This window comes from Rhodospirillales bacterium (assembly GCA_020638175.1).
Lineage (GTDB): Bacteria > Pseudomonadota > Alphaproteobacteria > Micavibrionales > Micavibrionaceae > JACKJA01.
Genome location: JACKJA010000002.1, coordinates 2000053 through 2057723, shown reverse-complemented (window position 1 = coordinate 2057723; position 57671 = coordinate 2000053). Strand labels below are relative to the sequence as shown.

Sequence of the window (57671 nt, the reverse complement as noted above, 5' to 3'; positions counted from 1 at the left end):
TCGTTGATATCGACATGGTTGTGCGCTGGAATATTAAATCGGCTGAGGATTACCTGTTTAATATCCAGGATCCTGAAGGCACGGTTAAGAAGGTTGCTGAAAGTGCGATCCGTGAAGTGGTCGGCCAGACGCCTATGTCCCAGATCATCACCCAGGACCGGGTAAAAGTGGCGCAGGCCGCGCAGGAAATTCTGGTTAAGAACCTCGATGAATATAAATCCGGGATCAATATTTCCCAGTTTCTGATCAAGGAAGCGGTTGTCCATCCCGATGTGCAGGGCGCTTTTCAGGATATGCAATCGGCCAAGCAGGATGCTGAAAGCTTCCAGAATCAGGCTGAGCAATATCGTAACGACATCATTCCGAAGGCCCGGGGGCAGGCAATCAAGATGAAGCAGCAGGCCGAAGGGTACAAACAATCGACAATCGCCCGCGCGACCGGGGATGCCGAGCGATTTAATTCGGTCTACGAAGCGTATTTGAGCGGCAAGGATGTCACGCGCGAGCGGATGTACATCGAAACGATGGAAGATGTCCTGAAAAACGCCCAGAAAATCATTCTGGATGAAAACGGAAAAGGCAGCGGCGTGGTTCCGTATTTGCCTTTGAATGAACTTAAGCCTGCCGCGGGAAAGTGAAACAATGAAACAGATTCTCTCTATTGTGATGGTTTTTATGCTGTTGGCGCTTTCGTTGCCGACAGCCTATGCCGCTGATAAAGAATCTGTTTATGACCGGGTAATGCAGACAGGGGAAATCCGGTGTGGTTATGCCATTTGGGATCCTGTTTTGTATAAAGACCTCGAAAAGAACGTGTTGTCCGGCATTATGTATGATTTGATGAATGAGGTTGGGGAGCGTCTGGATTTCAAAGTTGAATGGACCGAGGAATCCGGTTGGGGCACGATTGTAGAGGGCCTGCATACGGGGCGTTATGATATGATCTGCGCCGGTTTAGGGCATAGCAGTGCGCGTGCCAAATTTATCGATTTCGGGACGCCTCTTTTTTATACGCCGATGTATGCGGCGGTTAAAGACGGCGATACACGTTTTGATGCTGATGTTTATGCGCTAAACGATCCTGCTTATAAAATATCGGTTATGGACGGGGAGCTTTCCAGCGTTGTTGCTCGTCAGTCTTTTTCGGCAGCGCAGACGGTTTCCTTACCGCAAGTTCTCGATTATTCAATGCTGCTCAAGGAAGTCGAGATGAGCAAAGCCGATGCGACGCTGGTGGAGCCGTCGGCTTTTCGTGAGTATGAGAAAAACAATCCCGGTAAGCTGAAACTTCTTGATGGCGGTGATCCTATCAATGTGTTCCCTGTGAGCGTTGGATTACCGCGCGGGGATATGGCTTTTAACCGGATGATTGACGTGACCCTGACCGAGCTTATCAATGATGGGACGGTGGAGCGCCTCCTTCGTCGCTATGAACGATACCCGGAGGCGTTTTTGCGCACGGCCAAACCTTATCAACCGTACCGGAAAGACTAGGGAGGGATGATGAAGTTTATAAACCTGATTATTTTGTCTTTGTTTTTGATCGTATCGACGGCGGATGCCTATGCCGCTGACGAAGAATCCGTTTACGACCGGGTGATGCGGACCGGGAAAATCCGGTGCGGTTATGTCGTCTGGCCGCCTTATTTGCTGAAAGATCCCAATACGGGCGAGTTTTCCGGTTTGTCGTATGATTACATGAAGGCCTTGGCGGAAGAGCTGGATTTGCAAGTTGAATGGACCGAAGAGGTTGGCTGGGGCAATTTTGGCGCCGGGCTGGATGCGGATCGTTATGACATGATGTGTGTCGGGGTCTGGCAATCCGGGCAACGGGCTCGGGCGGCCCTGCTGAGCCGGCCCATTTATTTCAATTCCATGTTTGCGTATGCACGGGAAGATGATGATCGTTTTGACAATGGTGCAGAGGCTATTAATGACCCGGGTGTTAAGATCGTGGTTATTGATGGGGATATTACGCAATCGGTGCGCCGGATGAATTTTCCTCAAACACAAGAATACGCTGTACCGGAATTTGCTGATTCTTCCCAGTTGGTTTTAAGTGTTGCGACCAAGAAGGCCGATATCACTTTTGAAGCGCCTATGAATGTTAAACGTTACAACGAAAACGCAGAAGTGAAACTCAAAATGGTCGGGAATGGCGTACCCATGCGTGTGTTTGGTAATGTGTATGCTTATAAGAAAAATGAATTTGCCTTTAAGCATATGATGGATACGGCCATTGAGGCTATCAACACTTCCGGCGTAGGCCCGGCGTTCATTGCGCCTTACGAACCTGAATTCAAACCCATTGCCGCAGGCTATAGACAATAAAAAAAGGAACGAAAACGATGAAACTTTTACACGGCGTTATATTGATTGTGCTGGCTTTGGTGATTGTCGGGACGTCGCAGGCGTTGTTTACCGTCGATCAGCGGGAACAGGCGATTGTCCTGCAGCTGGGTAAACCGATGGGTGAGGTCAAGGGGCCGGGGCTGCACTGGAAAATTCCGCTGGTGCAGGAAGTCCGCACCTTTGATCGCCGGGTTTTGCCGGTCGACCCGCAGCCCGAGCAAATGGTTTTGTCGGCCAATCAGGCCGTGGAAATGAGCGATAAGCCGGAAGATGCCGCAGCAAACAAGGTGCTTATGGACGATGTCAGTTCCGAGCCGATTATCGTCGATACGTTTGCGCGTTACCGGATTACCGATCCGTTGATGTTCATGAAAACCCTGCAAACGGTCGTTCGCGCGAACCAGAACCTCGAAAACATTATGAACGGCGCGACGCGTGACGTGCTGGGGAATACGACGCTGCAGCAGCTTCTCTCTCCGAAGCGGGCCCAGATCATGGAAGATATCCGGGGCCGTGTGAACCGTACGATCGCCAAGGATGAAATGGGGATTGAGCTGGTGGATATCCGGATTGTGCGGACGGACCTGACCAAGAAATCCGAGGAGCGTACCGTGAACCGGATGATTTCCGACTTTAGCAAACGGGCGACGGAAACGCGCTCTGAAGGGGAAGAGCGGGCGCTGGAAATTAAATCCACGGCGGAAAAGGAGCGCTCGGTTTTGCTGGCTGAAGCGCAGCGGGATTCCCAGATTATTCGCGGGGAAGGCGACAAGATTGCCATTAAGACCTATGCCGAAGCCTTTAACAAGGATAAGGATTTTTACGGTTTTACGCGGTCTATGGAGGCCTATAAGAACACGATGGCTAATCCCGAAACGCGTTTGATCCTGTCGCCGGACAGCGAATTTTTCAAGCACTTTAAAGGCGAATAATTGAACGATTTTGTTCTTTATATTGCGACGGCTATCGCTTTGATTTTTGTGATCGAAGGTTTGATTTATGCCCTGTTTCCTGATTTCGTCCGCAAAATGATGGCGATGGCCGTGATGTTGCCGGTTTCCCGTTTGAGGTTGTTCGGCGGTATGATGGTTTTGACGGGCGGCTGTATAATCTGGGGGCTTTATGCCCTGATCGGTGAGTGATCCGGGTTTTTCATTCGGGATCTTCGAGAACAGGGATGCCTTTTTCCAGCATGTATGTTCGTATGCGTTTTTCGTGCTCGATTTCAGATTGATTGAGGTCTTTCAATATTTCCGCCATTTTTGATCGCGGCGTGCTTGTCATGTACTTGTCGTATGTCGCCTCCACGCAAAGTTTTTCAAGATACAGCGCCATGTTAAAGGCGACTTCTTCCGTAGGTGGATGGTCCGTGTAGTCTTTTATCAAGGAGCGTATATATTCGTTGCGCTGCTCAATTTCTTGCATTTGCCGGGGGATTAGTTCGCCGCGCATGTTCTCATCGGGCTCCAGATATTCATCCAGCGCTCTTAAAACGGAAGCGTGGTTTTTTTCCTCTAAAAGCAAGGACCACCAGAAATCCTTGTGCACGGTGAGGTTGTGGCTGAAGATTTTGTATAGCTCTGCCATGTAGAGCTCGGCAAAAACAGACTCTCTGAGAAGATCAGATAGTGTATTTTTCATTATACCTTCTTTATGTGCCAGATTTGTTCGCTCTGACCTCAGGATACCCTTGTTCTTTTGTATTTTGGGTTCCTCTATTTATTCATATTATTCTCATAATGTTGTTTTATCAACACAAATGTAGCTGAAAGACGATGGTTCGGCGTGCGAAAAGGTACTATAAAAGTCCTATTTATTTTGTAATGGTATGAATATATTTTCTAATATATCCGCTATGGTTTTGTTTTTTATGTGAGTGTGTTGTTCCGCAGGGGGAATGTTATGAATAATTCTATTCGTAGGGCAGGTTTATGTATCAAAATGAGGCGTCATGAACTCAAGCTCAGTCAGGAGGAGCTTGCGCTGCGTTCCCGGCTTGATCGTACATATCTGTCCGGCATAGAAAACGGCAAAAAAAATCTGTCTTTGGCTGTTTTTCTGCGTTTGTCAGAGGCTCTGGAAACGGATCCGTGGACACTTCTGCAAGATGCGCTTGAAAAAAAATCATAAGGTTGACCCGTCACCCATATAGCCCTAGTTTACCGGTAGTTCTCTTTTTTTGACCTTCAATGGATGAATATCTGGGGTAATCAACATGCGTATAGTCTCTTTATTTACAGTGGTTCTTATGCTGGCTTTCACGGGAAGCGGGTTTCCCTCGGCAGCTTTTGCCCGCGGCATGATCCCCGGCGATGCGCCGGTGTCGTTTGCGGACCTGGCGGAGCGGCTTTTACCGTCGGTGGTAAATATTTCATCGACCCAGAAAGTTGAATCTATGGAAGATATGCCGGAAATGCCGCATTTCCCGCCGGGATCCCCGTTCGAGGATTTCTTTGAAGAATTCATGGGCAAGCACGGCGATGTGCCGATGGTTCCTCCGGCTTCGCTGGGGTCCGGTTTTGTGATTGATGCCGAACAGGGCTATATCGTTACCAATAACCATGTGGTCAAGGATGCGGATGAGGTTCGGGTTACGTTCCATGATGACAGCACAATCGAAGCCGAGGTTATCGGCCGTGACGAGAAAACAGATCTGGCTGTTCTGAAGGTTAAAACGGATAAAAAGCTTACGGCGGTTGATTTTGGTGATAGCGATGGTCTGCGCGTGGGTGACTGGGTGCTGGCGATCGGGAACCCCTTTGGTTTGGGGGGGACGGTGACGGCCGGGATCATATCGGCACAGCAACGCGATATTAATGCCGGGCCTTATGATGACTTCATTCAGACGGATGCTTCGATTAACCGCGGAAACTCCGGCGGTCCGATGTTCAATCTGGATGGCAAGGTTATCGGGATTAATACGGCTATTTTTTCGCCGTCCGGCGGTAGCGTCGGTATTGGCTTTGCCATACCATCGGCTCTGGCCAAGCCGGTAATTCACCAGATTATCGAATACGGTCATACGCGCCGCGGCTGGCTGGGTGTGCGCATTCAAGAGGTTACGGATGAGATTGCCGACAGTCTCGGTCTGGAAAAAGCTCAGGGAGCGTTGGTTGCCAGTGTTACGGCTGATGGCCCGGCGGAAAAAGCCGGACTGGAAACCGGGGATGTTATCCTCGAATTTGATGGCAAAAAAGTTGGCGAAATGCGCCATTTGCCAAGAATTGTGGCGGAAACCCCGATTGATAAAAAGGTAGATGTTTTGTTCTGGCGGGATGGCAAGAAGAAAAATGTTTCCGTGAAAATCGGTGAGCTGGAGAAAGCCGAGGAAGACGGGTTGCTCGAAAGCAAGGCGACGGAAGCCCCTAAAAAAGACACCGGTGTTGACATTGAGAGTGTGGGAGTGACCCTGATGGGGCTGTCAGACCAAAGCCGCGAAGCTTACGGCGTTGCTGATAATGTCGATGGCGTGCTGGTCGGCGGCGTGAAGCCGATGTCGGAATCGGCAGAAAAAGGGCTGGCTGAGGGCGACGTGATTGTCGAGATCAACCAGCAGGCTGTTTCCGATCCCAAGGAAGCGGCTGAGATCATCAGGAAAGCGGAGAAAGCTGGTCGGTCGTCTGTGTTGCTCTTGGTTGAGCGCAGTGGCGATGTCCGGTTTGTCGCGTTGAAACTGAAGAAAAAATAAGCTGTGAACGGCCCGGAACAAACGGTTTACGTGATCGCCGGGCCGACGGCCAGCGGAAAATCGGCGCGGGCGCTGGAACTGGCGGCGGATAAAGACGGCATTATTATCAATGCCGATTCCGTGCAGGTCTACGACGCGTTACCGACGCTGGCAGCCCAGCCTTCGCTGGAAGAACAGGCGCAAATCCCCCATGAACTTTACGGCGTGTTGCCGCCGGCGCAGCCTTGTAGTGCCGGAAACTGGTGTGAGCTGGCTTTGCCCGTGATTGAGCGGGTTTTGGATGAGGGGCGGGTGCCGATCGTTGTCGGTGGCTCGGGCCTGTATATCAAGGCGCTGATGGAGGGATTGTCACCGATCCCCGATATTCCCGATGACGTGCGGCAGGCGACGGTTGAAAGGCATGCGGAACTGGGGAATCCGGATTTCCATGCGGCGCTGAGAGAGCGGGATCCGGTGATGGCGGATCGTTTTCATCCGTTTCACACAGCGCGGTTGATCCGGGCTTGGGAGGTTCTGGAAGCCACAGGAAAGAGCCTTGCCGAGTGGCAGAAAATGCCCGCCGAGGGGCCGCCGCCGCACTGGAAGTTTGATGTGACGCTGGTGATGCCCGCGCGTGATGTTTTATATGATCGCTGTAACCGGCGGTTTGACGTGATGCTGGAACACGGCGCGCTGGATGAAGTGAAGGCGCTGGACGATCTGATCCGGGCGGGCGATGTGCTCGATACCGTTCCTGTGGCCAAGGCGCTGGGGTTCCGGCAACTCCAAAGTTATCTGGCCGGTGATATGACGCTGGAGGAAGCGGTCGAAAAAGCCAAAGCCAAAACCCGCCAGTTTGCTAAACAGCAGGTGACATGGTTTCGGCATCAGGTGAAACCTGCCAAAAATGTTGACGTAAAAATACACTCATGATAGGTTCCCGTTCCCGTTGTGGATAAAACGGGTATAACGGAAATTATTTAATTAGTTGAGTGTGTTATTTGATGTTTAGTATCGCTGATAAATTTGTAGGCCCTCAGCCTGCCGGTGTTGAAGTTGGCCCTCCTTCTCCTTCGGGAGTTGCGGAGATTTCTCCAAATCAGCATGATGCCAATATGGTACCATATCGGGACCAAGTTGTTCATATCGGGCGAAATGTTGCCAGTGAAATTCCCGCAAGTCCCGGCCAAACAGGCTTTTTATCCAGTCATTTGCACAGCGCGGTAAGTGGTGTACAGCAAAATTGTATTGGTGTTTCTGAAAAGGGTGTTGCCAATGCTCGACGTTTTAATGTAAGACAGATGTCATGAACATGTTTTTAAACACAGCAAACGCCGTTCAAACGCAAGTAACCCTCGTGGTGGTGCTTGTGGTGAGCGTGCTTGTCCTGGTGGGCGAGGCGGCGTTGTTGGTTTGAATTTTTTAAAAAGTTCGTGAATGTAAGCAACGCCCCTGATAAAACATCTTGGGGCGTTTTTTGTACCGGAAAGAAAGGGACCAGACGATGATTGGAAAAGCAGCCATGGCCATCAAGGAAAAGACGCGGAAAAGCACGCCGAAAAAGCAGATGATGACGGGGGCCGAGATCGTTATTCAGGCGCTTCTCGATCAAGGTGTAGACACTATTTTCGGTTATCCGGGTGGTGCAGTCCTGCCGATTTACGATGAAATTTTCAAAAGTCAGAAAATCAAACATGTTCTGGTCCGGCATGAGCAGGCGGCTTTGCATGCCGCCGAGGGGTATGCGCGCTCGACCGGTAAAGTCGGCTGTGCGCTGGTGACGTCCGGGCCGGGGGCGACAAACGCGGTGACGGGGTTGACCGACGCGCTTTTGGATTCTGTGCCGTTGGTTTGCATCGCCGGGCAGGTGCCGACATTCCTGATCGGAAACGATGCGTTTCAGGAGGCCGATACCACCGGGATCACGCGGTCTTGCACAAAACACAACTATCTGGTCAAAGACGTCAACAAGCTGGCCGATACGATCCATGAGGCCTTTCATGTCGCGCGAGCCGGACGCCCGGGGCCGGTTTTGATCGACCTGCCCAAGGATGTTCAGTTTGCCAACGGTGCTTATAAAGCGGCCGAAGACGAACGTCCCCGGAGCTACAAGCCGCGGACGGAGCCGGAGCATACGCGTATTGAAGCGGCTGTGCGCATGATGAGCAAGGCGAAACGTCCCGTATTTTATATCGGTGGCGGCGTTATCAATGCCGGTCCGGAAGCAAGCGCGGCGCTGATCCGTTTTGTTCGTGAGACCGGCTTTCCGATTACCAGCACCCTGATGGGGCTGGGCGCTTATCCGATGTCGGACAAGCAGTTTTTGGGAATGCTCGGCATGCACGGCACGTATGAGGCCAACATGGCGATGCATGACTGTGATCTGATGGTTTGTATCGGGGCGCGGTTTGATGACCGGGTGACAGGGCGGACGGATGCGTTTTCTCCGAATTCGAAGAAAATTCACGTTGATATTGATCCCAGTTCGATCAACAAAATTATTCCCGTCCATGTGCCGATTGTGGCCGATGCTTTGTCGGCTTTGACGGCCATGGAAAAAGCCTGGAAAGCCCATGGCTATAAAAGCGATGCGGCGGCTCTGAAAAAATGGTGGGTGCAAATTGAGGACTGGCGGGCGGTGAATTGCCTGCGCTATCGGCAAATCGGCGAGACAATCAAACCGCAATATGCGCTGGAACGGCTGCGGGAAGCGCTGGCCAAAGACAAGCGGGAAAACTTTATTACAACCGAAGTCGGCCAGCACCAGATGTGGGCGGCGCAATTCTTGCAATTTGATAAGCCAAACCACTGGATGACATCCGGCGGTCTGGGGACGATGGGATACGGCTTTCCGTCGGCCTTGGGTGTGCAGATGGCGCATCCGGATGCCGTGGTGGTCGATATCGCCGGTGATGGGTCGATTCAGATGAACATTCAGGAAATTGGCACGGCGATCCAGTACCGATTGCCGGTGAAGGTCTTTATCCTGAATAACCGTTATCTGGGGATGGTGCGCCAGTGGCAGGAGCTTTTGCACGGCGAGCGTTATTCCGAGAGCTATTCGGAAACGCTGCCTGATTTTGTCAAGCTGGTGGAAAGCTATGGCGGGATAGGCATTCGTGTTGAAAAAGCCAGTGAGCTGGACGATGCGATTGCGCAGATGCTGGCGACCGACCGGGTAACGTTCGTTGATGTCGCGGTGGATGAGATGGAAAACTGTTTCCCGATGATCCCGTCAGGCAAGGCGCATAACGAAATGATCCTGTCCGCCGATGCCGAGCAATTTGACAAGAAGCTGGTTTAGGCTGGACAGTCTGCATGGCGCGGACTAAAACCGAAAGATAAGGAGAAAATTTATGGCGACAGAGGCAGTTTCTCACAGCGTTTACGGCGAAGGCCCGGCGCAGGAAGCCATTGAGACGCATACGCTGGCGGTGCTGGTCGATAACGAGCCGGGGGTTCTGGCGCGTGTGATCGGCCTGTTTTCCGGGCGCGGTTATAACATCGACAGCCTGACGGTGGCGGAAACCAATGCGGCTGAGCATTTATCCCGTATTACGATCGTTTGTTCCGGGACGGCGTTGGTGATCGAGCAGATTAAAAACCAGCTGGGACGTCTGGTGCCGGTGCGGCAGGTGTCGGACCTGACGATTGAAAGCCCGCATGTGGAGCGCGAGCTGGCCCTTGTGAAGGTGCGTGGGACAGGCGACAAACGAGTGGAAGCAATCCGTACGGCGGATATTTTCCGTGCCCGCGTGGTCGACAGTACGGTTGAGAGCTTTGTGTTCGAAATTACCGGCACATCTGAAAAAGTGAACGCTTTTATTGACCTGATGGTGCCGCTGGGGATGGTTGATGTCAGCCGGACCGGCGTGGCGGCCATACAGCGCGGCAAAAAAGCCATTGGAGATGTTAAATGAGAGGACAGACCATGAAAAAACAGATTCTTATAGCAGGGGCCTTATTGTCATCTGTTGTGGTGGGCGGCTGTGTCGACCGGGCAACGGCGGACGCGAAGCTGGTGAAGGCCTGTAAGGCCGGGGTGGAAGCCCTGTTACCGGAAGGGGAAGTGATTGAGCGTGTTGCGGGATCAGAGGTTAAAGATTCCCCGACGGGGGCCGGTCATCGCCATGTGACCCTGACGGCGATCAAAGATGACGGCTGGCTGGAAGAAGAGGTGCCGTATGAGTGCGTGTTTGAGGAAAGCTTTGGTTTCCTGAGCATGAATTACACGGCTTCGGTTTATCAGGTCCGTTTGAGCGAAGATAAAATTGTAGGCAAGGTTGGCTCTAAAATTCAGGGGGATCCCGAAGAATTTGTAAAACTGACCGATGCTATTCGTGAAGCTTTGTATGAATAATTTTTTAGAAAGAGGGAAAATAAAACCATGTCACAATCCAATGTAGCGAAAATGCCGAGAAATCCGGAGAACAAAACATCCATGAAAGTTTATTACGATAGCGATGCCAATCAGGCGTTAATCAAGGACAAGAAAGTCGTTGTGGTTGGCTATGGCTCGCAAGGTCATGCCCATGCCCAGAATTTGCGCGATAGCGGTGTGAAGGATGTACGGATTTCCCTGCGCCCGGAATCAAAAACCGCAGTGAAAGCCAAAGATGCCGGGTTTGAAGTGATGGCGCCGGCGGAAGCGGCAGCCTGGGCCGACGTGGTGATGGTTTTGGTGCCGGATGAGCTACAGGCCGACCTGTACAAGGATCATTTGCACGCCAACATGAAACCGGGGGCGGCACTGGCTTTTGCGCACGGCTTTAATATTCATTTCCGCTGCATCGAACCGCGCGAAGATCTGGACGTTTTTATGATTGCGCCGAAAGGTCCGGGGCATACGGTCCGCGGCGAGTATACCAAGGGCGGCGGCGTGCCGTGTCTGATTGCGGTTGAACAGGATGCCAGCGGCAAAGCTTTTGATATTGCCTTGTCCTATGCCAGCGCTGTTGGCGGCGGGCGTAGCGGTGTGATTGAAACCACGTTCCGCGAGGAATGCGAAACTGATTTGTTCGGGGAGCAAGCTGTTTTGTGCGGCGGGATTTCCCACCTGATTCAGGCCGGGTTTGAAACGCTGGTAGAAGCCGGGTATGCACCGGAAATGGCCTATTTCGAATGCCTGCATGAAACCAAACTGATCGTTGACCTGCTTTATCAGGGCGGTCTGGCCAATATGCGTTATTCGATTTCCAACACGGCGGAATACGGGGATTATGTTTCCGGGCCACGTGTGATTACCGATGAAACCAAGGCCGAAATGAAACGTATTCTGGAAGATATCCAGAGCGGTAAATTTGCCCGTGATTTCATTCTGGAGAACAAAGCCGGGGCGATTAACTTTAAAATGATGCGCCGCCGGGAGGCCGAGCATCCGATCGAGGATGTCGGTGAACGTTTGCGGGCGATGATGCCGTGGATCGGTCACAACCAGTTGGTCGATAAGTCAAAGAACTAGGTGTGAATTCCGGTTCAGGACAACATTATCCTTTGAAAGCCGCTGCCTTTGCTTTGGCGGCGGCTTTTATGTACATGGTCATGAATATGGCCGCAAAGCTGATCAGCGAAGCTCATACGCCGGTTGAGGCCGTTTTTTACCGCAATGCCGGGGCTTTTGCCTGCGTGCTGTTTTTTATGGCGGCGACGCGGCAATGGGGCAAAATCAAAACGAATAATCTGAAAGGGCAGATTGTCCGCGCCATTATCGGGAATATCGGCCTGTTTATGACGTTTACGGCCTTTGCGATGCTTCCTGTGGCCGATGCGACCGCCATCATTTTTACGGCGCCTTTGTTTGTTGTTTTGCTGTCCATGCCGGTTTTAGGGGAGCGTGTTGGACCGTATCGTATGCTCGGGACGGTCTTCGGTTTTTGCGGGCTGCTGTTTATCCTTCAACCCGGAAGCGGGGAATGGAATCTGGGGATTGCGGCGGCGCTGGGGGCCGGGGTTGCCAATGCCGTGGTGTCTGTGACCTTGCGGCAACTGGGAAAAACGGATGAGCCTCTGACGACGGTATTTTATTTCATGCTGATTGGATGCCTTTTGACCGGGGTGGTTATGCCGTTTGTCTTTACCATGCCGTCAGGGGATGAAATATCCCTGATCCCACTTATCGGTGTCGCGGGCTTTTTAATGCAATTTTCCAATACCTACAGTTACCGTTTCGGCGAAGCCACCATGGTGGCACCGCTGATTTATACCCGTTTTATCTGGGCGGTTTTGTTTGGCGTTCTGTTTCTGGGTGAATGGCCGGATATCATGGTCTGGACGGGCGCCGCCATTATTATTGTCAGCAACCTGTTTATCCTGTGGCGGGAACAGCGCCAGAAGCAGGACATAAAGCCTGTTTAAGGCCGGTTATGTCGCGTGTTTGCTATCCGTGGGCATATTGCTCCCGACAGCGATCCAGATATTCTTCGATCATTTTCCGGAGTTCGGAAGATTGTTCCGACAGGCGGGTTGCGACATCCAGAACATTGCTGGAGCCGCTTTCCGTGCCATGAGCGACTTCCAGAACGGTTTTGCTTGAATCCAGAACCAGATTAATGCCTTCGGATGTGGCCTGGATGCTCTGGATGATTTCCTTGGTGGCGGCTTCCTGTTCTTCGACAGCGGCAGAAACGGCTGTGGCGCTTTCATTAACGCCGTTGATCGTAACGCCAATTTTTTCGACGATATCGACCGTGTCGCCGATTTTTGACTGGATGGCGCCAATGTGCCGGGCGATAACGTCGGTGGCTTCTGTGGTCTGGGCCGCCAGTGTTTTAACCTCGTTGGCAACCACGGCAAAGCCTTTGCCGGCATCTCCGGCGCGGGCGGCTTCGATCGTCGCGTTCAGGGCCAGCAAGTTGGTTTTATCGGCAATCTCGGTGATTAGATTGATGACATCACCGATTTCCCGTGCGGATTCGGACAGGCTGGCAATCATATTATTGGCCCGGCTGACTTCGGCGTGGGCTTCTTTGGTTGTATTTGATGATTGTGCTGTCAAGCGCGCGATTTCAGAAATAGAGGCCGATAATTCTTCAGAGGCGGCCGCCACGGTCTGGACGTTATTTGATGTGCTTTCCGCGGAAGATGACATTTCAGTTGCACGGTTTGCTGTGTTTTTTGCGTTATCCTGCATTTCAAAGGAAGTGCTTTGCATGTTTTTGGCCGCGTTGCCGACATTGTCCATCATGTTGTGGATCTGGCTGTCAAACTGATTGGTCAGAACGCTGAAAGCCTTGATGTCGTCGGCTTTGGATTTTGTCGCCTGATTGACTTTATGCGAGAATGTACGGAAATCGCCGGGCATGCCGCGTTCCAGGATCAGGCGGTATGTCTTGCCGTCGCGGATATGTTCCATGGAGGCTTGCGTTTCCCGCATAAAGGCTTCGGAAACATCAAGCAGATGGTTAACGCTCCATAACAAAACGGCGACTTCGCCCTTATTTTCAGGGATGCCGGTAATGCGGATATTAAGGTCGCCGCGGGCGGCTTTCTCAATGGCTTCGCTGGCGGTGATGATATTGCGCCGTCCTTTAACGATAAAAACCACGTTGACGATACTGACGGCAAAAGCCAGTAAAGCGAGTGTGATCCCCACCCAGTCGGCCTGATGATGCCCGATCAGAACGGCTTGGTAAATCACATAAAAACTGGAAAAGAGAACGACGCCGAAACTGCAGATTTCAGCGCGATATAGTGAGGACCAGTTCTTCATAGCTCATTCCTTTTTCTTTGCAAATTTTGACAAGTGTTGCCAAGGCTTCATTCATGCCTTCTTTACTGTTGGCGCTGGCGTTTTCGATGTCGAGAAGCTGCTTATAGATAGGCTCGACAATGTTAATGGGATCGCGATCCGGGCATCGGCGACTGGAATGATAACCGATGATCTGGCCGCCAGCATTAAAAGACGGGGTAACGTGGGCAAAGACCCAGTAAAAATCACCGTGTTTTGTCATGTTTTTAACGTAGGCAAAACATTCATGCCCGTTTTGAATGGTGTCCCATAAAAATTTAAAAACGCAGCGCGGCATGTCAGGATGGCGCAGGATGCTATGGGGCTGGCCCAAAAGCTCGGCTTCCTTGTATCCGGCGATTTTGCAGAAGACATCGTTCGCGTAAGTAATCCGCCCCTTCAGGTCGGTTTTACTGACGATGATTTCCTGAGTTCCGAAGAAGACTTCTTTTTTGGTCGGTGTGACCGCGTATTTAGCCATGGGTTTCTTCCCTTATGGAGCGTTTTCTGTCGAAGCTCTATACTAACGCAAAAAACGGGAAAAATAAATTCCCGTTTTTTTATTTTTTTATTTGCCAATTACCTTTGAGAAGTGGTGAATACTTTAGACATATAAAATTATTGTAATTGTAACCCGTGCTTTGTATATAGTCCGATCGGACGTTCGGTTCGTCCGTCATACAACAAAAACAGACCATTTTCCTTGCTGTCCGTTACCCGGTAGACCTCATCAACCATGGCAACGACCCGGCGTTTATCTTCACCGCCCAGCCGGTAAAACATTTCGCCGACAGCCAGAACCGGGACACCGTCTTTTATGTACTGGTCTTTGAAAACGCCGGCTCGATACAGTTTATCGACCATTTTGTCGTTACCGCCCCGTTGATATCCCCAATGAGAAGGATACCATCCCCTGTTATCCCACTGCGTGTTGTGTGGCTCTTTGGCCGGCTCTATATACGGTTTTTCGAAATCCAGATTGCGCCAGTGCGACGGCCCCCAACTCCATATCCATGGTTTTGACTCGGCTTGCGCCTGTGCCGCAAACCCGGAACAGAGAATAAAAATACTGCAGAATAAAAGGTATCTCATGATATTTGCCTCACCTGATTTTTTCAGTCACTGTTAATAAAATCATGTTAAGGTAAAGAAATGATGAACGTGATTCAGTCAGCTTTATCCGGTTTGCATGCGGCTTCGAAAAAGATTGAAGCCGGGGCATCGAATATTGCCAACCTTCAGACATCGGGCTCTCTGGAGGCCGGTAAAAAGGCGCCTTATAGTGCCCTGACGACCCGGCAGACCGCGATTACCGATGCGCAAGGAAACGGACTGGGTGTCAAAGTTGACATTGTGGCCAAGGATACGCCTTTCGTTCCGGCCTATGATCCGGATTCACCGTTTGCTAATACCGACGGTGAAATCGGGGTTCCTAATGTCGATCTGGCGGAAGAGGCCGTCAATATAAATCTGGCCGAAATTACATACAAAGCCAATTTGAAGACTTTACAGGCAGCGTCCGATATGGAGAAAGAGCTGCTCGGTATGTTTGACGAAAAAGTCTGATTATTCTCATTTCTCTTTAAATTTGTGTGTCTTGCTGATGGAATGGGCTTTGCCTGTTTTTTAATTATTAGCGCATTTTAAAGTATTTTATAACATTGTTTCCTAATATTATAATATTCAAAGATGAATTCCATTGTATATTTCCTTGAATATAAATATTTGTATATTAATAATTTTATATTATTGTCTGTATGTGAAGTATTTCATAAAATTCTACGTAATTTTTCCACAATTTTACATATCAAAACATTGATTTTTATCGGTTCCTTAACTACTATTAAATGATAATGGAAAGTGGAGGGGGGTTTTTTATTTTGTCAGAAGAAGGCAAAATGAATTGTGGTTTATGGAAAGGAGAGATGCCATGACTGCTGAAGATGCCAGCAATAAAGATAAGAACAAGATTACAAGGGATATGCATATATTGCTAATTGAGGACAGCGAGTCCGATGCTTACACAGTGAAGCGTGTTCTTAGCAAGCATATGAAACATCCATGCCGGGTTGTTCATGCCGAATCTATGGCAGAGGCTGAAGGAATATTATCAACGGGAGATATTGATTTAATTCTTCTTGATCTGGGTTTGCCGGATACAGATGGGGGACATGACACGTTTCATCGCCTGTCAGGCGTTAAGGAAGACATTCCCGTGATTATCCTGACCAGTATGAACGATCATGAGATGGCTGTTAGTATCGTCGGTAAGGGAGCGGAAGATTTTGTCCGTAAATCTGTGATTAGCTCGGCGCCGGATGTCTTGTGCGATGTTATCGATTTTTCGGTGTGTCGTCATAAAAACATGCTGGAAATTAAGGCGCAAAAAGAAAAAGAGATTAACGAGAAAAATGAAGTCATTCAGTGGGTGACAGGGGGATATTCGGCCTAGTAGGGGTGCTTGGCGGATACGCGCCATCACCTGTTATCATCCTGAAGAGCCTGAATGATTTGTTCTGTGCCGCGGTGGGCTGCGTCTTCATATGTTTTGAGGACAATGTCGATTCCATGAGAGGGAAGATCACGATCCAGTTCTAAATGATGGGATGTTGCCGCTATGTGTCCCTGATAGCCATGGACGCGCAACGTTTGTGATAACGTCCGCCGCAAATCAACGATCATCGGGCTATTCAGGGTGTGTTGAAAACACAGAACAACCACTTTTGCTTTATGCAAGGGTAATTGTGCCGGAAACTCCGGGTCAGCAGCATCGCCGTAGATCGACGGAATGCCCTTTTCCTGTGCTGTTGTTATCGCCGATGGATTAAAATCGACGCCAAGAACGCTGTATCCGTTTTTTTGAAAGCTGTGGGCGATGGCTTCGCCATAATGCCCCAGACCAAAAACAATCACATCATAGGGCGTTTCCATGGCTGTGTGGTGAGGTGTTTGGCCTGTCTCACGATCATCCTGTTCTTCGATGAATAACCCCGTGTGTCGTTCCAGAACATTGTACAGGCCATTCATATGGGTGATGGCATAGGTTGAAAGGGTCATCGTCAACAGGCCGACCAGAGTGACCAGATTAAGGGCGTCTTCTCCAACCAGTCCGCACTCATAGCCCATGGCGATCAGGATCAGGGAGAACTCACTGATTTGTGATAGCGACATCCCGGTTAAAAAACCGGTGCGTTTGCGGAAATGCATTATATTTGTGATGCTCATGATAACCAGCGGTTTGCCTGCCAGTACGAATATAGAAAGCAAAAGCGCAGGGAGGATCTGTTCTGTGATGCCTGCTAAGCTCATATGGGCGCCCAGATGCGCGAAAAAGAACAGCAATAGAAAATCCCGGAGAGAGGAGAGCCGGGCGGCCATAAAATTATTGTAAGGTGTGGAAGCTAAAGCAATACCGGCGACCAGCCCGCCCAATTCCTTGCTGAAGTGCAGATATTCGCACAGGGCGGCCATGATAACGGCAAACGCGAAGCAGAAGACCACCATCAGCTCGCTGTTGCGTGCCAGTATGTGCGTCAGGGGGCGGGCGGCAAACCGGATGAACAGGCCTGTGCCGGCAACCAGCATGACGGCTTTGCTGGCAACCAGCATGACGTCATTCAGGTTAAAGCTCGTGACATCGGATTCCCCGGTCAGACCGGCAATGATAATCGTGGCGATAATCACCATTAAATCCTGAACAATCAGTATACCCAAAGCCAGACGGCCATAAAGCGAGTCGATAGCATGCGCGTCAGAGAGCAGTTTGACGGCAATAATGGTGCTGGAAAAGGCCAGTGCCAGCCCGATGAAGGCGGCTGTTACGGGGGGATATCCCAGCATCATGCTGAGGGTAAATCCCAAAGCGCACGTTATGATGATTTGAACCAGCCCCGTTGCCAGAGCCACCAGCCCCATTTGACGGATAATCCGTAAATCGAGTTTTAACCCGACGACGAACAGCAGCAGGGCGATCCCGAACTGTGCCAGTGTTTCTATGATGGATTTATCTTGTTCGCGGACAAGATTTAACGCATCCGGCCCGGCTAGCAGGCCGGTGATGATAAAAGCGACGATCAGGGGTTGCCGTAACAGGACGGCCACCAGTCCCACGCTGCCGGCCAGAGCCATGATGGTTACGATCTGTAGAAAGATGGATGTTTCGAGCATAGCGGTTACTTAGGAAAATTCTTGGGGGAGCATAACCCAGTCGAACCAGAAACTTTTCAGCGATTGAGCCATAGCCGTATAGTCGTCCGGTGCGATCGGTTTTTTGACATAGCTGTTTGCCCCGTTCCGGTAGCAAGCGGTTATGTCCCTTTCATTATTGGAGGTGCTCAGGATAATCACCGGGATGCTTTTCAGGGATTCAGCATTTTTGACGTGTTCAAGAACGGCGCGTCCGTCCGTTCCCGGTAAATTAAGATCAAGCAAGATTAATTCAGGGAACCCCCGTTCTTTTATGATCGGGTTGTCAGAGGTTAGAAAAGCAATCGCTTCGTCGCCATCTTCGCACCGCTCGACGGTCACGTCTACGTCGGCTTTTCGCAAAGAGCGCATGGCAATTTCGAAGTCGACAGGGCTATCTTCGACGATCAGGATATAAGGGGCTCGTATGGATTTTTCTTCGTTCGTCATTTTGATTACTCATCGCTTAAGGTGAAATAAAAGGTCGTTCCATTTTTACCGTCAGATTCAATCCAGATCTTACCATTGTGGCGGTCTATGATTTTTTTGACGATGGTCAGGCCCGATCCGGTTCCTCCCCCGTAGGCATCGCGCGCATGCAGACGCTTGAAGATTTTAAAGACGGCATCCTGATGTTTCTCAGGAATACCAATGCCGTTATCCTCGACATAAAAAACGTACTGATACGGGAAGTCCGGGTGATCGACGATACAGCCGACCTCGACGTATTTTTCCTCGTTATCATTATATTTGATGGCGTTGGTGATAAGATTGCGGAAAATTTCGCTGACACGTGCTCGATCGCAAACCAGAGTTGGCATTTTTTCATGGATATTAACGGTCACGTTTTGTTCCTGAATTGTTGGTTCAAGAAGCTCCATGGTTTTTTTCAATACACGATTTATATCGGTTTCCTTGAAGGCAAGCTCTGTCCGACCAAGCCGGGAATAATACAAAAGCGTATCAATCAGCTCTTCCATGCGCCGGGACAGGTTTTTAAGGGTGTTAAGCTTGTCTATGCCGTCTTCATTCAGTGTATCCCCATAGTCCTCCATCAAGAATTGGGCATAGCTGTAGATGCCGCGCAGAGGCTCTTTCAGGTCGTGAGAGACAATATAGACAAAATCATCCATGGCCTGATGGCTCTCGGTCAGTTGCCGTTCGGCTTCCTTACGATCCGTTATATCCCGGATAATGCCGATAAAGGTGTAATCACCGCCATTTTTGATGACACCAATTCCCAGATCCATGGGAAAGGTCGAGCCATCTTTGCGCAGGCCAACAACTTCCCGGCCAATGCCTATAATCTTGGCTTCGCCCGTGCGAATGTAATTGGCAATATAACTGTCGTGCTTTTCCTGATCGGGAGGGGGCATCAACAGGTTTATATTTTCGCCAATGACTTCTTCCGTGTTGTAGCCAAATATACGTTCGCAGGCAGAGTTAAATGTCTGGATGATGCCTGCGCTGTTGATCGTGATAATGCCATCGACAGTATTATCCAAAATGGCGCGAAGGTGCTTCTCGTTTTTACTTAGCGCCTCCGTTTTTTCGTTAACAATATGCTGGATGTGAAGGGTGCGGCTGATTTGCTGGTAGAACCAGAATGCTATGAAGCCTGTTAGTGCCATGCCGAGCAGAAAAACAGCCCATGCACTTTTATCGGCGCTCTGGGCCAGATAAGAGAAAGACGGTGAAACTTCGATCTTGAGATATTGCGAGGCAAAGGGGATTTTTTGACTTACGGCCAACATTTGCCTGTTATCCATCATGTTGTCGACGGCCGTGTCCGATAACATGTTTTCCTGTCCGGTATGTTTGAACAAGAGATCTTTCGAGCTTTCATCCGCATCCGTCAGAAATATCTGGATGTTTTTTTTGTCGCGATTTTCAATCAGGAAAATCTGTGAGAAAAACGGCCACGTTTCTAAAAAAGCGATGGAAAAACCGTTTAAAGAACGCGGCCCCTCATTTTTTATTGCGGCTTTCATCGTGGGGATGGCAATGGCGACGCGTGGCTGAGGGTCTGTTTTATCCATGAAATCCGTAGAAAAATCCCGGCTGATTGTTACAGAAAGGCTTGTACGGGCTTTTTCTATCGCTTCACGGATAGCGGGTTCCTCAATCAGCAATTTTTTGATTTGTTCTTGATCGACGTTTTTTTTGGAAACCATATAGATGTCGTTTGCGTCCAGCGGTTCTTTTGTGTCTGGAAGCCAGCTGATGAATCCTAATTCCCCCTGTTTTAAAATAGACGCTGAAAACGTACCGAATTCCTGTAGCGTAACGGTTTCTGATGACAGGTAGAAGGCCTGCATGTCTTCCCAGAATTGTTCCAATATTCTGGTTTTATGATTCAATGACAGGATTTGCATGGTGGTGTCGTGTCGGAAATCATCTTCCAGCTTATCGACGTTTTGATTCAAGACCATAATGAAAAACAGGATGGACATGACCGTCCCCACAAAGGCAACGAAGCATACCCGGCAATAAGCCATAAGAGCCGTGTGTTCGGCATGACGTGCGGCTTTGTCGCTCTGCTTTTTTTCTTTGTTGGTGATGTCCGTTTTTGTCATGGGCCATCTTTCATTTCGTAGTTTGAGCTTATCCTTTGTTATCTGTATGCAGCTTTTGGCTCCATCTGTTCAGCAAGACAGGAGCCAGAGGGAGACTGAAGGCGGCCAGCGCCAGCGCAATTGCCGAGGTGAAGACTTTGATGATGCCGGACAAGTAATAAACGGGCTGCCAGATCTCGATGATAGACAGGATGTGTAAAAGCCCGCATAAAACCAGAAAAATCCCGCACATACGAAATATCCATGGATAGGGCAGGGCTTTTCCATGGCGGTGGATAAAAAACGCCGCGCTTGCCGGTATGGCGAAATAAGCCAACGCCAGCGTAATATCGGACAGCACGTTCATCCAGATCAGTTCCGGACGCCATACCATACAATATCCTTCCGGTATAAACCGGTCGGCTATAATCGTTTCGAGTACACGGTCCATGTCTGTCTCTCGTTCTGGACGTGATGTAATGCCGGGGATGTAAAATTCCATCCTTACGATAAGGATAGAATAAAAACCGTAAAGGTAAATAAATAATCGGAGGTATTTAATGTAATTTGGCGGTTCTTATTAGTGATCTCTACAAATATTTTAAGGGGAATATTTACCGCGATGACTCCTGTATGCTGTTTTTATCAGCAATAAGGTCAAGTTAAGCAATAATCAGATTGTCGGCAGCGATCATTTGAGCAATGTCGAGTCCGGTCACGCCGTTGATTTGTGCTACATCTGCAAAGCTGGCGCCGCCCGTCGTGCCGTTAGCGTCGATAGAGATGGTCGTATTGCCACCGGACTCGCTGAACTGCAGGAAGTCATTGATGTCGTTTGTCAGGGCGTCATAGCCGGTCAGGAGTTCGCTCAGATCAATCTGGTCATGGCCTGCGGCATCGAAACTCTCGATGATATCAACATTGTTATATGCGCTGGCGGCTTCGAATACGAAGACATCCAGACCGTTGTAGCTGCCGTAAAGCGTGTCTAGACCGTCGCCACCGCTCAGGATGTTCCTATCAACGGTAGAGAGCAGAGTGTCGGCCTCCCATTCGATGATGTATTGCGGGACGGTCACAAACCCTGTGCTACCGTCGCCTTCGACGACGAGGTCAGCCCACTGTGTCCCATTCAACATGTACAGGTAATCCTGTGTCCCGTTTGAATCATTTGGCTGGCCGGATGTCCAGTCATTGAAGTGGCTGTTGACCGCTGTGCCGCTTGAATTTGCGAATTGGATTCCCGCTTCCGGGCCGGATGTCCAGCGCCAGACACCTTCGCTGCCGAAATCGCCGCCGCCCAGCCAGGAGCTGGTGCCACCGGTTATGCCTTCGAGGAACGTTTGTTCGGCTGCTGAAGTAATTGTTGCCAGATGGCCGTTCACACCGGTTAGTCCGGATAACGTCGAAGAATTTGCTGCCGCGTCGGCTACCGTCCAGTCAACCATGCTGGATACGACCTGATAGAAGCTGTTTGTATCGGCGCTGTAGGAAACGCCGGCATTGGCGGCCAGAATAGCGGCAATCGTTGCGTCCAGCGTTTCGGATGAACCTGAATACAGGACATCATCGCCGTTGCCGCCGGTCAGCGTATCATTCCCACCGCTGCCGTAGAGCGTGTCGTTGCCGTCGCCGCCATCGAGAACGTTAGTTGTTCCCAAGTCAGCGCCCGTTCCGCCGCCGGAACCACCACCGCCGCCACCGCCGCCACTAGCGGCGTCGCCGGTGATTGTGATGTCGTCGAAGCGGATATAGGCATCTTCGTTTTTTCTGTTGGCGCCCACATGCAAGATGCCAAGAGACAAATTGTAAGTCGATCCCGATGTCAGATCCGGCAGATCAATCGTAACGGTGACCCAGCCTGTATCGGTTGTTCCGGCGCTTCCCAAGGCTTGGGAAATAAAGCTGTTGCCGCCGCTGGCATCATAAATGGTGCCATCAAATTCAAAATAGACCTCTGAATCTTCACCGTTATCATTCGAATTGGAATGCCAGTGATGGTAGGAGAAAGTAATCTGGACGTTGGTCATATCGTCGGCTGGCGCTATCGAGGCATCCCATGTTCCGGACGCATTTGTAAATGACGAGTTATTAAAACCATCTACATAAACTTCCAGAGAGCCGTTCGCTACGCCGCCATCGGTGGTGTCACGTACGCCAGAGACATCAACGTTGGCACTGTCACTACCGCCGAAACCGCCGTCGCTATAAGTAAATACACCGGTATCGGTTGAAAAATCTTCGCTCAGCAAGGTCACTGCCGTCGATTCCGCGAGTGTGATATCATCAAAGCGGATGTCGTATTCTTCGGAGTTCCATGTTTTGCTGTTGAGCAAACCGCCCAGAGACAGGGTGTGGCTTCCGGCACCCAGAGCCCCGACATTCAATGTAATCGTATTCCAGCCGCCGTCGTAGCTGGCACCGGCCGCAGTCCCCAGCAGTTCAAAGAAATGCGGGTTGGCATCGTTGCTGTATGTCGTGCCGTCGATATCCGCATACAGCCAGAGGTCTTCGCCAGCATCAAAGGGGTCGCCATCCAGAACGGCGTCAAGCACGTGATAAGACAAAGTCAGCTGGGCATTCGACATCGCACTGCTCAGTGAGAAATTATACTGGAACGCGCCGGACATGGTTGAAATTGTATTGTTATCAATCCCGCCCAGAGAGAGTTCCATGGCTCCGGCGGCTGTATTGCCGTCTGCGCCCGTATAGACGCCATTGGCATAGTTGTTGGATGTGCCGCTGCTGCCGAAGAAACCGTCTGCGTAAGTCCAGCTTCCCAGATCTGCGGCAAAATCGTCGTTAATGGGGGTGGAGCCGCTACCGCCGCTACCGCCGCTGGTCGGTCCCGTTGCGGTGGCATCATAGGCAAACAAGATATCATTACCTGTGCCGCCGTTGACGGTATCGGATCCGGCGCCGCCGAACAGGACGTCGTTATCGCCATCCCCGTTCAGGGTGTCGTTGCCGTCATAGCCGTAGATAAAATCGTTACCGGTGCCGCCGGACAGGATATCGGCTGCGCCGTCATCGCCCATCAGCCCCGCTTCCCATTCAATCACGTAACCGCGGGCCAGAGCGGTCTGGTTCGGGCCGCCGTTGTCATTCCACACGCCGCTGGTCTGGAATTCCAGATAATCTTCGCCGGTCCCATATTCGTTCGGTTCGCCGGCATTCCAGTTTGTGTACATGTTGTTCAGGGTTGTCCCGGCCGCCAGACCTTGCCAGAAGGAAACGCCTTGTTCCAGACCGCCGGTCCATGTCCATGTGCTTTCGGTGTCAACGTCGTTCGCACCGATCCAGATGCTGGCGCCGATCAAGCTCGCCACGTAGCTATTCTCTGCGGCTGTGGTGATTGTCACTAGGTGACCCGCCACGCCATTCAGCGTTGCTGCCTGCGCCGCCGTATCGGCATTATCCCATGTCTGGGTGGTGCTGACATACTGGTAGAACGATCCCGTCGCATTGGAATAAACCACATTCGGGTTGGCGAACAGGATCGAGGATATCGTGCTGATATCCAGACCGTGACCGTGGATCACGTCATTATCCGCGCCGCCGTCGATCGTGTCCGCGCCCGCGCCGCCGATCAGCGTATCGTTCCCGGCATCGCCATAGATCGTATCGTTATCCGCGCCGCCCGATATCGTATCGTTCCCGTCGCCGCCGGCGATAACATCATCGCCCGCTTCGCCGTAAATCTCGTCATCGCCGATGCCGCCGCCAATCGTATCGTTGCCCGCGCCGCCGGAGATCAGGTCAATTCCGTCTTCCCCGAACAGGAAATCATCGCCGTCTTCCCCGTGCAGCGTATCGTTATCCGCGCCGCCAAACAGGACATCTATACCGCTCCCGCCCACCAGCGTATCGTTGCCGGCATCACCGTACAGGTAATCATCCCCGGCGTCGCCCAACAGCCAGTCATCACCGGCCTCACCAAATAGGATGTCATTCCCGGCATCGCCGAGCAGATAATCATTCCCCAGGCCGCCACTCAGAACGTCATTCCCATCTCCGGCGATGATGTAATCCATATCGTCCTGACCGTAGAGCAAATCGTCGCCGTCATTGCCGAAGATCGTATCCATGCCAAGGCCGCCCATAATCAGGTCGTTGCCGCCTTCGCCAAAAATTACATCATTCCCGTCACCGCCGATGATCGCATCGTCGCCGCCAACGCCGCGCAGCCAGTCATGACCGGTCCCGCCGTCAATCACATCGCCATTGGCCGAGGTCCCGTTCAGCCGGTCGTCGCCAGCCGTGCCGGTCACCGTTACCGTGCCCAGATCACCCGCCGTCGGCTCTACGCGCCCGAACAGATGGTCATTGGCGGCTACGTTCAAAGATGAACTCTGGCTCTGGGCCAGCAATGTGGCGGTCAGGTCGCTGCCATTCACCGCCTGGCCGTTCACTCGCACCGTTTCCAGCGTAATCGAACGCCCGCCTTCCGCCGAACCGTCGTTAAATCTGAACGACAGGGAAGACGGATAACTGCCGCTGAACTCCAGCTCAAACAACAAAACATCCGAACCAACGCCCGTTTGCGCCGTGATCACAGCCGAAGACACAACAACGCCGCCGACCAGTACCTCTAACGTCGGCGAGTCAATGCTGTATAACGCGCTCGCTTCTATGCTCAGATGAAAATAGGCCATAATTCCTCGATAACCCTTTGCTTCACTCCATTTTTTGTGGGCTAGTCCTTTTATCCTGAAGGCTTCTTCCCACTATCATATTAGCAACAACATATTAGCAAAAACTTAATAGAACTTTAAAAACAAACGGGTAAAATTGTAAAAACAAGTTGGAAAGATAAGATATATTGAATAGGCTGTGTTTCGCAGCCGGTGAGCATATTAATATAGCAAAGAAAATGAGCAAACGCAGTCAAAAAACCATCTTCCTGTCTTTATCCGCTCTGGCCTTGGCCGGGGGGCTGCCTGATCCTGCGGCGGCTCAGTCGTTGAACTGCCCACAAATGATGATTTTTGGCGACATTATTCCGTGTGCCAGCGCCAATGCCGTCACGGTTCGCCCGGACGGCAGCCGTAATGTCGCGGGGTGCCTGTCGGCGGGCGGCGCGCCGTATTCCTATGCACGCTGCGTTGTGACGCAGACGCCGCCGTTGCGGCCGATCCAGATCAGCGTTGCCGCTTCGCCCGGTACGATCAGTAACGGAACAACGACCATGACGGTTAACAATTTCAACCTGATTACCAATGGCGGCGGTAAAACGGCGACCGTTACCGCTTTTTTTGTGAATGTTCCGATTGGCGCCGCTATGAATGTCGGCAGCAATCAGGCTACCGGAACGTATACCGGGACGTTCACCGTTAATGCGGTTTTGCAGTAATCCATAGTTTTTGATTTTTAGAGATGTTCCCCGGCGGGTCCGGGGAGGGAAATGGTGCCGGCTGAGAGATTTGAACTCCCGACCTTCGGTTTACAAAACCGCTGCACTACCACTGTGCTAAGCCGGCGCGGGGGATTTTCTAACATATCCCGCATGGGTTTGGAAAGCTTAAAATGATTTCTCTTTCCTACGCTTTTTTCCCGGCGGCCAGCCCCTGTATGAGCGGCTGCAGCTCGTCTTCGTAGCGTTGCCAGGCTTTGACCGATGTTTTGTAAATCGGTTTGACCACCTGTGTTTTCGATGCTGTCAGGACGGCGCGTTTTTGTTTGTGAGGCTCCAGACAGGCGTCATTCCACGGCAGGTCGACAAAATCGATCAGCTTGCGGGCCTGTTCTTCGAAGTTTCCGACGGTTTCCTCGTAGTCGATTTCAAGGAAGCGACCGGGCAGGACTTTGCGCCAGTGATCCATGATGTCCTGATAGAGGAGGTGTTGTTCGGCGAGTTCCTCAAGATTATAGGACCAGTACTGGCCGCGGGCGAAGTTTTGCTTGTAGCACGACAGGCAATTGTCAATCGGGTCGCGGCGGCAATGGATGATTTTTGCGTGCGGCAGGATGCAGGCGATCAGCCCGATTTTCGAAAAGTTCCCGGGCATTTTATCGGTGATCCGCAGGGCTTTTCCGGACGGGTCTAGCTTTTTGATTTCATCGACATAGAGCTGCCCTTTTTGCGCAGCATTTTCGGTGGTCAATCCGCCGAGGTGTGCTTCTGTCTGTCCTAGCGTCGGCAGTTCTCCGGCGCCGAATACATCGGGGTGAGAGGAAATAATTTGTTCGGTCAGGGTTGTGCCCGACCGCGGCATACCAACGATGAAAACGGGAATATCGGAGTCATAGCCTTTGCCCTCGAATTTTTTAAGGGTTTCCGGCGTATAGGCATCCTTGATTTTCTGATAGTGGTTTTTTTGCTGCTCCGGCTGGAAGGGGATCATCTGGCGTTTGTAGTCATTGGCCTTTTTCAAGTGTGCAAAGGCCTGTTTGTAATCGCCGATATTCTCATAAGCGGAATACAGGGCGAAATTGAGTGACGTTGCCTGATCCAGTCCCCGCGATTCAATGGTCTTTTCCAGCTCCAGCATGGTTTTGAAATCTTCATCGTCGGCAGTGAATTTTTTCAGTTTACTTAAAGTCAGGTACGCGCCCGGAATATGTTTTGTGATTTCAAATGCTTTTTTGACACTGGCCAGCGAGGCGTTCATATCGCCCTTGGTTTGTTGCAGTTCGGCCAGTGTTACATAAATCCCCGGCATGTCAGGGCGCAGTTCCAGTGCCTTGTTCAGGCATTTTTCAGCCTCTTCGATCCGGTTGGAAATATGGCAGATTTGCGCTTTGCGCAGGTAGGCTTCGGGCATTTCCGGGTTGAGTTCTACGGCCTTGTCGATTGCTTCGAGGGCTTCGTCGATCTTGTTGCCGCGTTCCAGAACGTTGGCAAGCTTCAGGAAGACGCGCGGGGAATCGGGTTCCAGCTCTTTGGCGCGTTGTAGCTCGACTTCAGCATCACCATAATGATCCTGCATAAACAGGGCGTCGGCCAGATCCATGTGAACTTCGGCGGATTCAGGATTCAGGTTGGCCGCTTGCTGGATGGCGGTGATGGCTTCCTCGATTTTACCGAGATGGCGCAAGGCGTCGCTGAGGTTGATAAACGCTTCGGCGTAGTTCTTGTCAAAGGATGTCGCGTAGCGCGCGTGCAGCACAGCTTCGTCAAAACGGGATTGCCGGATCAGGCAGACGCACAAATTATTATGGGCCTGGGCGTAATCCGGTTTGAGGGCAATGGCGCTGCGGTACAATTCTTCGGCACTGGTGATTTGCCCCTGATCGAGCAGGGCGTTGCCGAGGTTGCAAATGGCTTCGGGGTATTGCGGCTGGAGCTCCAGTGCCTTGCGGCATGCTTCTTCGGAATCCGATAATTTACCCATGTCGCGCAGCACGGAGCCGAGGTTGCTCCAGGCAAAGGCGTAATCAGGCCGGATTTCCAGTGCTTTTTCCCAGCTGGCGGCGGCGTCCTCAAGCCGGTCGAGTTTGACGAGAGCTGTGCCCAGATTAAGCCATGCTTCCGGGCTGGCCGGGTTTATTTCCGTGGCTTTGCGGGCGCATTTTTCAGCTTCGTCGTATTTTCCGGCCAGCCACAGGCTGTGGGCTTTGTTCCAGTGCGGATCGGCATAAGATCCCTTGTCGTCCATGGCGATGGACCGGTTGAAGGCTTCCTGCGCGCCGTCGTGATTGCCGGCGGCCTGACGGATGATCCCCAGATTGCACCAGAATTCCGCCGTGGCTTCGTTGCTGTTGGCGGCTTGTTCCAGATATTTAAGTGATTCGGGAAGGTTGCTGAGGTAGTACATGGCCAGCCCCAGATAATAAAGGCTGAAAAAATGATCGGGGATGGCCTTTAAAATATCCCGGTAGGTCATCTCGGCGACCCGGTAGTTCCCGGCTTGCATATGCATGGAAGCGATGTTCAGGGCGTCTTCCAGCGAGACTTCCTTATATTCTTGTGTCAACGGCGATTCTCCTGTGATTTTTTAGCCAGACTCTTGCCATACTATATTGTGTGCAAAACTCCGAGTAAACAGATGAATACGCCCTATACATAACAGTTCGAATCGTATACCATCGCATTACGTTTCCTTTTCTAAAGGGAGCAATACTCGTGAAATAAATAAACGTGTTTAAAAAATTTTTCGCAGGAGCGCATGTTAAGACAATTTTAGGAATGCTCATGTACTCTATATATGAACATTAGTTTATTCTGATGTTCGAGAGTGCAGAGTGTACGGGCAAAAACAAAAGTGTTTGTGCAATTCTGTGAGGGGTAGACTGCAAGTCGGCTAAAAAAGAATTTTTAAGGGCGGTTTGCAGTTTTATTATCAAAAAGCGAAAAAGGAGCGAAGCATATGGATAATAAAACAAAAAAGATTCTCTTAGGGGCGGCGACGGTCGCGGCTCTGGGTGTTGCCGGGCAACCGGCTGATGCGGCGACGACCGCTGTTAACATGCGCGGGGTTATCGTGCAGGCTGTTGCGGTGACGCAGACCCGGACCCTTGACTTTGCAACCATGACGGAAACCGGCGCTGGTACACATGCTGTTAGTGTTGCTGATGTGAGCACGCCGTCAGCGTCTATTACGGTCGTTGCTGGTACACCTAATGCCGGTGGTTTCCAGGTGATCGGTTCTACCGGGTATCCTATTGACCTTACGATTCCGGCGGCTGCAACCGTGACTCATACGGTGACGCCGGCCAATACGATGGCTGTGACGGGGCTTCAGATCCGTAATGCTGTCAGCACCCAGACCGGCGTGGCTGTGTCCACCAGTTTGGCGGCGACGACGGTAACCGGGTTTGATGTCGGCGGAACCCTGAATATCGGTGCCGGTCAGGCTCCGGGGGTTTACACCGGAACGGTTGTTGTTACGGCCCTGTACCAATAACTTAAATAATAAGCTCTCGTTTCGTGGGACGGGCTGGCGATGTTGTCGCCAGCCACCTCCTTCTTTTGCCCGAATTCGGGGTGAAGGCCGGGTGATAAAGTTCGGAGAATTAATGAATTTTAATGCTGTCCGGTTTATAATGAGGGCGTAAAATAATAAAAGGCATGGCAGAATGATCGTGTCAGTGAAGCAGGAAAGACTCTGGAAAGGGCGACATGGCACAGTCGATTGAAAAAAAATCGATGAAGGCAAAGGCAAAAACCGCGACAGCCGCAGGCGTTGTTGCGCTATCTTCCCTATCATTTTATCACGCTATGAACGCGGTGGCGGCGACGGCGACGATGCCGATTGTTGCCAAACTGATTCGTGCGATTGAAATTACCATCAACACGACAATGGATTTCGGAACGTTGGCGATGACCGTCGACCGAGCCGGACAAGCGACTCTGGATCCTGAAACCGATAAACTTTATATTGCCAGCCATAGCAGCCTGTCTTTGGCGGGGGGGCAGCCTCAGGCCGGGCGTCTGCAAATTCGCGGCTCTGAATTGCCGGTGACGATCAGTGTCGAGGAAACGGCGGTGAAGTTGACGAACGGCACGGCGACCGTGTCAGTTACGGATTTTAACTTGCTGACGGCGCGCGGCGGTACGTATGTGACGGTGACACCGACCTCCAATAATCCTTATGTTACGATGGCTGTCGGCGCGACAATCAACACGCGGGTGGGTCAGTTAAGTGGCTCTTATGTTGGTGCGGCGCGGATTCGTGCCAATTATCAATAAAACCGGAAAAATCTTCACGACGATTAAAAACGCGATCAATGCAACTCTTCCCTTGAAAGACGGGCTTGTGTGTTGCACTATAGTTCGGATATATACGGGACGATGGTCTAAAGGATCATGCGCATGAAAAAAATGAAGATACCGTTTTTGAAGAAGACCTCCGATGATGTTTGCCGGGGCCGCTCTATGTATTTGCGCGGTCTGGCAGCGTTTTTATTCGTAGTGATCGTAGCGGGGGCGGCAATGGACGCTCATGCTATCCGGATCAGCATGAAGCGGGTTGTTTTTACCGATAAAAACCGTTCGGAAGTTATTACTATCATCAATAACACGGCAGAAGAGCAGGTGTACCGCCTTGAGTGGCGGCGTATGCGCATGACGGAAGACAAATCCCTGAAGGCCGTGGAAAAGGATGATCCGGCTGATGATATCAAATGGGCTGATGACATGATTCGTTTTGCGCCGCGGCGGGTGACTGTACCGGCCGGGGCGACGCAGCAAATACGCTTGCTGTTGCGTAAGCCGAAAGATCTGGCGCCGGGTGAGTATCGCTCTCACCTCTGGATTATGACGGAATCTGTGCCGGAAAACTTTAAAGCCGATCCGATGGATATGAAAGAAAAGCAGGCGATTAAACTGGCGATGTTGCCGGGGATTTCCATGCCTGTTTTTGTGCGGACCGGGGATTTGAAGGCTTCTGTCAGTTTTTCTGATGTGTCGGCCAAGGCTACGGCCGAGGGTGCGGAGGTTAATTTTACATTGAACCGGACCGGCAACCGCAGCACTTATGGCGATCTTGATTTTGTTTGTATCGGTGGCGGTGAAGAAATTGTTGCGCATCAGGTTCGCGGTATCGCTATTTATACCGATGTGGAGCGCCGGATTATGAAGTTCAAGGTTGAATATCCGGAAGCGTCAAAAGGAAGCTGCAGCAAAATGCATGTTACTTACCGGGCGGACGAGGATGATGAGCTGTTCCGCGGTAGCGTTATGGCGGAAACGGATGTGACGGTTTCTCCTTAATCCGGTCCCTGATTTTTTCTTTTTAGAGAATTATTTTTTGTACGGAAGAGTCTTTGCTTTAAGACTCTTCTTTTTTGGGCTGTCGAATCGGCTGCGCTTATTAGAGAAAGCTGCCGTGAGAGTCAAAAAAAACGGCCATAATACCGTTCGTTTTCTGTTGATTTTATGGTATCCTTTCAGTGGGCTACTTTAACTTACCACTTCTCTGCTCTGTGTCATGGGCGTATATCAATGGTTTAAAAATTACAGGCACCTGATTGGAGCCGCGCTTATTATAGCTGCGGCGCTGTCTTTGTGCGCCCGCAAAGCGGAGGCTGTTGAGCAGGCCGAGGTCGAGGAATGGATCTTTGAAGTGGTCATGCCGCCGAACTGGTACATTACGCAAGGGCTGTTCGTTTACCAGCATGAGGGCCGTTATTACCTGCCCATGATCGAATTGGGGGAAGCCTTTGAATTCTACATGGATGCCGAACTGGACCGGAAATATGTCAGCGGTTTTGCTTCGAAAGAAGAAAATACATTTACGCTGGATGGTGAACGGGGGGAGATGACGGTCAAAGGCAAGCGGCAGCTTTTATCTCCGGATGCCATATTGTCCCTCGATGATGTTGTTACGGATGATCTTTATGTGCAGCTGGAAGTGCTGAACGAGCTGTGGCCGGTTGAGATGCATATGGATCTTGGCTCTCTGGCAATCAACGTAGAGGCAGAAGAGGAGCTGTCCTTTCAGCGGCGTCTCAAACGGCAAGAACAGCTCGATATTTCTGAATCCCGCCGGGTGCTTCGGCAAAGTCAGCAAAAAATGCTGCCTTACCGGGAAAATCCTTATCTCTGGTTTGGTAAACCGGTTCTGGATATCCAGACTAACTATACGTTCGATAACGATACAAAGGAGATGATCGGGCAGAACCTGTTTTCTGGCAGTCAGCAGCTCGGCAAAATGATTGCCGATTATTCTGCGAACATCCCTTACAGCAAGGAAGAGGGATTTGTAAAACCGTCCAGTATTCGTTTCCGTGCCCAGCGGCAGGCGTTTGGTGACGATACGCTGTTTATTGGCGGTGTGCGGCGGTTTGAGGCCGGTGATATCAGCTTGCGTCAACGCGATCTTGTGGGCAACGGTATTAGCGGGCGCGGGGTTACGATTTCTAACGATACGTCCCGCCGTGAAAGTGAATTTGACCGGATTACGGTAGAGGGCGTTGGACCGCCGGGCTGGGAAGCCGAGTTATACAACAACAACGAATTGCTGGAGGTCGGCGCTGTTGATGAGGATGGCGAATACAGGTTTGAAGATGTCGTTTTGAACTTTGGTAACAACCAGATCCGCGTTGTTCTCTACGGTCCGCAGGGGCAGGTGCGTGAAGAGGTCAAAGATTACCAGGTCAATGGCAGTATGCTCCGTCCTGGTGATTTCCGTTATAGCGTCGGGGTTAATGATGCTTATCACCCGCTTATTCTCTTGGAAGATGAACAGCAGACACAGCCCCATGGTGTGACGAAAAATGCGACGGCTTTTTTCGGGTTAAACCGCTATATGACGATTTTTGGAACGGCATCGGCTTTGCCGACCCAAACGGAATACAAAAGATATCTGAGTACCGGCGCGGTTGTGTCGACCCCGATAGGGATCGGTGAAGTCGAGGCTTATAGCGAACTTGGGGGTGGTGAAGCGGTTGATATGGGGTTCATCACCAAACTTTTAGGCATAAACCTGAATTTGCGTAGTGCCTTCTTTAACAATTTCGAAAGTGTGAAAGCCGGGTTTGGTACGGGCGCACAAAAATTTACGTCCGAAGTGCAAGCCAAAACGACTTTGAAATTTGCCAAAATACCGCCTTTGGGCTTGCGGGTTGATGTTAAGCATAAGGAGCTTTACAACGATACTGTGACACGGGATTACAATACGTCACAATCCATGTCGTGGTCGGGCATTCGTCTGACAAACACAACCAATACGCAGATCGTGAACCACCGCCATACCTCTACGGGCGGGAATTTCAGCGCTACGGCGAATATACGGGACTGGCAGGTACGGAGTGCCTTGAACTATTTGATTTTTCCAGAGGACAGGCTTTCCAACGGTTCTGTCGAATTTCGCTATAAGCCCAAGGAAGAACCCTGGCAGGCGGCGGTAAGTTTTCAGCATAATTTTCAGGATTCAATTTCAACGATTGGCGGACAGCTGGGTTATGATTTCGGCAACTTCCTGACCTCGCTGGAAAGTGAGTACCAGCAAGAGCGTGGATGGAAATTCACGGCGCGGGCCAGTACCTCGATTAATCCGTACCAGTCCGATCAGACATATCATTTGTCCAGCCAGTCGCAGCGTAAAGCTTCGCCTGTTATGGGGCAGGTCTTTATCGATCATGACGATGACGGTGTTTTCGGGGGTGAAGATGAAGCGCTGGAAGATGTGGCGCTGTTGGCCGGTAACGCCCGTTCCAAAGAATTGAGTGATACGAACGGCTATGTTCTGGTGTCCGGTCCCGGCGAAGAAATGGTCAATGTCCAGATCGATAAGTCATCGCTGATTGATCCTTATTATGTTCCCAAAAATGAAGGATTTAGCACTGTGCCGCTTCCTGGTACGATGCCGGTCTTTACCTTTCCCATTGTTGAAAGCGGGGCGATTGACGGTACGGTTTCGTATGAAAACGGGAACCCGATTTCCGGTATGTATCTGCAGCTGGTCAATGCCGACGGTGAAGTCGTTGACAAGGTCCAGAGCGCTTACGATGGTTTTTATTCTTTTGAATTTGTTGTGCCGGGAACCTATACGGTTCGCGCCGATCCTGAATATCAAGTTAATGTCCCGCCGGAGACCGTAACGGTCGCTTCCGATGATCTATTTGCCTCTGGCATAGATCTTTTTCTACTGGAGCAGGCTGAAGAAGCGCAAGCTGCGGATGATGAAGACGCAGCAAGCGGAGATAGTGGTGAAGTAGCCCAAACTCACCACAGCGAGGGGACATTGCCGCCTGCTTCCCTTTTTCCAGATCAGGAGGACGTTGATAACGAAGAAAACTGGTCGGAATAAAGGACTTTATCCTATGCCACCCTGCCTCTGTTAAAGAAGTGGGGGCGGTATAGGTATCATGCGTCGCGTAGTGGTTTGTGCGCGCCGTCACAAAAGGGTTGCTTGGCGCTATGCTTGCATGCGCACAGCCATGCTGGGCCGTCTTTTTCCGCTTCGAAAGCCAGCGGCGTAAATTCCGTTCCCGCGTGGGAGCCATCGCAAAAAGGTTGTTGGCCCGATTGGCCGCAGGTGCAAAAGAAATAGCGTTTTCCCTTTTCCAGTTCCACCTGAATGGGGCTGGTATCGGCAATTTTGGGGGTGGCCATGGTTATTCTCCTTGAGCGCTTTATGTGTTGCGATGGCCTGCATTTAAGCATGTGTCGGCCCAGAAATCCAGTGGTGGAATTTACGGCTGGGCGGGTTTTGTGAAACCGGAAAAGCTTCCTAAACCAAAATGTTTATGCAGTATGTTTTCCAAAGGGAAATCCGGTGCCAGAGCGGTGACGGTCGTTGCCGCCTGTCCCAGTGTTTTGTTTTTTGCAATTTGCTGCAGGAATAAATATTCAAAAGGGTCGACTTCCAGGATAAAGCTGCGTAATTGCGGTCGAAAAATCATGAGGTGGCTGGGGCCGGTATCTATATCCAGTATTGTATCGTCGCTGTTATCATTACTGCAGAAATCACGAATGGTAATCAAGGGGTAGCGGGATTCGATAAAACGAACGGAATCCCGGAAATGAAGGTGAATATGTTGCAGCTCATTTTGCGGTATTTTTTGTAGTGACGCTGGATCGAGAGGGGCATCGTCGCGGGCGTAGTAGGCTTCGTTTTTTGCCCATTCCATGCGGGCGATGTCCGGCAGGTAGGGCAGGCATCTGGCCGGTTCGTATTGTTCCAGAAATGCCGGAAATGTTGCGCCGTATAAATTCAGGTTTCCTTTTTGCGGCAGATTGTTTTTCACATAGCTAAAGGCGGCAGCTTTCAAGAAGTCATCTCCGGTTAGCCGGGCAATCAGAGGGAAGGAATTGCCGATAACATCGCAAAGGCCGTCCAGAACATGGCCCCGGTAAACCGCCATGCGGTCCTTGACCGTGATGCCATTTTCCGCGAACAGGTTTGCAAAATCTTTTTTCTGGTTCGCCGGATCGAGGAGTGTGTCTTTAAAATTTTGTTGCACTTTATTCAGCCGCATCAGACAAACTTTCTCTGCGATAGCGATGGCAAATATCCTGTGCTTTGTGTGCCTCCCCGACCAGATCGTCAAGGGAGGGCAGTTCGCTGTCCCATTCGATCAGTGTCGAAACCGGTCCGAGGCGCGCGATGGTGTATTCATACAGATCCCAGACTTCGGGGCGAACATAACGGCTGTGCGTGTCGATCAGTAATGTTTGCGGGCCGATTGATTTTTCAACGTGGCCGGCCAGATGGATTTCGCCTACGGCGGCGGCGTTGATTTGATCAATGTAGTTTGTGGCACTGAAGCCGTGATTATGCGCCTGCACAAAAATGTTGTTTACGTCGAGCAAAAGTCCGCATCCGGTGCGGGATGCGGCTTCGTTTAAAAATTCGGGTTCGCTCATGTCATTGTGCCGATAGGCAATATAGGTTGACGGGTTTTCAACCAGTATCGAGCGCCCCAGAAAATCCTGTGTGCGCTGGATGTTGTCGCACAGCCGGTCCAGCGTTTCCCCGGTGTAGGGCAGGGGCAGCAAGTCGTTAAAATGCGCGTTGCCGCTGGCGCTCCATGAGGCATGATCGGAAATCCGGAAAGGCTCATAAATGTCGGCGAGTTCCTTGATTTGTTGCAAATGTTCCGTGCTGACCGGTTGGTCCGATCCTAATGATAGCCCCACGGCGTGGAGGCTTAAAGGGTATAATTCGCGGGCTTTTCCCAAATAATGGCGGTGAATGCCGCCGCCGAAATAATTTTCCGGGTGTACTTCGATCCAGCCGATATCCGGCTTGTCTTTCAGGATATCTTCGTAGTGCGGGCTTCGCAGCCCCACCCCGGCCTCCCTGAGCGGGACGTTATGGGGTGGGCGCGAAAAACCGTTTATGTTATCTCCGGCGGTCATCGGAAATTATCCGCATTCATGATTTTCTGTTTTCATGTCGGCGGCACAGTTGTTTTTTTCATCTTTCATGGTTGTGTTTTCATATGCTGTCAGTGACCCACCGACCAGCTTTTCACACAGGCCTTTGGGCAACATAACCCATTCATGTCCGTCGCCGTCAATCGTGGCTTCATGCATGCAGCTGTGCGTGCCATCTTTTACGCCGCAGTCATTTTGTCCCGCTTTGGCAACGCCATAGCATTTTTCCGTTTCGTGGGAATCCGCTTGCGCTTCGCCCGCGCCAAGAACGGCCATGGCGACCGCGCCGGCGATCATCGAGTTAAGAACGGCTTTTTTCATAGAGGTCTACTCCTGTTATGTTAACGACAGTGGATTGTTATCCATGAAAAGGATATTTCATAGATATAGCTCAATTCGGACCGGACATGTACCCGGTTACAGGAAAAAATAAAAAGGCGGGAATTATGTGCAAGAACTATGCGCCGGGTGCGCTTATCTTTACCATCAACAGTTCCATGACCGATAGGAAGCTAATGACGTAACCCTCATCCGATACAATGGGAATAACCCGCAGATCATTTTCAGCCATCAATTTCATGACGTTGTCTAGCGTGTCATTTTCGCCGGCGCATGTTATATCGACCTGCATAAAATCACTGACATAAGATGTTTTGGCGTTGTCGCCTTCGTCGGAAAAGGCTGTGACAAGGTCGTGTTCGCTGATGATGCCGATGCCGATGCCGTCCTTGTTTTTGACCAGAAGACAGCTGTAGTTACAGCCCTTCATGACGTCGATGGCGTCGGCGATTGTGGCGTTTTCGCTGATTTCACGTTTCATCAGGTCGAGATCGAATAACTCGGATATTTTTTTTGTTTTCATTTTGTCTCGATACTTTTGGTTTCAGATAACGATTCAAGCATTTTAAAGGATACGTCCTTTAAACTCTTTTTTCGAGTCCGGCGCTGGATGTATGTAGAAAAAATACTGGAAAGCTCTTTTCTGCATTCTTCAATTTTGGCTGGGGTTCCTCCCTCCAAAATGATTTTCCAGTCTATGTCATGCGCTTTTTGTCCCGGTTCTGTGACGGGTTTGCGCTTTTCTATATACATTTTTAAATCACACGGCTGTCCGTGAATATATTCTATTCGCGGCAGGCCTTCATAGGATTTAACGATTTTCAGTTTATTTTGGAAGGTAACTTTCATTGAACAAAACCCGTAATTCTTTTTGAGGCAGACTCTAACAGTTTTGGTCCGGGAGGGGAAGATTCTGTGAGGAAAATCGGTTTATTTTTTTCTTTCTATTCTGTTGTAAAAAAGGTAAGTCTGACTATTATTTCTTTGAGGAGTTTACCCAATGGAACGTGTACAGGCCGCTTTGCACTGGATGATCGTAGTTTCAGCCAGCAGTCACATTTTTTGCTGTGTCCTGCCGACGGTAATTGGCATGGCCGGATTGCTGACGGGGATGGGGTTCTTCTCTGGTTTGATGCCGGTTTATGAATCGTTTCATGAAATTATCCATACGATGGAGCAGCCTTTGCTGGTGTTTTCCGCAGTTATGCTGACCGTGGGCTGGGTTATGCAGGCTTATAGCTGGCAGATTGACTGTCATGACACGGGCTGTCATCACGGGGCTTGTGCGCCAAAGAAAAACCGTGCGGCATTGATACTGAAGATTGCGACGGTTCTGTTCGTTGTTAATACCGGGGTATTCTTCCTGCACTAAACCGGGGGGCAGGTTTTTTGAATACGGCGTTTTATAATCTTGTTTCATGGACTGTCTGGCCGGCTTTGTTTGCCGGTTGCCTGCTGATCGCCGGGTATGGGATTTCCATTGACCAGCCGGTCCGGTATTTCAATCTGGCCTATTTCTGTCTGGCGGCGGTTCTCCTGATCCTGGAGCGGCGTATGCCGCACGAACCCACATGGAACAAGTATGACGGCCAGCTTGTGCCCGATATTGCCCATACGCTTAGCAGCAAAGGCACAGTGCAGGGCTTGTTTTTATTTAGCGCCGTTATCGGGATCGCCGCCTATGTTACGCCGTCAACCGAGGCGGGGTATAGCATCTGGCCGCGGGACTGGCCGATGGCGGTGCAGGTCATGATGGGGCTGGTCGCGGCGGAATTCGGGCTTTATTGGGCGCACAGGCTGGCGCATGAATGGCCAGTTTTATGGCGGTTTCATGCTATTCATCACAGCGTTACCCGGCTTTGGATTGTCAATACCGGAAGATTTCATTTTGTCGACAGTCTGGTCAGCATTGTCATGGGCATGGCTATATTACTGGTTCTGGGGGCACCGATGGAGGTTATTCAGTGGTTGTCTGTTGTGACAGCCTTTATCGGGATGTTGACCCATTGCAATGTCGATATGCGTTTTGGTCCGGTGTCATGGATTTTTAATACGCCCGGTTTGCATCGCTGGCACCATAGCCGCGATCTAAGCGAAGGGAACACGAATTACGGTGAAAACCTGATGATCTGGGACATGCTGTTCGGTACTTATTTCAACCCGGCGCGGCACCCGCCCGCCGATATCGGGATCAGCGAAGACATGCCGCCGACTTTTCTGGCCCAGCTTGTCTGGCCCTTTCGGTCCCGCCGGGCGATCCCTTCGTCCACGACTGCCGCTGAGTAAGTCTTTTCTATAATACATAAAATTGTATCCTTTTTTCACAGGATGTTAAGGCCGCTGCTTCATAATAGAAGCAAGTTTAGAGAAAAGGGACATGTGTGTGGTGTTCAATCGTTGTGACTTTTTGTTAGGTGAAGGCCAGTCGGTCGTTATAGTCGTACCGGCGCATCTGCCGTATGCCGAAACCTATACGGTGGCGGTCACGGAAGATACGATTAAATTCAGGGCCGGTTTTGACGATATCGCCGAGATGCACTATCCGGGCGGTGAAATATACAAACGTATTTCCGGGACTACGCAGGTGGGGCTGGTTGAATACCCGCCGGAAGGTGAATTACCCGATTTCATCACCAATGTTGCCTATGTTGAAGTGCGGAGGAAGATGTAATGGCTGGGCCGGTTCACAATTCACAGACGCTGATGGAGGCGATGGGAGGGAAGGCTTTCCAAGTCGTGCCGAGCGATGGTGAGGACAGCCGCCGTATTTCCCAGGAATACAGCGCACAAGGTTATGAAGCGCAGGCTGTGACTATGGATCAAGCGCCAACGTCTACGATGTCGGAAGCTCCCAGCCCGGCGGCTCCAGCGGCAGCGCCCCCTTCATTCGATGTGTAGGGATAACTTCTAAAAGCCGGTTTTCGCAAACGTAAAATTGTCATACCCTAGTGTGGTTTCACCCTAGGGTATTTTTATGGCCGGACAAAAGACAGCTTTGATTACCGGAGTGACCGGGCAGGATGGCGCTATTATGGCCCGTTTTCTGCTGGGGCAGGGGTATATTGTTCATGGACTGCGGCTGTACAGTGCCACCGATGATTCTCAGCGGTTTAATGAGCTGATGGCTCATCCGGCGTTTCACTTTCATCACGGCGATTTGACTGATGGCGGTAATTTATGGCGGTTGCTCGCAGCTATCCAGCCCGATGAAATTTATAATCTGGCGGCGCAAAGCCATGTGCAGGTCAGTTTTACCGTGCCGGAGGCTACGGCGGAGATTAACGCGCTGGGTGTAACCCGTCTGCTGGAGGCTATCCGGGGGCTGGCGCGACCGGTGAAATTTTATCAGGCTTCCAGTTCGGAGATGTTCGGGAATGCGCCGGGGCCGCAGAGTGAGAAAACGCCAATGAGTCCCTGCAGTCCTTATGGCGCGGCCAAGCGTTATGCTTATGATATGGTGCGGATTTACCGGCAGGCCTATGGCTTGTTTGCCTGTAACGGCATCCTGTTTAATCATGAAAGTCCGCTGCGCGGGGAAGAGTTCGTTACCCGCAAGATTACCCGCGCTGTCGCCGCGATAGAGGCCGGGCAACAGGATGTTTTGACGTTGGGGAATCTGGAGGCGCAGCGCGACTGGGGGCATGCGCGGGATTATATGGAAGGAGTCTGGCTGATGATGCAGCAAGACATTTCCGATGATTATGTTCTGGCGACAGGGACGGCGCGGCGCGTTCGTGATTTTGTCGAAGCTGCGTTCGGCTGTACCGGGGTGGCGCTGGATTGGCGCGGGGAGGGCGTTGGTGAGCGCGGCTATGACCTGCATAGCGGGCGGTTGCTTGTGAGTGTGGACCCGCAGTTTTTCCGTCCCAATGAGCTATGTGCGCTGATTGGCGATGCTTCGAAAGCACGAGAGGTTCTGGGCTGGCGACCGCGGACGGCATTTGATGGGCTAGTGCGGGAAATGGTCGATTACGACCGGGTTATATTACGGGAGCAGGGCGGAGATGAAATCTATATACGGGCTGCGGAATAAGAAAATCTGGGTGGCCGGGCATAGTGGTATGGTCGGCGATGCTTGTGTCCGGCGGCTGGCCCGTGAAGATTGCGATGTGTTAACGGTATCGCATGCTGATCTGGATCTGCGCCGGCAGGCCGAAACCGAAGCGTGGCTGACGGCGTATAAACCGGATGCGGTGATCGTTGCGGCGGCCAAGGTTGGGGGGATCATGGCCAATGCGACGCAGCCTGCGGATTTTCTCTATGATAATCTGGCCATAGAAACCAACATTATTCATGGGGCTTACAAGGCCGGGGTGGAAAAACTTTTATTCCTGGGGTCGTCGTGTATCTATCCGCGGGAAGCGCCGCAGCCGATTGCGGAGGGCGCGCTTTTGACCGGGCCGCTGGAGCCGACCAACGAGCCTTATGCCATCGCAAAGATTGCCGGGATCAAATTGTGTCAATCCTACCGTCGTCAGTATGGCTGTGATTTTATATCAGCGATGCCGTGTAATCTTTATGGGCCGGGAGATACATATCATGCAGAGAATTCCCATGTTATCCCGGCACTGATGATGAAATTGCACGCGGCCAAGGCGGCGGGGCAATCGTCGGTAACGCTGTGGGGGACGGGTCATCCTTTGCGAGAGTTTTTGCATGTTGACGATCTGGCCGATGCGCTGGTGTTTTTGTTGAAGCATTATGCGGATGAGCCGCACATCAATATCGGCAGCGGCCAAGAAATCACGATTGCGGCGCTGGCGGGTATGGTTGCCGGGGTTGTCGGTTATGACGGCGAGATTGTTTTTGACCCTTCAAAGCCCGATGGGACGCCGCGCAAGCTGATGGATAACACGAAGGTTACCGCGATGGGCTGGCAGCCGATAACCGCCTTGCAGGACGGTATAGAGCATGCTTATGTCTGGTATCTTGAGAATTGTGTGAGACGTGATGCCGCCTGAGTTTCTTGATGTCACGCCGGTTATTCTGGCCGGTGGCGCGGGGCGGCGTCTGCGTCCCCTGTCGCGGGAAGAGCGCCCTAAACCGTTTCTGACGCCATGGGGCCGCCGTTCGCTGTTTCAGGAAACACTGGCGCGGGTCGAAGGGTTTTCTCCGCCTTTGATTGTTTGCAACCAGAAACACCGGGGGCTGGTTGTTGAACAAATGCCCGAAGGGGCGAGAAAGAGCGCCGCTATGTTGCTGGAGCCGGCTGGCCGGAATACAGCCCCGGCGATTGCGGCGGCGGCGCATTGGCTGGCGCGGCAGGATAATGATTTGATGCTGGTTTTACCGTCCGATCACATGATCCGAAATGTCACGGCTTTTCGGCAAGCGGTCACAGGGGGGATTGGCCCGGCCCGGCAAGGGCGTTTGGTCACGTTTGGGATTCGTCCCCGTCATCCGGCTACCCGGTTTGGCTATATCAGGCGTGGGAAGGTGCTGGCCGCCGGGGCTTATGAAGTTTCGTCCTTTACAGAAAAACCGGATAAAAAAACGGCGCTATCGTTTTTGCGGGCGGGAGACTACGAATGGAACAGCGGCCTGTTTTTATTTTCCGCGCGCCATTTTCTAGCGGCGCTGGAAACGTATGTGCCCGAGATGCATCAAGGCAGTTATGAGGCCGTTGCCCGGGCATCGCGCTATAATCAGGCGCTGTATTTGAACGAACAGGCGTTTTCCGCTTTGCCGTCCTTGTGTGTCGACAAGGCTGTGATGGAAAAAATGGACCGGGGGGTCGTTATCCCGGTTGATATGGGGTGGCGGGATGTCGGGACGTGGCCCTCTTTCTTTTCATTCCTGTTCCGGTAGAATGAACCGGCGAGAAGAAGAGGGAATCATAATGAGCACACAATCGACCAATCACATCATGCTGATCGAACCGGCGGAATTTTACCTGAACCCGGAAACGCAGGAAACCAACGTTTATCAGGTTGACGGCCATGAAAGCCATGAGGAAACTTATCATGCGGCGCTGGGGGAATTCCGGCGCTTCCACAATATGCTGGTTAGTAACGGGGTGGCGGTGACTGTGGTCAAGGGCAGTAAAGGCTGCCCCGATCACTTGTTTCCGAACTGGGCCTCGACGCATTTTGAAGGCGGGCGGCGGACAATGGTGTTGTATCCGATGCTGAATGCCAATCGCCGGGCTGAGCGCACCCCGGAGATGATCGAGCTGATGGGGCGGACCTATGATGTAGCGCTGGATATCCGGGACCGCGAGAATGAGGGGCTGTATCTGGAAGCAACGGGCAGCCTGTGTCTGGACCGTGTGAACAAGGTCGCTTATGTAGCCCTGTCAAAACGAACGGATGAGATGCTGGCCCGTGAATGGGGTGAAAAGATGGGGTATGCGGTCGAGACGTTCGATACGCTGTCTCATACCGGTAAGCCGATCTATCACACCGACCTGGTGATGTTTATCGGGACGCGGCTGGCGGCGGTGTGTCTGGATTGCATGGTCGGGGAGGAGGCAAAAGCCCGCATTCGCGCGCGGCTGGCGGCGACCCATGATGTAATGGAGCTGAGCATGGATCAGCAAAAAGCTTTTTGCGGGAACTCTCTGGAGGTTATCGGCGGGGACGGGCAATCTATGCTGGTTATGTCTGGAGGGGCGTACCGGGCGCTGCGCGAAGATCAACTGGATACCCTCAAAAAATACTATGCCCGCATTTTGCACAGCGATATTCCAACCATCGAGACTTATGGTGGCGGTTCGGCGCGGTGTTTGATGTGCGAGATGTTTTGATTAGCTGCCGGTTTTACGCATGGTCAGCATGACGACTTCGTTGCCGTATTCGATGGAGCCTGACATTTGGATGCGGTCGTCTTTACGGGCCAGTTTCAAGATAGCGGTATAGGTCACGGGTTCCAGGCTCGGCGTGCCGTCCGGCCGGGTCAGGGCTGCGCCATCGGTGGCTTCGCGCGGGTCGGCAATGGAGGTCATTTCGACTTCCGTATCGCTCAGGATACGAAACGTACTGGTCCATAGGATGTTATGTTTGTCGCGGCGGTTTGTCTGTCCCTCCCGGATATCCGTGACGCCGTCGCTTTTCTTGTCCAGCGGACCGTCATAGCTCGACGTGCTGGTGACCTGATATGTTCCGTCCAGTTCGTGTGATCCGTTCATGGAAAGAGTATACAGGGGGAAAGAAAAATGGGGAAGGGGGCATTGTTTGAGCTTAACTGTGCTGTTGTGACTGTTTAGCTAACTACTATTGAGTATCTGGGGACCATTGGTCGATAAGACTGTCTGAATTGGCCGTTTTGGTTAGAAGGCTCGATCGTGGTGAATCCATTTCCAGTGAGCAAACTCATAATTGCTTTTGTGATAGAGGGCTGACCGTTATCTTTATAGAGAGGATCTTGTTCTCTTTCTACTTTTAGAACGTGTTCACAAAGACCATGTTCGTCGAGGTATGCATTTTTATGAAGAATACCGATGTCTCTGGCTAGTTCATTTACTATGTTAACTCTAGGCTTCACCGAGTTTATAAATATGTATTCATCTCCCATTCTGAGGTGAAAGCGTTCTCTTTGGATCGAGAAATCCTGAGGGTTTTCAGCGATTAGTTTGAAAGCCACTTGGCTGGCCTTTGGAATCCATTCCATTTCGTACCGGAAATTGTCAGGATTGGGATCAAAACCTTCGATGCCAATACAGTGGTCAGCAATAATTTTAGGGATGTTAAGTATAAAGTTTCCTAAAGCCTTTTGGTTATATGCGGCAGACAACGAGTCATGGACAGTGTTGGAGTCATATCCAAGCACTATTTTTCCACCCTTACCAGCTAAATGGCCAAAGGCCTGCAGTAGTTTTTTTAGATCAGAGTCAGGTGATCCGTGTGGCGAGGCATTTGGGATATTTGAAAATAGGCTGCCGGTTGAAAAGACCGTTGTGTTTGCCATAGGTTTTATGACGGTCCCGGGTCTTGTGAAATCCATTTGATGACAAATAACATCAAGTTTACGGCCTGTATGCTGTCTGTAATATTCTGCAAATTCTCTTAGTTCTGCTGCACTTTGGTGATTAAATTCGGCTGATAGCTCAAGGGTTTCAATTCTTCTTAGTTTGGGAAGTAATTCAAGTATCTGTAGCTCTTTATTTCTCAGGGATTCTCTTGGGCCCGGACCTACGATAATAGCTCTTTCTGTGCAGTTAATGTCGCGAGCAATTGATTCTCGTTGAGCGCAAATATGTTCTATTTCACCCCAATAAGGATAATAATCCGGTGTGTTTAGTACATATTGAGTAAATAAGGATGCTCCCAAATCGGCATAGGCAATTGATCCCGCCGTTCCGTGTTCTTTGCGGGAGAATATTCCTAGCGCGACTTTCGTAACTTTTTGATTTAAGCTTTGATCGAGCATTAAAATTCAATCAGGTGGGTCTATTTGGAGTGTCATCAGACATTTCTATTTATGCAGGTCTAACGGCTGCGTGGATGACTTTATGGGCCTGATTGGGCTGTTCGTAGACCGTTACGTTTGCAAATCCGGCTTTGTTCAGCATTTCAACATGGTCACTTGCAGGACCTTTTCTTGTTCTTGTAGCCGAAATGAAGCTTTTTCCTGCTTGAACAGCAATGTTGCCTTCAGGGGTTTCTATGACGTGGTCTGATTTACATTCGGCATGAAGGTAAAGGGCTTTTTCGTTCTGATGCCAAGCGGCTGGCCTTGGTGTACCGCCGTTAGATTTTTCATGGGGGTCGGCCATCTTCCAGTTTGCAAAAACATTGTAGTTTTTATTTTGGATAATTCCTGCTTCTACGGCGCGTGGTAAGAAGTTGAGTACAAAGGCTTCCAAGTCCTGAGAATAGCTGTAATTCGATAGAATGACAGAAGGATCTTCATGTGTGTCCACCGTCATGATGAGGTGTGCATTTTCGCCGTGAAGTTCTCTAATTTTTTTGTATTGCTTGATGGTTTCTTCATCACCATTTTGGCCCGCCATTTGCTGAACATTTTGTAGAAGACCGCCAAATACAGCAATAACGGGGGCAGCTGTATCTATCGTTTCTTCGCGGGCTTCTCTGAGCTGTTGCTTTGCTTTTAAAATAGTCTCGCTACCATTTAGAAGAATATCGGCTTGATATCCTAGAGAATGCAAGTTGAAGCGTTGAAAAATCTGGTTAGCAGCTTGATAAGCATATCGTTCCAGAATATCGAATGCCAGAACGCCCGTGATTTCTTTGCCGGAACGTTGCAGGCTATCAATTAGAAGAAAATCATTTTTTTCTATGGCATGCTGTTCGCCGGGAGCGTATGCATGATAGCAGATTTGAGCGGGTAATTTATCCGCCAGACCACCTCTTAGCGCATGTGTAAGGGCTGCAGACTGTTGTTTCCAAGTCGAAAAATTATCAGATATAACTAAGTTATCCCATGGGGAGCCTTCAGGAGGGGCGTTTGAACCCCATGATTCTTGTTTTGTATCATAATAAAGGTATTGAAGTAGGCACCCTTGTCCCTCACCCTTTACGGCCTCCATAAACGCTTTGTAAAAAGATGCTTTCATGTGAGCTTTTCGTTCGACGTTCATGATGGGGCGTAGAATCGCAACCGGTGCGTTGGCTACACCGTTTTCTCCTGTCGGTAGAATATTTTTGGGTTGCTGAAATTGCATCTATTTTATTCTTCGCTCGGTGTTATAGCTGTTTTCCAGATTGTTTCAAATTGCACTCTGTATGCCTCTGCAACTGCTGCATAAGCCAATACAATGACTGTCGGGGTATCTGAAAAAAGCAAAATAGCTAGTTTGTCTCCATATACATAAAAAGGAACTGATGAAAACTGTTCTTTGGGTAGCCAACGATATTCTGCGTATGAGGAGGCCACATAATTGTGATCTCCTTCTTTAATAAGGATTTTGTAATGAATATCGTTAAGTTCTTTCATCCTTTCCGTATGGGGCTCTAATATGTCACTTCCCCATTTTAAAAACTCATTTTCATCGACATTGCTTACGAAAACATTTCCAGGGTGTTTTCGAAGTGTTTCATATATATCATCGTAGAATTCAAAGAACCCTTGTTTGCCGCTTAATACACGAACATCGCCTGTTCTCAATCTCAGGCCCGTTGTTCCAATAAACTCAATCCCGCCATCTTCGAAGGCTTTTTGGATGGTCATGATCGTGTTGGCGCGGGGGGTGGTGGAGCCGTTCTCGATCGCACCAATAGATGTCGCCGAGATACCTGTGCGTTCGGCCAGATCATTCTGGCTCCAGTTCAGTATCCCTCTCGCGCCTCTAATTTGTGCAGTCGTAATTGTCATATACCGACGCCCTTTTCACATTTTCCTGTATTATACAGGTAACTCAACTTTATGATTTGTGAAGTTTGTAGCGCATATACAAGACATAAGCCAACAAAAAATGCAAGTCTTTTTTCATAAAAAATTTATCTTGACATATTCATTGCTTTGTGAAAAAAGAACTTTAACTTTGGAAATTTATAAGTTGCTGGTGACTCTTAATAAGGTCTTCGCCGGGGCTATCAAGCTCTCCCCCAAGCTCTGTGCGGAAAAGCAACGGTTTCCAAAACCCCACACACAAAACTGAAACCTCCTCCGGCCTTGCGTCAGGGGAGGTTTTTTTCCGTGTGCGGCCTTTTACAATAATTGATCTCAGGCGGCGTCCGAAAGCAGGCCTTCGCGGCGGAGCAGGGCATTGGGATCGGCATCGCGGCCCCGGAAGCGCCGGTATAGGATACGCGGATGTTCCGATCCGCCCTTGGCCAGGATTTCGTTTTTGTAGCTTTCCGCCGTCGGGCGGTCGTAAAGGCCGCGTTCCTGAAACAGCTCGAACGTATCGGCATCCAGAACTTCTGCCCATTTATAGCTGTAATAACCGGCAGCGTAACCGCCCGCAAAGACGTGACTGAAAGAGGTGGAAACCGGTCCGGCCAGCCGCGGGAACAAGGATATATCCGCCAGTTCCGCATCTTCAAAGGCCGCGACATCGGTAATGCTCGACGGGTTTTCCTGGGTGTGCCATGCCATGTCGAGGATGCCAAACGCGCTCTGGCGCAGTCCTCCCCAGCCGGCCATGAAGTTCTTGGCATCCTGTAACTTGCGGATCAGTTCAGCCGGAATTGCTTCGCCGGTTTTGTAATGCCGGGCAAACCGGTCGAGCGTTTCTTTCTCGTAGGCCCAGTTTTCCTGCACCTGCGAGGGGAGCTCGACAAAGTCCCACAGCACGTTGGTCCCGGTCTGGGACGGGTAGGTGCCGCGCGCCAGAAGCGCATGCATCGCGTGGCCCATTTCATGAAACAGGGTCAGGACTTCGTCGTGGGTCAGCAGCGAAGGTTTGTCTTTGGTCGGCTTGGTGAAGTTGCAGACGATCGCTACGACGGGCCGTTCGATCTTGCCATGGAACAGTCCCTGATCGCGGTAGGATGTTTTCCAGGCGCCGGAGCGTTTGCCGGTGCGCGGGTGAAAATCGGCATAGAGCGTGCCCAGAAAGCTGTCGTCCGTCAGGTCGTAAACATCAAAGGCCTTAACATCTTGATGCCACACAGAATAGGCGTCCGAGGGCTTGAAACGCAGGTGGAACAGGGCGCTGAAATGCTCAAACACGCCGTCCAGAACCTGCGTTAACGGGAAATAGGGGCGCAAATCTTCGTCTGAAAAATCGAACAGGGAATGTTTGAGTTTTTCGCTATAATAGCCTACGTCCCAAGGTTTGAGATCGTCTTCCAGCCCTTGTTTGGCGGCAAAAGCTTTGAGGTGTTCCAGATCTTTCTGCGCGGCTGGTTTATAAGTTGTTTGCATAGTGCCCAGAAAATCAAACACGGTTTCCGGGGTCTCTGCCATGCGTCTTTCCAGCACGAAATGGGCATGGGTTTTATAGCCCAGCAAGTGTGCGCGTTCGTGGCGCAGGCGAACAATTTCCAGCAGTGTCTCACAATTATCGAATTCCCCGCCATAGGCGCGGCTGGAAAAAGCGCGCCAAATGGTTTCCCGCAAGGCACGGTTATCGGCGAACTGCATGAACGGGGCGTAAGACGGGATATCCAGTGTAAACAGCCATTTTCCCTTGTAGCCTTTCTCTTCGGCAGCGTGGGCGGCGCTGTCTATGGCGCTGTCCGGCAGGCCGGAAAGGTCGGCTTTGTCTTCGATAACCAGTTCAAAGCTTTCGGCTGACTTGGTGACATTGTTCGAGAATTGCGGGCTGAGGACCGAAGCGCGTTCATTGATTTCGCGCAGGCGTTGTTTCTTTTTTTCGTCCAGAAGCGCGCCGCTACGGACGAATCCCTTGTAGGTGTCATCCAGCAACATGGCTTGTTCCGATGTCAGGCCATCGGTTCCCTGGTCGTGAACGGCCTTGATCCGGGCGAACAGATCAGGGTCGTGTGAGATGTCAGCGGAAAAATTGGCGCTGACCGGGCCTATTTGTTCGGCTAGTGCCTGTAACTGATCGTTTCCGGCAGCGGAGAGCTGGTTATAGAAGATGGATGTTACAATTCCCAGTGTTTCCGCGGCAGTTTCCAAGGCGACAATCGTATTTTCAAAATCCGGGGCCGCGGGGTTGGCTTTGATCGCCGCGATATTCGCGCGGGCTTCTTCAATGGCTTTTTCCAGCGCAGGCATGTAATGGTCCGGTTTGATCCGGTTAAAGGGCGGGGCATGATTGGGAAGCGTTGAGGCTTCCAGTAGCGGATTGGTCGTCATATGGTGGGCCTCTTTCTGCTTATTCGGTCAGGGTGATCGTTGTACGGTCCATACCGGCTTCCATTGTTTTCTTGTCGAATGCCGTGACGATGACCTGATAGGTTCCGGCTTCCTGGAATTTCAAATTGGTTGCGAAACGGCTGGCAATGTCCATTTTTTCCAAGGGGAAAACCCCGATCAGGATCGTACCGTTATACACGTAGGCTTCGATATCGTAACGGTCGATGGGCCAGGGCGAACCATCGGCTACATGGCAGCCGCATAATTTGACGATGTTGGCGGTCAGGGGAACGGATATGTCTTTTGAGAAACGGACGGCCGTGCCCGCTGACGGGTTCAGGATATCGACGGCCATGCCGGGCAGTTCCAGCATGATGCCATTGCCTGCGGTATAGTCTTTGCCGGGCAAAAGAACGTAATCAATGCTGGCTTTGACTGTGCTTTGCGGCTGGGCCAGCGGCGCTGTAGCGGTAATCGTTACCGGCGTCGGTTTCAGGATATCGAGAGAGAATTCAAATTTGGCGGTATCGTCGTCAACCAGAACGGCATCGCGGGCCAGGCTGGGCGCCATGATTTTCGCCGTATTCCCCGTGCCGCCGTGGGTGATGCCTTCGGCTAGAATATCGCCTGTGAGCTTGTCGATGACCATGACGTGAGCGCCGCCCATGGCAGTGCCGATGAATTTGGCATCTTTCGATTTAACGGCGATGGAAATATCCGTTGAGAATTCTTCGAAATACTTGCCGGCCATCGCGGTGTGCGGCAGCAAGCTTAGGGTCAGGATCATTGTCAGGGTCAAAAGCACCGGGCGCATGGATGGAAAACTCCTTGTTTCTTGCAATTTACATTTGCCACAGTGAATGTGGCCGGGATAAAAGACGGGGTCAAGGGGCAAAGGTGAAAATGACGCAAGATACCCTCTATAGCGACCGGTTTGATGACGTTTACTTCTCGCGGGCGGGCGGGCTGGATGAAACGCGGCATGTTTTTATGGCCGGGAACGGGTTGCCGGATGCCTGGGCTGGACGGCCGTGTTTTACGATTGCCGAAACCGGGTTCGGGACGGGGCTGAATTTTCTGGTGGCATGGCAAGTGTTCGAGGAAACAGCCTCGCCGGGTCAGCGGCTTGATTTTATTTCCTTTGAAAAATATCCGCTGGAGGCAGAGACAATTTCGGGGGCGCTGGCGCATTGGGCCGATCTGTTTGGCGGGCGGCTGGCGCGTTTTTTAAGCCTGTATCCGCCGTGTCTGCGGGGGGGGCACCGGATTGACCTGAGCGCGCGCGTGTCTTTGACGCTGGTGTTTGATGATGTCAACGAGGCCTTGCCGACGCTGGTTGTGCCGGGCGGGGTCGATGCGTGGTTTCTGGACGGGTTTACGCCGGCCAAAAATCCGGATATGTGGACGGAAACGGTGTTTCGAGGCATGGCACGGCTGAGTGCGCCGGGGGCGACACTGGCAACCTTTACGGCGGCGGGGTTTGTTCGCCGGGGACTGGCGGAGGCCGGGTTTGACGTTCATAAAACCAAGGGTTTCGGCCATAAACGCGATATGGTTGTCGGACGTTATGCGGAAAACCCCGTCGCTAAAAATATAAAAAACGATTTGAACCGTATCGCTATTGTTGGTGGCGGGCTGGCCGGGACGGCCTGTGCCTATGTTTTAGGGCGTTACGGCAAGGCTTCAACCATTTTTGAAGCGTCTTCGGATTTGGCCGCCGGGGCGTCGGGAAACCGGATTGGTATGCTCAATCCGCGTTTTTATGCGCGGCGAAGCGCCGAGTCTGATTTTTATACGTCGGCTTTTGCGCTGGCCGGGCGGGTGCTGCGTGATATGCCGGATGCCGTTGAGTTTAACCCATGCGGTTCCTTGCACTTCATTGCGGATGATGAGAAGCGCCGGCGTTTTGAGGCGTTGACCGGGCCGGATGGATGGCCCGCAGAGGCGGCCCGGATTGTAAAGGCTTCCGAGGCTTCGGATTTGGCTGGTGTGCCTTTGGATCATGAGGCGCTCTGGTTGCCGGGGGGCGGTACGGTTAATCCGGCGGCGTTGTGTCATGCATATGCGGCCGGAGCCGATATTCGGCTAAGCACGCCTGTATCGTCGCTGGTGCAGACGGGGCAGGGCTGGCAAGTGAACGGTGAGGATTTTGACGTGGTTATTCTGGCCTGTGGCGCGGCCGTCAAGGCTTTTGATGAAACATCGTGGTTGCCGGTGCAAACGGTGCGCGGGCAGGTGACGTGGATCGAAGAGCAACCGGAAACCGGGGGGCTGCGGTGTAACCTGTGCTACGGCGGCTATATAACCCCGGCTCGGCAGGGGATTCACGTTATCGGCTCAACATTCCAGAAATGGCTCGATCATACCGATCCGCTGGATGAGGATGACCGGGATAATCTTGATAAGCTGACGAAATATGCGCCGCGGTTGATTGAAGGAGCCAATATTGTCGGCCAGAGAGCCGGTTTGCGGACGGCGTCGCAGGATCGTTTTCCCTTGATTGGCGCAGTGCCGGATGCCGTTGATGGCGATGGCACAGGCGGCGCTGTTTTTCCTCATCTTTATCTGAGTACCGGGCATGGGTCTCACGGTGTTATCAGCACGCTGGCCGGCGCGGTCTTTTTGGCGGACGATCTGGCCGGGCGGCCCAGTAGCTTATCGCGGGCGACGATTGCCGCGTTATCACCCGCCCGTTTTTTAATCCGGCGGCACCGCAAGACAATGGTACAGGTTTGATGTATTTATGTTATAATGGCCGGATAAACCCGGTTCCGGGACGTTTTTACAAGAGATGTTTATGATGCAAAAAATTCTGAGAAGCTGGCTTTTTGACCGGTGTGGGGCGACAGCATTGGAGTATGCGCTGATTGCTGCCGGGATTGCGCTGGCTATTGTGGCCGCTATTTTGGTCATGGGCGATTCCGTTGCTTTTCTGTTTAGTTCGGCAGATTCAGCCCTGAATACCGCGGCGGCTGATATCTGACACTTTTCTGAACTGTTCCCCTTGTCTTTGATTTAGAAGGAAGATCGTTCATTTTGTTGTGCCGGGTGGGTGCATTTTTTCCTAAACAATTTATATAAAATTTTATGTAAATTTGACATAAGTTTTCATAATCATGCTATAATGGAATTATAGGGTGAGGAAACAAAGTGAAGGGATAACGTGGTGGAACAGATAAAAAAGAAATTTTATCAATTTATGGCGGCCAGTGATGGGGCTATGATTATTGAATATTCTGTGCTCGCGGCTTTTCTTGGGGTTGCTATTATTGGTGGTACAACTCTTTTTGGTGACAATATGAATCATGTTTTTGGCGATATTATGTCGGGGGCTTTGGAAGACCGGATGAACGGCGCAAGAGGGTAGGACGAGGGGCATTTTGTGTGTGTGAAGAAAAGCAGCCTGCGGGCTGCTTTTTTATCGGGATATCACAAGTTTCCGGATTGGTTGTTCTTTTATCGCCGGGGCATTTATGCTTTTATTGGTGGCTTGTGAGATAAACAAAACAAGGGTTAGGCAAACGGGGTTGCCATGTGTCTCCGTTGATGACAAATGTGATGCAGGATTTGTTTTTTTATCCGGCTTTGGCCTTTATTCTGGTGGTTGTGATTATGCCGCTTGCCATGCGTATGGCAAAGGTTACCGGTTTTATTGATGTGCCGGGCGGCCGCAAAAAGCATGAACAACCCGTTCCGCCGGTCGGCGGGCTTGTGCTGTTCCCGGTGTTTGTCATTATGGCGGCGCTGGCGGGGAGTGCGTTTCCCGGCTTTTCTGCTTTGTGCATGGCCATTGTTATCTTGCTGGCGACAGGGGCGCTGGACGATCGTTTCGGGGTGCCTGCCTGGACCAAATTTATGGTCCAGTTTGTGGCGGCATTTCTGATTGTCGTGCCGGGGCAGGCGTCTGTAGCCGGGCTGGGTAACATGTTTGGGTTTGGCGAGGTCTGGCTGGGCTTTATGACCGTGCCGTTTGCGATTATTGCGACGGTTCTTCTGATTAATGCCGTTAATCTGATGGACGGGCTGGACGGGCTGGCAGGCGGCAAGGGGCTTATTGTTATGTTCTGGTTGGCGGTTGGCTGCGTTTTGTCCGGCGAAACCGGTTTTTTGGCGCCGATATTGGTGCTGATGGGGTGTTTGTCCGGTTTTCTGGTTTACAATCTGCGTCATCCCTTTCGCAAGCGGGCTTCTGTGTTTCTGGGGGATGCTGGATCTCTGGCTCTGGGGGCGGCGCTGGCGTGGTTCAGCATTCATCTGGCCCGTTTTGGCCACGGGGAAATTATTGAACCTATTGCTGTCGCGTGGGTTCTGGCGCTGCCGATTTTTGATACGTGCGCCCAGTTTGCCCGCCGGATGGGGGAGGGACGGCATCCATTTGACGCCGATCACCATCATTTCCATCACCATTTTATCAATGAAGGGGTGGAAATGGCCCATTCTACGGCGGTTATCCTGATTTTGGCGTTTATTACCGGCCTGATCGGGGTTTTGGGAACGCGTCTGGGGGTACCCCTGCCGTTCCTGACCTATACATGGATCGTTTTGCTGTTTGTTCATATGTTTTTATCGCGCCAGCCGCACCGTATCCAGCGGATCATCCGTTTTTTCAGGGGCGGAGGCAAAGAGGCCGGCCATGGACATGGATAAGGTTTCTATCAGGCCGAAGCTGCTTTTCGTCGTCACCGAGGACTGGTATTTCTATTCTCACCGTTTACCGATGGTGCGTGCGGCGCAGCGGGCCGGATTTGATGTGGCGGTTGTCACGCATGTTAACAAGCATCAGGCCGCTATTGAATCTGCCGGTGTGCGGGTTATTCCTTTTTCGTTTGAGCGGCGGAGTCTCAATCCGTTTAAGGCGCTGGGGCATATTGCACGTTTGAAAGATATTTACCGGGAAGAAAAGCCGGATGTGGTTCATCACATTGCCATGAAACCGGTGTTGTACGGGGCTGTGGCGGCCTGGTTGTCGGGGGGGCCGCGGGTCGTTAATGCGTTTGCCGGTCTGGGGTTTTTGTTCACGGCGCAAACGGTGCTTGCGCGTTTTTTACGGCTGGCGTTGTACGGACCGTTTCGTTTTTTATTGCGGCGGCGGGGCAGCCTTACGTTGTTCCAAAATGTCGATGACCGTGAGGCTTTGATTGCTTTGGGGCTTGCCGCACCGGAAAACAGTGTTGTGATTCGTGGGTCGGGCGTTGATCTTGAAGTTTTTCCTTTTCATCCGTGGCGGCGGCCTGAACCGGATTTTATCTGTGTTTATGCCGGCCGGATGATTGATATCAAGGGGTTGCCGACGATGCAGGCGGCTTTTGCAATACTGAAAGACAAAGCGCCGCAGGTGAAGTTATGGCTTTGTGGGCGACCGGACCCGGCGAACCCCGGATCGTGGGATGAGCCGCGTTTGCGCGCTTGGGCGGCTGACAATCCCTGTGTCACCTATAAGGGGGCGTGCGCCATGGAGGATATCTGGCCGCAGGCGCATCTGGCGGTGCAAGCGTCTTATGGCGGGGAGGGGGTGCCCAAATCCTTGCTGGAGGCGGCGGCCAGTGGCCGGCCGATTATTGCCAGCGATACGCCGGGGTGCCGCGAAGTGGTGGCGGATGGGGAAAACGGTTTTCTCGTTCCGCCTTATGATGCTGTAGCGCTGGCTGACAAAATTATGGCGCTGGCGGGGGATTACGAACGCTGTGTTGCCATGGGGCAGGCCAGCCGCAAACTGGTTGAAGGCGATTTGTCGGCAGAGGGCGTTGCCCGGCAAGCGGAAGCGCTTTACAGGCGTTTTCTTGAAGATTGATGCTGCTTAAATAATGCTGCCGATCCAGTGCAGGACATCCAGTGTGTGGGTGTTTACGGCATAGCAGATCATCGTTACAAAACCTGCCAGCTCCCAAGGAATACGCAGCGTTGCGTTGGCGATAAAGGCCGTACAATAATACGTGTATATTACAACGCACATGGCCAGCGGGTACATTTCCTGATAGCTGTAGGCGCCGCTGACAACCAGCCAGGCAATCGGGGCAAACATGACGGCAGCGGCCAGACTGAGCCAGTTATAAGCAATCACAAACTGGAGAAAATGCTCGCGGCGATCTATGTGCCGGGAAATCCAGTATACGGCTCCCAGAAACAATCCCCACGAGATCATCAGGCGAAACGCGTATAAAAATGAAATGGCTTTGGCCGTGTCATCGGCAAAATAAGGGTTGGGAAAAACAAACACGACCATCATGGCGAGCGGAAACAAAATAGCGGGAATGGCAAAGGATTTAACGGCGTTTTCCGGTGTGCTTTCAAACCGGTCCCTGAAATTGCGCATGAGAAGGGCAATTTCCAGACTGCCCAGCAAATTATTCTTCCATTCTTTCCTGCTATACATGATCGAATTGCCCCTTTTTCCTGATTTAAGTGTCAGTTTTTTGCCTTTATTCCCTATTGTAATAGATAAAAGTTTAATAAAGTTTTTACAGAATATGAAAAACCAAGGAAATCCGTGGGATCATGTGTGGATAAGGACGGTATAATTCCGTTATCAACTTGTGGAAAGTGCCACGCTTTTCTAGCCTTTAGGATGACGATTCTTTTAAGTTCGGCAGAACAAAGGGTAAGGCAATGAAATCCAGATACATGATCATGACGGTATCGTGCGTAGCGCTTTTGAGCGGATGTTCCTGGCTGGAAGATTGGCCGCCGTCAGGCAAGGAGTTTACCAAAGCGCCGCCAAAACCCAAGGCGCAGGTCATGCAAACGGCCGATTCAACATGGCTGGAGACTGACAAGCAAGCGATGCCGGTGCAGCGCGATCAGCCTCGGGAACGGGATGAGGTGGCTATGCGCCGTCTGGAGAGTCTGGAGCGTGAAGTGGCGCAAATGCGCAGCGATATCAGTATGATGATGCCGGCTTTGACCCGTTTGAGCCAGATACAGGGCGACCTGCAGGTTATCTTACAGAATTACCAGCCGTCCGGGGGGATGCCCACCCAGACGCCGTATAACGATGCGCATCTGGATGTGCAGGCGATGCCGGAATATGTGCCGCCGCCGCCTCCGGCGGTTTCGCCTCAGGGGATGCAACAACAGGCGCCGTCCTATTATTCGACCAGTCCTGTGACGGCACCCGTACCTACGCCCGTTACGACGCCGGTGCATAGCGCCCAGCCGCCTGTAGCGCCGGTTCCCGTTTACCAGCCTGCGGCGGCATCAGCCATGGCGGTCAGTCAGGTTCGTTTTGGCGAGCATGGTGATAAAACCCGGCTTGTTCTGGATACGAGCGGCAGCGTTCCGTTTCGCTATGATCTGGATAACGGCGAGCAAATCCTGATGGTTGAATTGCCGGGCGCGGCCTGGAATACGACGGCCCAGAGCCAGTTTGCCAATTCACCGCTGATTGCGTCCTATAATGCCATTCCCGATGGGCAGGGAGGAACCCAGCTGGCGATCCAGCTGCGTCGTCCAGCGCAAATTTTGTGGGCGCAATCTATTCCGCCGGCTGCCGGGAAGGGCAACAGAGTTGTCATTGATATTGCCGGAATGTGATTTTCTGACGGTTGCTATTTGTCCGCCGGATATTATCTGTTGTCATGAGCGGTACGGAAGGTCCCCCGATTTTTTTCGAAGGGTATGGCCGGTTCGTTCCGTATAACCAGTAACAATGATCTTAAAGCATGATATTAGAGGAGTTCTAAAAAATGAAAAAGACAGTTTTATTGAGTGGTTTGGTTGCTATGGCTATGGCCGCATCCCCGGCTATGGCCGGTAAAGGTGGTGGTCAGGGTGGCGGACAAGGTCCGGGTGCCGGTGCCGGCGGCGGTCAGCAAGGTGGATTTTTTGCAACCATGGACTCTGACGGTAATGGCGAACTCAGCAAATCGGAATTCATGAATGCCCATGAAAAGCAATTTGGTAAAATGGATACCGACGGTAACGGCGAACTGAGCCGTCAGGAATTGCGCGAAGGCCACGAAATGCGTAAAGAAAAGATGATTGAAAAACGCGAAGAATGGAAAGAAAAGCGCCAGAATATGAGCGATGAGGACCGTGAGCAGTGGCGTGAAGAGCGGCAAGAACGTCGTGAAGAGCGCATGGGTGATGATGACGACGAATAAGGCGCCGCGTTTTATAACTAAAGACGGTATGACGCATGGCCGGTCGGGCCTTGGATCAGTACGATGACGAGAGCCTGGTGGCCCTGATTAAACAGCAGGACCATCGGGCTTTCTCTATACTCGTTAACCGTCATACTGACCGGTTTTACGGATTGGCCTGGCGGATGACGGCCAACAATCAGGAGGCGGAAGATATTGTGCAGGAAGCGTTTTTGAAGCTATGGCAAAATCCGGCGCTGTATAATCCGCGCAAAAACGCGAAGTTCGTGACGTGGTTCTACCGGGTGGTGACGAATATCAGTATTGACCGGTT

The 57671-nt window shown here is 51.4% G+C and carries 59 protein-coding genes and 1 tRNA gene (2 of these 60 only partly in view); 37 read left to right on the top strand and 23 right to left on the bottom strand.

All coding sequences use genetic code 11. The features are described 5' to 3' along the window. The 5 genes in view from hflK to H6868_10325 are tightly spaced (at most 17 nt apart) and all read left to right on the top strand, a layout consistent with a single transcriptional unit that may run on beyond the window. Positions 1–638, top strand: partial view of an FtsH protease activity modulator HflK gene (hflK, locus tag H6868_10345; GenBank protein MCB9989712.1) — the 3' portion only. The gene continues 472 nt to the left of window position 1, outside the view; 638 of the gene's 1110 nt are visible here — the last part of the coding sequence; its start codon lies beyond the left edge, outside the window; the stop codon is at positions 636–638. A gap of 4 nt (positions 639–642) precedes the next feature. Further along, positions 643–1494, top strand: a complete 852-nt coding sequence (locus H6868_10340) for an amino acid ABC transporter substrate-binding protein (protein MCB9989711.1) — start codon at positions 643–645, stop codon at positions 1492–1494. Positions 1495–1500: 6 nt separating this feature from the next. Next, positions 1501–2331: a transporter substrate-binding domain-containing protein gene (locus H6868_10335; GenBank protein ID MCB9989710.1), complete on the top strand. Its 831-nt coding sequence runs from the start codon at positions 1501–1503 to the stop codon at positions 2329–2331. A 17-nt stretch (positions 2332–2348) separates the two neighbouring features. Continuing rightward, positions 2349–3284: a protease modulator HflC gene (locus H6868_10330; GenBank protein MCB9989709.1), complete on the top strand. Its 936-nt coding sequence runs from the start codon at positions 2349–2351 to the stop codon at positions 3282–3284. Next, a complete protein-coding gene (locus H6868_10325) occupies positions 3285–3494 on the top strand; it encodes a DUF2065 domain-containing protein (GenBank protein ID MCB9989708.1) in 210 nt (69 codons plus the stop codon). It begins immediately after the preceding gene. A gap of 10 nt (positions 3495–3504) precedes the next feature. Here the strand turns inward: H6868_10325 and H6868_10320 are convergent, their stop codons facing one another. Beyond that, positions 3505–3993 carry a hypothetical protein gene (locus tag H6868_10320; protein ID MCB9989707.1) on the bottom strand — a complete coding sequence of 163 codons (489 nt, stop codon included), beginning with the start codon at positions 3991–3993 and terminating at the stop codon, positions 3505–3507. A 261-nt stretch (positions 3994–4254) separates the two neighbouring features. Here H6868_10320 and H6868_10315 point away from each other — a divergent pair, with 261 nt between their 5' ends. The 9 genes from H6868_10315 (at position 4255) to H6868_10275 (ending at position 12373) form a co-directional block, all read left to right on the top strand. Then, a complete protein-coding gene (locus H6868_10315) occupies positions 4255–4482 on the top strand; it encodes a helix-turn-helix transcriptional regulator (GenBank protein MCB9989706.1) in 228 nt (75 codons plus the stop codon). Positions 4483–4567: 85 nt separating this feature from the next. After that, on the top strand, positions 4568–6040 hold the full coding sequence (locus H6868_10310; GenBank protein ID MCB9989705.1) for a DegQ family serine endoprotease: 1473 nt from the start codon (positions 4568–4570) through the stop codon (positions 6038–6040). Positions 6041–6043: 3 nt separating this feature from the next. After that, positions 6044–6952 (top strand): tRNA (adenosine(37)-N6)-dimethylallyltransferase MiaA, encoded by a 909-nt coding sequence (gene miaA / locus H6868_10305; protein ID MCB9989704.1) that lies wholly within the window; start codon positions 6044–6046, stop codon positions 6950–6952. Between the two features lie 71 nt (positions 6953–7023). Further along, a complete protein-coding gene (locus H6868_10300; protein ID MCB9989703.1) occupies positions 7024–7329 on the top strand; it encodes a hypothetical protein in 306 nt (101 codons plus the stop codon). Between the two features lie 212 nt (positions 7330–7541). Beyond that, positions 7542–9323 carry an acetolactate synthase 3 large subunit gene (locus H6868_10295; GenBank protein MCB9989702.1) on the top strand — a complete coding sequence of 594 codons (1782 nt, stop codon included), beginning with the start codon at positions 7542–7544 and terminating at the stop codon, positions 9321–9323. A 52-nt stretch (positions 9324–9375) separates the two neighbouring features. Next, positions 9376–9939: an acetolactate synthase small subunit gene (gene ilvN / locus H6868_10290; protein ID MCB9989701.1), complete on the top strand. Its 564-nt coding sequence runs from the start codon at positions 9376–9378 to the stop codon at positions 9937–9939. An 11-nt stretch (positions 9940–9950) separates the two neighbouring features. After that, positions 9951–10379 (top strand): hypothetical protein, encoded by a 429-nt coding sequence (locus H6868_10285; protein ID MCB9989700.1) that lies wholly within the window; start codon positions 9951–9953, stop codon positions 10377–10379. A gap of 81 nt (positions 10380–10460) precedes the next feature. After that, complete coding sequence (gene ilvC / locus H6868_10280; protein MCB9989699.1) at positions 10461–11480, top strand: ketol-acid reductoisomerase; 1020 nt, start codon at positions 10461–10463, stop codon at positions 11478–11480. Between the two features lie 2 nt (positions 11481–11482). Further along, complete coding sequence (locus H6868_10275) at positions 11483–12373, top strand: DMT family transporter (GenBank protein ID MCB9989698.1); 891 nt, start codon at positions 11483–11485, stop codon at positions 12371–12373. A gap of 22 nt (positions 12374–12395) precedes the next feature. On the opposite strand, the gene H6868_10270 is transcribed toward H6868_10275, so the two are convergent. From H6868_10270 to H6868_10260, 3 genes are all read right to left on the bottom strand, one after another. After that, a complete protein-coding gene (locus H6868_10270) occupies positions 12396–13727 on the bottom strand; it encodes a hypothetical protein (protein MCB9989697.1) in 1332 nt (443 codons plus the stop codon). Beyond that, positions 13696–14226, bottom strand: coding sequence for a PAS domain-containing protein (locus H6868_10265; GenBank protein MCB9989696.1), 531 nt, complete (start codon positions 14224–14226; stop codon positions 13696–13698). Before H6868_10265 ends, H6868_10270 begins: the two co-directional genes overlap by 32 nt. 137 nt (positions 14227–14363) lie before the next feature. Next, complete coding sequence (locus H6868_10260) at positions 14364–14837, bottom strand: hypothetical protein (GenBank protein ID MCB9989695.1); 474 nt, start codon at positions 14835–14837, stop codon at positions 14364–14366. 63 nt (positions 14838–14900) lie between these two features. Between H6868_10260 and H6868_10255 the strand changes: the two genes are divergently transcribed. Both H6868_10255 and H6868_10250 read left to right on the top strand, forming a co-directional pair. Further along, positions 14901–15311: a flagellar biosynthesis protein FlgC gene (locus H6868_10255; protein MCB9989694.1), complete on the top strand. Its 411-nt coding sequence runs from the start codon at positions 14901–14903 to the stop codon at positions 15309–15311. Positions 15312–15675: 364 nt separating this feature from the next. Further along, positions 15676–16197 carry a response regulator gene (locus tag H6868_10250; GenBank protein MCB9989693.1) on the top strand — a complete coding sequence of 174 codons (522 nt, stop codon included), beginning with the start codon at positions 15676–15678 and terminating at the stop codon, positions 16195–16197. Between the two features lie 26 nt (positions 16198–16223). On the opposite strand, the gene H6868_10245 is transcribed toward H6868_10250, so the two are convergent. From H6868_10245 to H6868_10225, 5 genes are all read right to left on the bottom strand, one after another. Further along, positions 16224–17912 carry a cation:proton antiporter gene (locus H6868_10245; protein MCB9989692.1) on the bottom strand — a complete coding sequence of 563 codons (1689 nt, stop codon included), beginning with the start codon at positions 17910–17912 and terminating at the stop codon, positions 16224–16226. Between the two features lie 9 nt (positions 17913–17921). After that, on the bottom strand, positions 17922–18380 hold the full coding sequence (locus H6868_10240) for a response regulator (protein ID MCB9989691.1): 459 nt from the start codon (positions 18378–18380) through the stop codon (positions 17922–17924). A gap of 5 nt (positions 18381–18385) precedes the next feature. Next, on the bottom strand, positions 18386–20506 hold the full coding sequence (locus H6868_10235) for a PAS domain S-box protein (GenBank protein ID MCB9989690.1): 2121 nt from the start codon (positions 20504–20506) through the stop codon (positions 18386–18388). 28 nt (positions 20507–20534) lie between these two features. Then, positions 20535–20936 carry a hypothetical protein gene (locus tag H6868_10230; protein MCB9989689.1) on the bottom strand — a complete coding sequence of 134 codons (402 nt, stop codon included), beginning with the start codon at positions 20934–20936 and terminating at the stop codon, positions 20535–20537. A 211-nt stretch (positions 20937–21147) separates the two neighbouring features. Further along, positions 21148–25140, bottom strand: a complete 3993-nt coding sequence (locus H6868_10225; protein MCB9989688.1) for a type I secretion C-terminal target domain-containing protein — start codon at positions 25138–25140, stop codon at positions 21148–21150. Between the two features lie 218 nt (positions 25141–25358). On the opposite strand from H6868_10225, the gene H6868_10220 reads away from it, so the two are divergent. Beyond that, positions 25359–25838 (top strand): DUF4402 domain-containing protein, encoded by a 480-nt coding sequence (locus H6868_10220; protein MCB9989687.1) that lies wholly within the window; start codon positions 25359–25361, stop codon positions 25836–25838. A gap of 52 nt (positions 25839–25890) precedes the next feature. Here the strand turns inward: H6868_10220 and H6868_10215 are convergent. Next, positions 25891–25965: transfer RNA gene (locus H6868_10215), tRNA-Thr, on the bottom strand. Positions 25966–26025: 60 nt separating this feature from the next. Further along, positions 26026–28401 carry a tetratricopeptide repeat protein gene (locus tag H6868_10210; protein ID MCB9989686.1) on the bottom strand — a complete coding sequence of 792 codons (2376 nt, stop codon included), beginning with the start codon at positions 28399–28401 and terminating at the stop codon, positions 26026–26028. 393 nt (positions 28402–28794) lie between these two features. Between H6868_10210 and H6868_10205 the strand changes: the two genes are divergently transcribed. From H6868_10205 to H6868_10190, 4 genes are all read left to right on the top strand, one after another. Further along, positions 28795–29331 carry a DUF4402 domain-containing protein gene (locus H6868_10205; GenBank protein MCB9989685.1) on the top strand — a complete coding sequence of 179 codons (537 nt, stop codon included), beginning with the start codon at positions 28795–28797 and terminating at the stop codon, positions 29329–29331. A 215-nt stretch (positions 29332–29546) separates the two neighbouring features. Then, complete coding sequence (locus H6868_10200) at positions 29547–30116, top strand: DUF4402 domain-containing protein (GenBank protein ID MCB9989684.1); 570 nt, start codon at positions 29547–29549, stop codon at positions 30114–30116. Positions 30117–30239: 123 nt separating this feature from the next. Beyond that, the gene (locus H6868_10195; protein ID MCB9989683.1) at positions 30240–31139 is read left to right on the top strand and encodes a molecular chaperone; all 900 of its coding nucleotides are present in this window, start codon (positions 30240–30242) and stop codon (positions 31137–31139) included. Between the two features lie 217 nt (positions 31140–31356). After that, entirely contained in the window at positions 31357–34179 is a 2823-nt protein-coding gene (locus tag H6868_10190) for a carboxypeptidase regulatory-like domain-containing protein (GenBank protein ID MCB9989682.1), read from the top strand. A 56-nt stretch (positions 34180–34235) separates the two neighbouring features. Here H6868_10190 and H6868_10185 read toward each other — a convergent pair whose 3' ends face one another. The 5 genes from H6868_10185 to H6868_10165 all read right to left on the bottom strand — a co-directional run bounded on the left by H6868_10185 (position 34236) and on the right by H6868_10165 (position 37113). Next, positions 34236–34484, bottom strand: a complete 249-nt coding sequence (locus tag H6868_10185) for a CDGSH iron-sulfur domain-containing protein (GenBank protein MCB9989681.1) — start codon at positions 34482–34484, stop codon at positions 34236–34238. Positions 34485–34564: 80 nt separating this feature from the next. Beyond that, entirely contained in the window at positions 34565–35335 is a 771-nt protein-coding gene (locus H6868_10180) for a putative DNA-binding domain-containing protein (protein MCB9989680.1), read from the bottom strand. A gap of 1 nt (position 35336) precedes the next feature. Further along, positions 35337–36233, bottom strand: a complete 897-nt coding sequence (locus H6868_10175) for a DUF692 domain-containing protein (GenBank protein ID MCB9989679.1) — start codon at positions 36231–36233, stop codon at positions 35337–35339. A gap of 6 nt (positions 36234–36239) precedes the next feature. After that, complete coding sequence (locus H6868_10170; GenBank protein ID MCB9989678.1) at positions 36240–36572, bottom strand: DUF2282 domain-containing protein; 333 nt, start codon at positions 36570–36572, stop codon at positions 36240–36242. A 136-nt stretch (positions 36573–36708) separates the two neighbouring features. After that, positions 36709–37113: a CBS domain-containing protein gene (locus tag H6868_10165; protein MCB9989677.1), complete on the bottom strand. Its 405-nt coding sequence runs from the start codon at positions 37111–37113 to the stop codon at positions 36709–36711. A 477-nt stretch (positions 37114–37590) separates the two neighbouring features. On the opposite strand from H6868_10165, the gene H6868_10160 reads away from it, so the two are divergent. The 8 genes from H6868_10160 to H6868_10125 all read left to right on the top strand — a co-directional run bounded on the left by H6868_10160 (position 37591) and on the right by H6868_10125 (position 43335). Next, on the top strand, positions 37591–37962 hold the full coding sequence (locus tag H6868_10160) for a hypothetical protein (protein MCB9989676.1): 372 nt from the start codon (positions 37591–37593) through the stop codon (positions 37960–37962). Positions 37963–38144: 182 nt separating this feature from the next. After that, positions 38145–38876: a sterol desaturase family protein gene (locus H6868_10155; GenBank protein MCB9989675.1), complete on the top strand. Its 732-nt coding sequence runs from the start codon at positions 38145–38147 to the stop codon at positions 38874–38876. A gap of 100 nt (positions 38877–38976) precedes the next feature. Next, complete coding sequence (locus H6868_10150) at positions 38977–39261, top strand: hypothetical protein (protein ID MCB9989674.1); 285 nt, start codon at positions 38977–38979, stop codon at positions 39259–39261. Then, a complete protein-coding gene (locus H6868_10145; protein ID MCB9989673.1) occupies positions 39261–39488 on the top strand; it encodes a hypothetical protein in 228 nt (75 codons plus the stop codon). The genes H6868_10150 and H6868_10145 overlap by 1 nt, the downstream gene beginning before the upstream one ends. A gap of 76 nt (positions 39489–39564) precedes the next feature. Next, entirely contained in the window at positions 39565–40623 is a 1059-nt protein-coding gene (gene gmd / locus H6868_10140; protein MCB9989672.1) for a GDP-mannose 4,6-dehydratase, read from the top strand. After that, positions 40613–41551, top strand: a complete 939-nt coding sequence (locus H6868_10135; GenBank protein ID MCB9989671.1) for a GDP-L-fucose synthase — start codon at positions 40613–40615, stop codon at positions 41549–41551. Before gmd ends, H6868_10135 begins: the two co-directional genes overlap by 11 nt. After that, positions 41538–42398, top strand: a complete 861-nt coding sequence (locus tag H6868_10130) for a mannose-1-phosphate guanylyltransferase (GenBank protein ID MCB9989670.1) — start codon at positions 41538–41540, stop codon at positions 42396–42398. Before H6868_10135 ends, H6868_10130 begins: the two co-directional genes overlap by 14 nt. 31 nt (positions 42399–42429) lie before the next feature. Further along, on the top strand, positions 42430–43335 hold the full coding sequence (locus tag H6868_10125; GenBank protein ID MCB9989669.1) for a hypothetical protein: 906 nt from the start codon (positions 42430–42432) through the stop codon (positions 43333–43335). Here H6868_10125 and H6868_10120 read toward each other — a convergent pair whose 3' ends face one another. The 6 genes from H6868_10120 to H6868_10095 all read right to left on the bottom strand — a co-directional run bounded on the left by H6868_10120 (position 43336) and on the right by H6868_10095 (position 50073). After that, positions 43336–43650: a hypothetical protein gene (locus tag H6868_10120; protein ID MCB9989668.1), complete on the bottom strand. Its 315-nt coding sequence runs from the start codon at positions 43648–43650 to the stop codon at positions 43336–43338. Positions 43651–43790: 140 nt separating this feature from the next. Beyond that, positions 43791–44957, bottom strand: a complete 1167-nt coding sequence (locus H6868_10115) for an L-histidine N(alpha)-methyltransferase (GenBank protein MCB9989667.1) — start codon at positions 44955–44957, stop codon at positions 43791–43793. 49 nt (positions 44958–45006) lie between these two features. After that, positions 45007–46212: an L-histidine N(alpha)-methyltransferase gene (locus H6868_10110; GenBank protein MCB9989666.1), complete on the bottom strand. Its 1206-nt coding sequence runs from the start codon at positions 46210–46212 to the stop codon at positions 45007–45009. A gap of 5 nt (positions 46213–46217) precedes the next feature. After that, positions 46218–46862: a helix-turn-helix transcriptional regulator gene (locus H6868_10105; GenBank protein ID MCB9989665.1), complete on the bottom strand. Its 645-nt coding sequence runs from the start codon at positions 46860–46862 to the stop codon at positions 46218–46220. Positions 46863–47213: 351 nt separating this feature from the next. Continuing rightward, positions 47214–49259 (bottom strand): M3 family metallopeptidase, encoded by a 2046-nt coding sequence (locus H6868_10100; GenBank protein ID MCB9989664.1) that lies wholly within the window; start codon positions 49257–49259, stop codon positions 47214–47216. Between the two features lie 19 nt (positions 49260–49278). Beyond that, complete coding sequence (locus H6868_10095) at positions 49279–50073, bottom strand: hypothetical protein (GenBank protein MCB9989663.1); 795 nt, start codon at positions 50071–50073, stop codon at positions 49279–49281. 89 nt (positions 50074–50162) lie between these two features. On the opposite strand from H6868_10095, the gene mnmC reads away from it, so the two are divergent. The 5 genes from mnmC (at position 50163) to H6868_10070 (ending at position 55050) form a co-directional block, all read left to right on the top strand. Then, positions 50163–51995: a bifunctional tRNA (5-methylaminomethyl-2-thiouridine)(34)-methyltransferase MnmD/FAD-dependent 5-carboxymethylaminomethyl-2-thiouridine(34) oxidoreductase MnmC gene (gene mnmC, locus H6868_10090; protein MCB9989662.1), complete on the top strand. Its 1833-nt coding sequence runs from the start codon at positions 50163–50165 to the stop codon at positions 51993–51995. Positions 51996–52059: 64 nt separating this feature from the next. Further along, the gene (locus H6868_10085) at positions 52060–52242 is read left to right on the top strand and encodes a Flp family type IVb pilin (protein MCB9989661.1); all 183 of its coding nucleotides are present in this window, start codon (positions 52060–52062) and stop codon (positions 52240–52242) included. A gap of 216 nt (positions 52243–52458) precedes the next feature. Beyond that, positions 52459–52626 carry a Flp family type IVb pilin gene (locus H6868_10080; GenBank protein ID MCB9989660.1) on the top strand — a complete coding sequence of 56 codons (168 nt, stop codon included), beginning with the start codon at positions 52459–52461 and terminating at the stop codon, positions 52624–52626. Between the two features lie 179 nt (positions 52627–52805). Further along, positions 52806–53906 (top strand): undecaprenyl/decaprenyl-phosphate alpha-N-acetylglucosaminyl 1-phosphate transferase, encoded by a 1101-nt coding sequence (locus H6868_10075; GenBank protein MCB9989659.1) that lies wholly within the window; start codon positions 52806–52808, stop codon positions 53904–53906. Then, positions 53893–55050 carry a glycosyltransferase family 4 protein gene (locus H6868_10070; protein MCB9989658.1) on the top strand — a complete coding sequence of 386 codons (1158 nt, stop codon included), beginning with the start codon at positions 53893–53895 and terminating at the stop codon, positions 55048–55050. Before H6868_10075 ends, H6868_10070 begins: the two co-directional genes overlap by 14 nt. Before the next feature lie 6 nt (positions 55051–55056). On the opposite strand, the gene H6868_10065 is transcribed toward H6868_10070, so the two are convergent. Further along, positions 55057–55632 (bottom strand): hypothetical protein, encoded by a 576-nt coding sequence (locus tag H6868_10065; GenBank protein MCB9989657.1) that lies wholly within the window; start codon positions 55630–55632, stop codon positions 55057–55059. A gap of 233 nt (positions 55633–55865) precedes the next feature. On the opposite strand from H6868_10065, the gene H6868_10060 reads away from it, so the two are divergent. From H6868_10060 to H6868_10050, 3 genes are all read left to right on the top strand, one after another. Continuing rightward, complete coding sequence (locus tag H6868_10060; GenBank protein MCB9989656.1) at positions 55866–56789, top strand: AMIN domain-containing protein; 924 nt, start codon at positions 55866–55868, stop codon at positions 56787–56789. Between the two features lie 152 nt (positions 56790–56941). After that, on the top strand, positions 56942–57358 hold the full coding sequence (locus H6868_10055) for a hypothetical protein (protein ID MCB9989655.1): 417 nt from the start codon (positions 56942–56944) through the stop codon (positions 57356–57358). 35 nt (positions 57359–57393) lie between these two features. Further along, positions 57394–57671: the 5' portion of a sigma-70 family RNA polymerase sigma factor gene (locus H6868_10050; GenBank protein ID MCB9989654.1), read on the top strand. Its footprint extends 295 nt past the window's final position; the window shows 278 of its 573 coding nt (coding positions 1–278); it begins with the start codon at positions 57394–57396; the stop codon falls past the right edge of the window.

Coding starts and splice junctions, on each gene's coding strand:
- H6868_10250 (MCB9989693.1), top strand. CDS start 15,676: ATGACTGCTGAAGATGCCAGCAATAAAGATAAGAACAAGATTACAAGG.
- H6868_10300 (MCB9989703.1), top strand. CDS start 7,024: ATGTTTAGTATCGCTGATAAATTTGTAGGCCCTCAGCCTGCCGGTGTT.
- H6868_10255 (MCB9989694.1), top strand. CDS start 14,901: ATGAACGTGATTCAGTCAGCTTTATCCGGTTTGCATGCGGCTTCGAAA.
- H6868_10055 (MCB9989655.1), top strand. CDS start 56,942: ATGAAAAAGACAGTTTTATTGAGTGGTTTGGTTGCTATGGCTATGGCC.
- H6868_10100 (MCB9989664.1), bottom strand. CDS start 49,259: ATGACGACCAATCCGCTACTGGAAGCCTCAACGCTTCCCAATCATGCC.
- H6868_10285 (MCB9989700.1), top strand. CDS start 9,951: ATGAAAAAACAGATTCTTATAGCAGGGGCCTTATTGTCATCTGTTGTG.
- H6868_10065 (MCB9989657.1), bottom strand. CDS start 55,632: ATGTATAGCAGGAAAGAATGGAAGAATAATTTGCTGGGCAGTCTGGAA.
- H6868_10315 (MCB9989706.1), top strand. CDS start 4,255: ATGAATAATTCTATTCGTAGGGCAGGTTTATGTATCAAAATGAGGCGT.
- H6868_10240 (MCB9989691.1), bottom strand. CDS start 18,380: ATGACGAACGAAGAAAAATCCATACGAGCCCCTTATATCCTGATCGTC.
- H6868_10335 (MCB9989710.1), top strand. CDS start 1,501: ATGATGAAGTTTATAAACCTGATTATTTTGTCTTTGTTTTTGATCGTA.
- H6868_10080 (MCB9989660.1), top strand. CDS start 52,459: ATGGCGGCCAGTGATGGGGCTATGATTATTGAATATTCTGTGCTCGCG.
- H6868_10165 (MCB9989677.1), bottom strand. CDS start 37,113: ATGAAAACAAAAAAAATATCCGAGTTATTCGATCTCGACCTGATGAAA.
- H6868_10200 (MCB9989684.1), top strand. CDS start 29,547: ATGGCACAGTCGATTGAAAAAAAATCGATGAAGGCAAAGGCAAAAACC.
- H6868_10085 (MCB9989661.1), top strand. CDS start 52,060: ATGCAAAAAATTCTGAGAAGCTGGCTTTTTGACCGGTGTGGGGCGACA.
- H6868_10220 (MCB9989687.1), top strand. CDS start 25,359: ATGAGCAAACGCAGTCAAAAAACCATCTTCCTGTCTTTATCCGCTCTG.
- H6868_10075 (MCB9989659.1), top strand. CDS start 52,806: ATGACAAATGTGATGCAGGATTTGTTTTTTTATCCGGCTTTGGCCTTT.
- H6868_10310 (MCB9989705.1), top strand. CDS start 4,568: ATGCGTATAGTCTCTTTATTTACAGTGGTTCTTATGCTGGCTTTCACG.
- H6868_10125 (MCB9989669.1), top strand. CDS start 42,430: ATGAGCACACAATCGACCAATCACATCATGCTGATCGAACCGGCGGAA.
- H6868_10110 (MCB9989666.1), bottom strand. CDS start 46,212: ATGCAATTTCAGCAACCCAAAAATATTCTACCGACAGGAGAAAACGGT.
- gmd (MCB9989672.1), top strand. CDS start 39,565: ATGGCCGGACAAAAGACAGCTTTGATTACCGGAGTGACCGGGCAGGAT.
- ilvC (MCB9989699.1), top strand. CDS start 10,461: ATGAAAGTTTATTACGATAGCGATGCCAATCAGGCGTTAATCAAGGAC.
- H6868_10235 (MCB9989690.1), bottom strand. CDS start 20,506: ATGACAAAAACGGACATCACCAACAAAGAAAAAAAGCAGAGCGACAAA.
- H6868_10185 (MCB9989681.1), bottom strand. CDS start 34,484: ATGGCCACCCCCAAAATTGCCGATACCAGCCCCATTCAGGTGGAACTG.
- H6868_10095 (MCB9989663.1), bottom strand. CDS start 50,073: ATGCGCCCGGTGCTTTTGACCCTGACAATGATCCTGACCCTAAGCTTG.
- H6868_10295 (MCB9989702.1), top strand. CDS start 7,542: ATGGCCATCAAGGAAAAGACGCGGAAAAGCACGCCGAAAAAGCAGATG.
- H6868_10115 (MCB9989667.1), bottom strand. CDS start 44,957: ATGCTCGATCAAAGCTTAAATCAAAAAGTTACGAAAGTCGCGCTAGGA.
- H6868_10265 (MCB9989696.1), bottom strand. CDS start 14,226: ATGGCTAAATACGCGGTCACACCGACCAAAAAAGAAGTCTTCTTCGGA.
- H6868_10145 (MCB9989673.1), top strand. CDS start 39,261: ATGGCTGGGCCGGTTCACAATTCACAGACGCTGATGGAGGCGATGGGA.
- H6868_10340 (MCB9989711.1), top strand. CDS start 643: ATGAAACAGATTCTCTCTATTGTGATGGTTTTTATGCTGTTGGCGCTT.
- H6868_10270 (MCB9989697.1), bottom strand. CDS start 13,727: ATGAAGAACTGGTCCTCACTATATCGCGCTGAAATCTGCAGTTTCGGC.
- H6868_10205 (MCB9989685.1), top strand. CDS start 28,795: ATGGATAATAAAACAAAAAAGATTCTCTTAGGGGCGGCGACGGTCGCG.
- H6868_10225 (MCB9989688.1), bottom strand. CDS start 25,140: ATGGCCTATTTTCATCTGAGCATAGAAGCGAGCGCGTTATACAGCATT.
- H6868_10260 (MCB9989695.1), bottom strand. CDS start 14,837: ATGAGATACCTTTTATTCTGCAGTATTTTTATTCTCTGTTCCGGGTTT.
- H6868_10195 (MCB9989683.1), top strand. CDS start 30,240: ATGAAAAAAATGAAGATACCGTTTTTGAAGAAGACCTCCGATGATGTT.
- H6868_10320 (MCB9989707.1), bottom strand. CDS start 3,993: ATGAAAAATACACTATCTGATCTTCTCAGAGAGTCTGTTTTTGCCGAG.
- H6868_10190 (MCB9989682.1), top strand. CDS start 31,357: ATGGGCGTATATCAATGGTTTAAAAATTACAGGCACCTGATTGGAGCC.
- mnmC (MCB9989662.1), top strand. CDS start 50,163: ATGACGCAAGATACCCTCTATAGCGACCGGTTTGATGACGTTTACTTC.
- H6868_10155 (MCB9989675.1), top strand. CDS start 38,145: ATGCCGCACGAACCCACATGGAACAAGTATGACGGCCAGCTTGTGCCC.
- H6868_10160 (MCB9989676.1), top strand. CDS start 37,591: ATGGAACGTGTACAGGCCGCTTTGCACTGGATGATCGTAGTTTCAGCC.
- H6868_10070 (MCB9989658.1), top strand. CDS start 53,893: ATGGACATGGATAAGGTTTCTATCAGGCCGAAGCTGCTTTTCGTCGTC.
- H6868_10330 (MCB9989709.1), top strand. CDS start 2,349: ATGAAACTTTTACACGGCGTTATATTGATTGTGCTGGCTTTGGTGATT.
- ilvN (MCB9989701.1), top strand. CDS start 9,376: ATGGCGACAGAGGCAGTTTCTCACAGCGTTTACGGCGAAGGCCCGGCG.
- H6868_10060 (MCB9989656.1), top strand. CDS start 55,866: ATGAAATCCAGATACATGATCATGACGGTATCGTGCGTAGCGCTTTTG.
- H6868_10230 (MCB9989689.1), bottom strand. CDS start 20,936: ATGGACCGTGTACTCGAAACGATTATAGCCGACCGGTTTATACCGGAA.
- H6868_10175 (MCB9989679.1), bottom strand. CDS start 36,233: ATGACCGCCGGAGATAACATAAACGGTTTTTCGCGCCCACCCCATAAC.
- H6868_10170 (MCB9989678.1), bottom strand. CDS start 36,572: ATGAAAAAAGCCGTTCTTAACTCGATGATCGCCGGCGCGGTCGCCATG.
- H6868_10245 (MCB9989692.1), bottom strand. CDS start 17,912: ATGCTCGAAACATCCATCTTTCTACAGATCGTAACCATCATGGCTCTG.
- H6868_10105 (MCB9989665.1), bottom strand. CDS start 46,862: ATGACAATTACGACTGCACAAATTAGAGGCGCGAGAGGGATACTGAAC.